The following is a 57671-nucleotide window of genomic DNA, read 5'->3' on the forward strand; positions in this document are numbered from 1 at the left end:
GCCCGCCCGCGCGTCGGCGGCCGTCTGGGCGTCGGCTGCCCAGCCGGTGGTCCAGCCCGGCGGGCTCGCGGGTTCATCGTTCCGGGCCGCGTCCAGCGCGGCAGCGGCGGCCAGTTGGAGATAATCCAGGGTCCGGGAAAGTTCCTCCACCCCGGACGCGAACGCAACAGCCTCCTGGAAACCGGTGACTCCGACGTCGTCGGCCGCTTTGTCCGCCAGCGACCTCAGCGCCGCCACGGCCCCATCCAACACGGCCTGCCGGCCGCCGCGGCCGCCCCGGCCGGGAGGATCCAGCAACGCCAGCCCGCCCGGAACCCCGGCAAGATGCGGAAGACCGGCATGACGGGACACCCCGAAAAGCCCGCGGGACGCAAGGCCCCGCCGCTTGTCGAAGTATCCGATCGCTTCCATGGAAACACTCTGCCAGGAGGCTACGACAAAGTAGGTCCGTCGCTCAGAGGGCATACACGAGCAGCCTGACCGCACTTGCGGCTGGCACGTCGTCGTGTTCGCTTAATCCGTCCCAGCTTCCGCGCTGTCGCGCAGGGGCGTCATGGCGCCAGGCGTGCTGCTCTCCCCGACAACCACCGCCAGGACCCCGAGCCCGGCGTGGGCCGCGAGAACCGCGGGCAGGGCGCTGAGCTGCGGTGGCGGGCAACCGGGGCATTTCTCTCCCAGCCGGGCCGCGAGGCGCTCTGCCTCCGTCAGGTTCCCAAAGTGATGCACGGCGAGCCGCGATTGCCCTGCAGGCCGGGCACTAACATCCGCTGCAACGATTTCTTCGAGCCGCGCGACGGCCTTCGCAGCCGAGCGCACCTTCTCGAGCGGTACGATCTTGCCGCCGTCGACCGCGAGGATCGGCTTGATGGACAGCATCGTCCCAAGCCAGGATGCGGCGGTGCCGATCCGTCCGCCGCGACGCAGCTGCTCGAGGCTCGGCACATAGAAATAGACCTTGGTGCGGGCCCATCGCTCCTCGGCGAAGTGCCGGACTTCGGCCGCCGAACGGCCGTCTGCGGCGGCAACCAGCGCGCTTTGGACGCCCATGCCTTGGGCCATTCCCACAGTGCGGGAGTCAATGACTTCGACGGGGATCGAGACACGATCAGCGGCCATCATGGCTGCATCGGCGGTGCCGGACAGCCCTGCGGAAATGTGGATGGAGACGACGGCTTCGAAACCGCGGTCCCGGGCGGCGAGATAAGCCTGTTCGAACTGGCCCGGTGAGGGCCTGGACGTCTTCACGGACGATCCCGCGGCCAGTGCAAGCGCGAGCGTCTGGGTGATGTCGTCCTCCCCCTCGCCGTAGATCTCCTCGCCCACCATGACTGGCATCGGCACGACGGCGAGGCGGCCGTCGGCAACGAACGCCTTGACCCACTCGGCAGGGAGAGCGGCAGCCGAGTCGGTAACGACGGCGGTGCGCACGACGGCGGGCGCCGGCTCAGTTCCGGCGCGGCCCGGCGTCGTGGACTGACGCAGGCGGGCCAAACGTTCCTTGAGCCACAACCATGCGGGTGGTTCGCGGTCCGTCAAGGGAGCCTCCTGGAGCTGGTGGCCGGCCGCCGGCAAGCGCCGGCGGCCGTTTTCCCGGCTAGGCCGGGACGATGTTCACCAGTTTAGGCGCGCGCACGATCACGGTACGGATGCCGCGGCCATCGAGTGCACGCTGCACGTTCTCGCTGGCCAGGGCGAGCTCGCGCAGGGCGTCCTCACTGATGTCCGGCGAAACGTCCAAGCGGTCACGGACCTTGCCCTGCACCTGCACCACGGCCGTCACAGTGTCCTGGACAAGAAGCGAGGCATCGTGGGAGGGCCAGCCGGCGTTCGCCACCGAGGCCGGGTGGCCCAACTGGTTCCACAGGTCCTCGGCCGTGTACGGCGCGAAGAGGCTCAGGATGACCGCCACGGCTTCGACGGCTTCACGAACGGCGGGGTCTGCGCCACCGGCACCGGAGTCGATGGTCTTGCGGGTCGCGTTGACCAGCTCCATCAGCTTGGCCACCACGACGTTGAACTTGTTGTTGTCCAACAGCTCGGCGGCGTCGGCGATGGTCCTGTGGGTGACGGTGCGCAGCGCGCGGTCACCAGCGGAGACATCGACGCCGGGCTCGCTCGTGACGTCCTGGCCAAGGCGCCAGGCGCGGGCAAGGAACTTTGCGGAGCCCGACGGCGAAACGTCCGCCCAGTCGACGTCGTCCTCAGGCGGGGAGGCAAAGACCATGGTCAAACGGACTGCATCGACGCCGAACTTGTCGAGTTGCTCGCCAAGATCCACACCGTTGCCCAGTGACTTGCTCATGGCCTTGCCGCCGTTGAGGACCTGCCCCTGGTTGAGCAGGGCGCTGAAGGGTTCGTCCGCGTCGAGCATGCCCATGTCGTGGATGACCTTGGTGAAGAAGCGCGCATACAGCAAGTGCAGGATGGCGTGCTCCACGCCGCCCACGTACTGGCCGACCGGCATCCAGTCGTTGATCTTGGCCGGATCGAACGGTCCCTCGGTGTAGTGCGGGGAAACGAAGCGCAGGAAGTACCAGGAGGAGTCAACGAACGTGTCCATGGTGTCCGTGTCGCGCTGGGCGGCCCGTCCGCAGTTCGGGCACTCGACGTTGACCCATTCGAGTGCCGCGGCGAGTGGAGACGTTCCGCGTGGCGAGAGTGCCTCGCCGCGCAGGTTTTCGGGCAGACGGACCGGCAGCTGATCGTCCGGCACCGGCACCTCGCCGCATTCGGCGCAGTGGATGATGGGGATCGGGGTACCCCAGAAGCGCTGGCGGCTCAGGAGCCAGTCGCGCAGGCGGAAGTTGACGAACTTCTCCCCTGTGCCCAACTTCTCCAGGATGTCGATGGCTGCGGGGATGGCTTCGGCCTTGGACAGGCCGTCCAGTTCGCCGGAGTTCATCAAGGTGCCCTCGCCGGCGGTCGCAATACCGGTCTCCGCCGGGTCTTCACCGCCGGTGTTCAGGACCGGGCGCACCGGCAGGTCAAAGGCGCGGGCGAAGTCGAGGTCGCGCTGGTCGTGCGCGGGTACGGCCATGATGGCGCCCGTGCCGTAGTCGGCGAGCACGTAGTCGGCCGCCCACACCGGCAGTCTTTCGCCATTGAGCGGGTTGATGGCGTAGCGGCCGGTGAACACACCGGTCTTCTCGCGCTCAGTCGACTGGCGCTCGATGTCCGACAGCGCCTTGACCTTCTCGCGGTAAGCCATGAGGGAGTCGTGGTGTTCGGGCGTGACCAGGTCCAGCGCCAGGTGCGCATCCGCGGCGACGACGAAGAACGTTGCACCGTACAAGGTGTCCGGGCGGGTGGTGAAGACAGTGACTTCGCGCTCGGCGCGGCCATCCGTGGCTTCGACGGTGAACCGCACGTGGGCGCCCTCGGAGCGGCCGATCCAGTTGCGCTGCATTGCCAGGACGCGCTCGGGCCAGTGCCCCTGGAGTTCGGACATGTCGTTCAGCAAGCGGTCGGCGTAGTCGGTGATCTTGAAGTACCACTGGTTCAGGGACTTCTTCGTGACAGGGGTCCCGCAGCGTTCGCACGCGCCGTTGACTACCTGCTCGTTGGCCAGGACGGTCAGGTCCTTCGGGCACCAGTTGACCGGGGAATCCTTGCGGTAGGCCAGCCCGCGCTCGTAGAAGCGCTTGAACAGCCACTGCGTCCAGCGGTAGTACTCCGGGTCGGAAGTGTGCAGCCGGCGGGACCAGTCGGCAGAGATTGCGTAACGCTTGAATGATGCAGCCTGCGTGTCGATGTTGGCGTACGTCCACTCGCTGGGGTGTGCGTTGCGCTTGATGGCGGCGTTCTCCGCGGGCAGGCCAAAGGAGTCCCAGCCGATGGGGTGCAGGACGTCGAAACCCTTCTGGCGGAGGTACCGCGCCACGACGTCGCCCATCGCGAAGGCCTCGGCGTGGCCCATGTGGAGGTCGCCCGAGGGGTAGGGAAACATGTCCAGGACGTAGCGCCGCTCGCGGGAGCCGTCGTCGACAGGAGTGAAGACTTTGAGGTCTTCCCAGACCTGCGGCCACTTGGCCTCCATCGAGGCGAAGCTGTAGACACCCTCCTCGGGCGCCTCGCCTGCCACTGTTGACTGTGCTCCGGTTTCTGTCTCCGGCTGAACGCTCACTGCTGCCCTCTTCTGTTCTTCCATGACGGTTTTGCCTCCTGCTCCGGGTCCCGGAAGGTCCCGGACACACAAAAGCCCCTCGGCAAGGAGGGGCGGCCGCTCGGTTCGCGATGGTCTAAATCGACGTATACCGGGCGGCTAGCTAAGCAGAAGGATCGCACGCATAAAGCCACCTTACCCGGTTTTTGTTGTGTGTTGTGTGCGAACACGGAACAGTCGCCGCACATCGCGCCGGTGAGCAGCGCACTAGAAAAGGGGCCGGTGACTCCCCGCCATGGTGTGGTGGGCACCGCGAAGCGGGCGGGCGGGAGTTACCGGCCCCTTTTCGGGGCGAGTAGGACTAACTCGGCGGGCGGGGCAGGGGCCGCCCCATCGAAACAGGCGAGGCGGCCCCTAGCTTACGTGAGGCGGCCTCCCTCAACCGAGGTGAGGCCTACTTAACGTCCTCGTCCACCCAATCCATGGACTTGGTCACTGCCTTCTTCCAGAGGCGCATCTGGCGGTCACGCTCGGCGCCGTCCAGCTGCGGCTCCCAGCGCTTGTCCTCGCCCCAGTTCGAGCTGAGTTCGCCGAGGTCCTTCCAGAAGCCGACGGCGAGGCCCGCTGCGTAGGCGGCACCCAGGGCCGTGGTCTCCACGACCTTCGGACGGACCACGGGCACGCCCAGGATGTCTGCCTGGAACTGCATGAGCGCCTCGTTGGCCACCATGCCGCCGTCGACCTTCAACTCGGTCAGCGGAACGCCCGAGTCCGCGTTGACGGCGTCGAGCACTTCGCGGGTCTGGAAGGCGGTGGCCTCCAGGGCCGCGCGGGCGATGTGGCCCTTGTTGGCAAAACGGGTCAGGCCAACGATGGCACCGCGGGCGTCGGCGCGCCAGTACGGGGCGAACAGGCCGGAGAACGCGGGCACGATGTACACGCCGCCGTTGTCCTCGACGCCGGCAGCCAGCGTCTCCACTTCGGGCGCGGAGCTGATCATTCCGAGGTTGTCGCGGAGCCACTGGATCAGTGAGCCCGTGACGGCGATGGAACCTTCGAGGGCGTAGTGCGGTTTGGCGTCGCCCAGCTTGTATCCGAGCGTCGTCAGCAGGCCGTTCTTCGAGTGGACGATTTCCTCGCCCGTGTTGAAGATCAGGAAGCAGCCGGTGCCGTAGGTGTTCTTGGCTTCGCCTGCCTGGAACGCCGCTTGGCCGAACGTTGCTGCCTGCTGGTCGCCCAGGATGCCCGCGACGGGCACTTCGCGCAGCAGCTGCGAGGTGTGCACCGTTCCGTAGACCTCGGAGGAGGACTTGATGGCGGGCATCATCGACGCCGGCACGCCGAACGCATCCAGGATCTCTTGGTCCCATTGCAAGGTGTCGAGGTCCATGAACATGGTGCGCGAGGCATTGGTGACGTCCGTGGCGTGCACGCCACCGTCCACGCCGCCTGTCAGGTTCCACAGGACCCAGCAGTCGGTGTTGCCGAAGATGAGGTCCCCGGCTTCAGCCTTGGCCCGCGCACCCTCGACGTTGTCCAGGATCCACTTGATCTTGGTGCCGGAGAAATAGGTAGCCAAGGGCAAGCCGACCTTTTGCTTGAACCGCTCGGGTCCGCCGTCCTGGCCCAGTTCGTCCACGATGGACTGTGTGCGGGTGTCCTGCCAGACGATCGCGTTGTAGATGGGCTCGCCCGTGTTTTTGTCCCACACGACGGCGGTTTCGCGCTGGTTGGTGATGCCGACGGCGGCGATGTCGTGCCTGGTCAGGTTGGCCTTGGACAACGCGGAACCGACGACCTCCCTGACGTTGTTCCAGATCTCCACTGGGTTGTGCTCTACCCAACCGGCCTGGGGAAAGATCTGCTCGTGCTCCATCTGGCCCGTGGAGACAATGTTGCCGGAGTGATCGAACACGATGGCACGCGAGCTGGTGGTTCCCTGGTCAATGGCGATGACGTATTGCGACATTGTGACGTCCTTGTCTGCTTGCTTTGGTGGATGCGGGATTGGTGTCTGAGCGGTGTACTACTTGGCGACTGTGGCCATGATCGGTATTGAGTGGGCGACGAGTCCGGCGATCGTTCCACCCAGGAGCGGGCCTACGATCGGAACCCAGGCGTAGGCCCAGTCGCTGGAACCCTTGCCCTTGATCGGCAGAATAGCGTGGGCGATACGCGGACCGAGGTCACGGGCGGGGTTGATTGCGTAACCCGTCGGGCCGCCGAGCGAGGCGCCGATGCCGACGACGAGCAATGCCACCGCGAGCGGCCCCAGGCCGGAGGGAGTGCCTCCGAAGGTCAGGATCACGAAGACCAGCACGAACGTGGCGATGATTTCGGTGACGAGGTTCCAGGGGTAGGAGCGGATGGCCGGTCCCGTGGAGAAGACAGCAAGCTTGCTGGCTGCCAAGGGCTCGGCGTCGAAGTGCTGCTTGTGGGCGAGCCAGGCGAAGACGGCGCCAAGGAAGGCACCGAGAAGTTCTCCACCGAAGTAGGTGAACGTGGATGCCGCACTCACGGCCACCCCCGGGGCGAACTCGGCCTTGCCGTCAACCAAGAGACCAAGCGTTACTGCCGGATTCAGGTGCGCACCGGACATGGCCGCCACGTATACACCGGCAAACACTGCAATGCCCCAGCCAAAATTCACCATCAGGAATCCGCCGTTGTTGCCCTTTGTGCCCTTGAGCGCGACGTTTGCCACAACGCCACAGCCAAGGAGGGTAAGCATGCCGGTTCCGAACACTTCGGAAAGGAAAACAATTCCGAGAGACATCTTTGACTCCTCATTTTCTTCTGTTGTCAGCCCTGCAGGTTTTGTGGGGGCCGTTGGTCCGGCGTCTGTTTCCGCCGTCCCGGTTGCGGCCCTCCCTTGCCGAGCGGAGCACCGCAACCCTTGCGTCCGGGCTTCTTGCCCCGAACAATCAAGCTGATGTGACGTACATTACGTTCATGCGACGAGGCTGTGAACAGTCACGCCATGAAAACGCAGAAGCACCTCCTGCGCGTGATGGATTTCCGCTTCGCGCTTTGCCGCATCCCAGCCGAGCCGGACTGCGAGGACCTCGGCGATTTCGTTGAGGAGCTCCCCCGTCACGAGGCCCCGGAAGGCCAGCGAAGTGCGGCGGATGAGGACATCCACGAGGTGACCGATCTGTTCCTTGGCTGCCATGAACTCGAGCTCCCGAACGCTGAGCTCGTTCGTGGACCGGAGCTTCCGGTCCTCGCCTGCCTTGAGGTAGGCAATGACGTCCTCGGCGCGGGTGCCATAACGGGTCAGCAGGCCGCTGACACGATCGGCACCGAGGCCGGGCGCCATGTGCTTCTTGACCCAGTCCTGGATTCCGTCCTCACTGTCCGGGAAACCCAAGCCGCCGCCGATGGCGAGTTTCGCCGTCGAAATCTTTCGCTCCATGCCCAGTTCCCGGAGCACATCGTTGCTCAAGTGTTCGGCAAGGGCCCGGAAAGTGGTCCACTTTCCGCCGATCAATGAAAGTACGACGGCGGCCTTGCCGCCTTGGGCAACGGCCGCGCCGGACGCTTCCCGCGTGCTTCGCTCGATGCGGTAGTCGCGGGATACGAAGCCCGGCTGGGTATCGTCGTGGCGCGGGAGCGGTCGGACGCCGGCGAAGCTGTAGACGATCTGGCTGCGCTCGACCGTGATCGACGGGAAGACATGTCCGACGAGGTCGAAGAAGTAGTCGATCTCGGCTTCCGTGCACACGGCATCCTGGGCCATGTCCGCCTCGACGTCGGTGGTGCCGACCAGGACGCGGTCACCCATTGGATAGATCAGGACGATCCGTCCGTCCGTGTGTTCGAAGAAGATCTCGCGGCCTCCGCAGGCTGCGAGCAACTCCGGGTGGTCCAGGACAATGTGGGAACCTTTGGTTCCGCCCATGAATCGGCTCGCGGCCCCCATTGCCTCGTTGGTGAGGTCCACCCAGGCGCCGGTGGTGTTGACGATCACGTCGGCCTGGAAGCTGAATTCCTCGCCCGTGAGTTCGTCGCGCAGCACCACAGCGCCGGCTGAACCAGCGGCGGTGTCCGTCGAAACGAGGGAGACGTAATTGCTGGCCCGGGCGCTGCCGCCCGGTAAGCCGCTACCGATGCCCGCCTTTTCGCCGTCCTGCAGCACATCGAGCGTCAGGCGCTCCGGGTTGTGCACTGACGCGTCAAAGTAGGTGGCTGCGTACTTGATGCCAGGGTGCAACCGCGGCAATTCGGCCAGCGCCCTCTCCCTGCCGCGGAACTGGTGGCGCGGAACGCTGCCTCCGTCGCGGGAGAAGAAGTCGTACATGCCCAGTCCGAGCTTGATGAGGAACGCGCCGCGCTCCTTCGGCTTGCCTTGCTTGTGCGTGAGGAAGCGCGTGGGGGCGGACAGTATCCCGGAGAAGGTGCTGAAGATGGGGATGGTTGTCTGCAGCGGCTTGACGTAATGCGGGGCGATCTTCAACAGCCGGTTGCGCTCGACGACCGATTCCTGGACGAGCCGGAATTCCCCGTTCTCGAGGTAGCGGATGCCGCCGTGGATCATGTGGGATGAGGCGCCGCTGGCGCCCTGGCAATAGTCACCGCGTTCCACGAGGGCGACGTCCACGCCTTGCAATGCCAGATCACGGAACGTTCCGACGCCGTTGATGCCGCCTCCGATGATCAGCACCTGGGCCTTCGGCCGCTCGCGGAGTGCCGAAACCGAGGTCCGGAGTGGTGATTCTGCTGCGGAACCGGAATTGCTGGTGTATCCCAAAACTGCTCCCTTGGGCTTTGGTGTATGCGCTGCATCACTTGACGTCGCACCTTGCACAACTATTCTTCGAAGGAATGGAAAATGAAATCAAGCTATTTGCACAAACGTGCAGAACGGAACTGAGATGCCACGATCACGACATTCAGAGGCCCTTCGGGCGGCTCAGATGTACTACCTCCAAGACCTCACGATGGACGCCATTGCCCGCGAACTCCGGACCTCCCGCTCAACCGTCTCCCGGCTGCTGTCCTCGGCCCGCGAATCGGGACTGGTCCAGATCCAGATCCGCAGTCCCCTTGATTCCGCCCCCGAACTGGAGCGCATGATCCGCAGCCACTACGGCGTCGATGTGCACGTGGTACCGGTCATGGACACCTTGAACGAGGCGGAAACCCTGGACCGGGTGGCGACTCAGGCCGCACGCACCATCGGTCCCCTCGTCGATTCCAACGCCATCATCGGAGTGGCCTGGGGTGCGACCATCAGCGCCGTCAGCAGGCACCTGACCCGCAAGATCACGCACGGCAGCACTATCGTGCAGCTCAACGGCGCCGGCAACATGCAGACCACCGGCATCACCTATGCCAGCGACATCATGCGCCGTTTCGGCATCGCCTACGGGGCGCGGGTGGAACAGTTCCCGGTGCCCGCTTTCTTCGACCACGCCTCCACGAAGACCGCCATGTGGAATGAGCGCAGCGTCCAGCGCGTGCTCGACCTCCAGGCCAGGATGAGCATCGCCATCTTCGGTGTCGGCTCGGTGCATTCGGACTACCCCAGCCACGTCTACGCAGGCGGCTACCTTGATGAAACAGACTTGAACCTGCTTGCCAGCTTGGACGTCGTGGGCGATGTTGCCACCGTCTTCTTCCGTGCCGACGGCTCCTCCGACGGCATCACCCTCAACGAGCGGTCCACCGGCCCAAGCCACGAGCAATTGCGGCAGGTCCGCCGCCGCATTTGTGTCGTCTCGGGTGCCTCCAAGATCAACGGGCTGCGCGGAGCCCTTGAAGCGGGGCTGGCAACGGATCTGATCCTGGACGAGGCCACAGCGAAGCACCTGGTCAGTTTCGGCAGCCCTTCCTGAAAAACTGAAGGACCCTGAAACATTCCCGGCATCGAGGTAGGTAGAGTCTTGGCTATGAAACCCTCGCCTCGGCTCAATCTCAACAACGGTGTCTTGATTGACCAGTTGGGGTTCGGGCTCTACAAGGTGCCCCCGACGGAAACCACGTCTTTGGTCGCCACTGCGCTAGGCGCCGGCTACAGGCATTTCGACACAGCCGCAATGTATGGGAACGAATCCGGCGTCGGCCGCGGCATCGGCAGTGCTGTGATATCCCCGCCGGGAGTGGACAGCAACACGGGAGGCTCCGGGGAAGGCACTCACGGACTCTCCCGCGAAGACGTTTTTGTCACCACCAAGCTCTGGAACGACGACCAGGGCTACGACTCCACGCTGCGCGCCTTCGATTCCTCCATGGCCAATCTGGGCCTCGACTACGTCGACCTGTACCTCATCCATTGGCCGTGCGCGGGGCGCGGCTTGTTCCAGGAGAGCTACCGTGCCATGGAAACCCTGTACCGCGAAGGCCGCGTTCGCGCGATCGGAGTCTCCAACTTCCAGCCGGCCCATCTCGAGGCACTCATGGAAAAAGCCGAAGTGGTTCCAGCCGTGAACCAGATTGAATTGCACCCATGGTTGCAGCAGACCCGGCTCCGCACGCTCCACGAGCAGCTGCGCATCCGCACCGAGGCGTGGAGCCCTCTGGGCCGGGGCCAGGTCCTCCATGATCCGGCCGTCCGTGCACTCGCGGACAAGTACGGAAAGACACCCGCGCAAATCATCATCCGCTGGCACCTCCAGCTGGGAAACATCGTCATCCCCAAAGCGAGCACGGCGGCACGCATCCAGGAGAACTTCGACGTCTTCGGCTTCGAGCTTGATGCCGACGACATGGATGGCCTGGCCGCACTCGAACGCCACCACCGCACCGGGTCACACCCGGACAACGTCAACTAGGACCTGCCGAATGGAACAAGTGGACACAAACCACTCCCCCGAACCCGTACCTGCCTCCCCACGGGAGTTCTTCAGCAAGGCCCTGGCCGCCCGGACGAGTGCCTCAGACATCGACCTCGACGGCAGCAACGTCGCCTATTGGTGCTACGAACCGGTCACGGGGACCGCGGATACCCGGACCATACTGGTCATCCACGGTTTCCGCGGGGACCACCACGGCCTCCTCCGCGTAGTAGACCACCTGCCGGAAATGCGGGTCATCATGCCCGACCTCCCCGGCTTTGGCAGCTCGGAGCCTTTCGCCGGAGACCCCCACACCGTGGAACGCTACGGGAAGTTCATCACCGGTTTCATGGCGGCCCTTGGCCTCGGACCGGACACGGTTCTCCTGGGGCATTCCTTCGGATCCATCGTTGCCAGCCACTTCGCCGCATCGAATCCGGGCGCCATCCGTCCGCTGATCCTGGTCAATCCGATCGCCGCTCCCGCGTTGGAGGGGCCCAAGGGGCTCATGACCAAGCTGGCAGTCCTGTACTACCAGGTCTCCGCCAAGCTCCCCCGCCGGCTGGGACTCGCCGTCCTGCGCAGCCGCCTGATTGTCCGTGTCATGAGCGCAGCGATGGCCAAGACCCGGGACAAGGAACTCCGGGGCTTTGTCCATGGCCAGCATGATGCGTACTTCTCGGCGTTCGCCGACCGCGCGAGCCTCCTGGAGTCCTTCCGGGCTTCGGTCTCCAGCCATGTGTCCGAGGTCGCCGGGCAGCTGGACCTCCCCGTTCTGTTGGTGGCCGGCGAAAAAGACGAGATCGCCCTGCTCCGGGACCAGCACAAGCTGCTGGACCTGTTGCCGGACGGCGCGCTGGAAGTGATTCCCGACGTCGGGCATTTGATCCACTACGAGACACCGGCGCCCGCCGCCGCCGCCATCCGCAGCTTCCTGGAGGAACACCCCGCGTGAAAATCGTCATAGATGCCCGCTTTACCCGCACGGACCATCATGACGGGATCAGCCGCTACGGATCGAGCCTCATAGCAGCGACGTCCAAGATAGCCGACGTCACGATGCTCATCAGCGACAAGCGCCAGTTGGCACTCCTCCCGGATGTCCCCTACGTTCACATCAGCAGCCCGCTCTCCCCCCGCGAACTGTTCGTGGCGCGCGAGGTCAACAAGATCGGGGCCGATGTTGTGGTTTGCCCCATGCAGACCATGGGAACCTGGGGCCGCAAGTACGGGCTCGTCCTGACCCTGCACGACCTCATCTACTATGAACACCCCGCCCCTCCCGGCTTCCTTCCGGCGCCCGTGCGTCTCCTTTGGCGGCTGTACCACAAGGCCTACTGGCCACAGCGATTGCTTCTCAACAGGGCCGACATCGTCGCGACCATCAGCCACACCACCGAGTCGCTCATGGCCAAGTTCAATTTGACCCGCCGCCCGGTCCGCATCGTGGGCAACGCACCCCAGCCGGGCCAGAAGCCGCGGGATTCCGAGGCCGGCGCCGAGAAATCCCTGCTCTACATGGGCTCGTTCATGCCCTACAAAAATGTGGAAACCATGATCCAGGGCATGGCCGGATTGCCCGGATTCACACTGCACCTTCTCAGCAGGATCACCCCCCAGCGCCGGGCCGAGCTGGAGCCCCTGGTCCCGCCGGGTGCGAAGGTCGAGTTCCACAACGGCGTGACGGACGCCGAATACGACTCCCTCCTGCTCCGGGCCACCGCGCTTGTCAGCTTGTCCAAGGCGGAAGGCTACGGGCTTCCCCTGGTCGAGGCGATGGCCCTTGGCACTCCCGTGATCGCCAGCGACACCCCCATCTTCCGGGAGGTAGGCGGGGACGCCGTGAGCTATGTGAACGCCGAATCGCCCGAGGAATTTGCCGCGGCGGTCAAGGCCCTTGAAGACGGCGAATTGTGGCAGGTGCGCTCACGCCGCTCTGTGGAACGTGCGGCTGATTTCAATTGGGACGAGTCGGCGCGCCAGCTTCTGGCCGTGGCCGAAGAGATCGTTGCGATGCGCAGCCGCAAGCGGCGCTAGAGGACATCGACGCCGTCGAGCCGCAACTGCACCGGTCCCGACGTGCGCTTGGCCGCACTGGCAGCTTTGACTGCACGCATGGAACGGGTGGCAACAGCTGCTTGGGCATAAGGGATGAAGAAGAGCGTCCGGACGTCCGGATCGCCCTCTTGTTCTGCTCCGCGCTTGGTGGACAGCGTGAGGGCGACCGGCGCGGGGCCAGCGGTGCGGAGCTTGATGGCTTCGGCAAGGCTTTCGGTGAAGTGCACGACGTCGGCCCGCTTGCCCGTCACGGACGCGATCCGCACGGAGGGCGGCAACTGGAGTTCCTGCCGCAGCGCGAGCTCACGGGAGGCATATCCGGCAGGATCCCAGCGCAACAGGGCCCCGGTCGCCGTGGCGTCGTCCGCGGTGATGACGACGAGCCCGCCCTCATGCGCGGACCGCACGAGGGCTGCCGCATTGAACCATCGCCGCACGGTGTCCTCACCGGCGCGCAGGTTCTCCCGGCGCAGGAGCGAATTGCCATCCAGGAGCAGCGCGGCCGCGTAGCCGCCGCTGGCGATCGGCTCGGCCCCCACGGTGGCCACCACCAGTGCATGGGCATCCGACACCGTGGCCTTGACCTGGTCTCCCGACGACGTCACGACGGCCTTGCCGGGAAAAGCCCTGCCCAGTTCTTCCGCGGTCCGCAGCACACCCGCGGCACCCCTGCGAAGTCGGACTCCGCCGCAATGCCGGCAGCGCCACTCCGGGGCCGGGGTGGAGCACCAGCGGCACTGCGGCAAGGCCGATTGTCCGGCTATGGCAAGGGGTCCCTGGCAGTTGTTGCACCGGGCGGACTCGCGGCAATCCTCGCACACAAGGGATGGGGCATAGCCGGCCCGGGCCACCTGCACCAGGACAGGTCCCCGTTCCAGGCCCTCCTTGGCGGCCCGCCAGGCCGCACCGGGCAAACGTGCAACCCTGGCGAGAGGGTCGCGCTCCTGCTCGAAGCTGTCAGCTGTATTGAGCACCCGGGGCGTGCTGGAGCGGACCACCGGCCGGGGAGCCTCCACCGGAACGGCCCAACCGCCCTCAACAAGCCGCTGAAGTTCGGTACTGCGGCTATGCGCGGCCATGAGGCAAGCAGCCGCTTCCTGTTCTGCACGCAAGAGCAGGACTTCCCTGGTGTGCGCGTACGGAGCGCGCTGGTCAATGTGCAGGTCGTCGCCGTCGTCCCAGCACACCACGAGTCCCAGGTCCTGCACGGGGGCGTAGGCGGCGGAGCGAGTGCCGACCGCAACCTTCGCGGCGCCGCTGAGGAGCCGAAGGTAACTACGGTACCGCGGTGTCTGGCCGTCGTCGGCAGTCAACCGCGCGACGTCGCCCGGCGGCAGGACAGCGCGCAGGGCAGCTTCCATGCGGTCGAGGTCACGGTAGTCGGGCACGACGACGACGGCGCCGCGCCCGGAGGAGCGGACGGCTGCCACCGCGGACGCCACAAGCTCAGGCCAGCCAGCTGTGCCGAAACCCTGCGTCGCAGTCAGGACCGCGCGGGGTGAGCCGCCCCCGGCGAGGTGTTGCAAGTACGGTGCTCCGTTGGCGTAGGAAGCCCAGTCGGCGTGGGCCCGCGAGGTGGAGACCTCGGCAGCCGCATTGTCTTCCTCCGGCCCATCCAGCAGGGGATCTCCGGAGAGGAACAGTTTCTCCAGCCGCGCGACGCGGGGAGGAATGGCGGTGCGGAGGACATCGCTGAGGGTCCCGGCGTAGCGGGCCGCGACGCTCGAGGCAAGCTCCAGCAACGCCGGAGTCAGCACCGGAACCGCTGAAACTACCTTGAGAAGCGGAGTCAGGGAATGTCCGGCTTCCGACGATTCCACGCGCTCCAGGACGTAGCCGTTGAGTTCCTGGCCGCTGAAGCGGACTTTGACCCGGACGCCTGCCAGGGCGGTGTCCTCCAACTCGGCCGGGACGCTGTAGTCAAAGGGCCTGTCCAGATGCGGCAAGGAGGATTCGATCAGGACCCGTGCCACCGGATTGCCCGCGGCAAGGGGTGGCCCCACGGCGTCGCTCCCGCGGGAAGGGAAGCCTTGCAACAACGACGGCTGATGGGACGGCGAAGGCAAGGAAAGGGCAAACGGAAGCAATGAACCATCGCCCATGTTGTCACCTCCTTGGAGTGCCGGATGCCTTGGTCCAATCCAAGCAGGTACCACCGACAATGTCCGGTATGGCACCCGGCTCGCGGCCGGCACCGACTGTCACGGGCAAGCCGGTTCAGGCGTTGAAGAATTCCTTCAGCTCGTCCACGCGGTCCAGGCGTTCCCACGTGAAGTCGGGCTCTTCGCGGCCGAAGTGCCCATGCGCCGCCGTCTTGGCGTAGATGGGCCGCTTGAGGTCGAGGGCGTCGATGATGGCGCGCGGACGGAGGTCGAAGATCTCGGCAATCGCTTCGCTGATCTTGGCCGGGTCCACAGTCTCAGTACCGAAGGTCTCCACGTAGGTGCCCACCGGACGCGCCTGGCCGATGGCGTAGGCGATCTGGATTTCGGCCCTCTTGGCCAAACCAGCGGCCACGACGTTCTTCGCTACCCAGCGCATCGCGTAGGCCGCCGAACGGTCCACCTTGGACGGGTCCTTGCCGGAGAAGGCGCCGCCGCCGTGGCGGGCCATGCCGCCGTAGGTGTCGACGATGATCTTGCGGCCGGTCAGCCCAGCGTCGCCGACGGGGCCGCCGATGACGAAGGCGCCGGCAGGATTCAGGATATTCGCGACGTGGGAGATGTCCAGATTGGCCGCAGCCAGGACGGGATCGATGACGTGGGAGGCAAGATCGGCGCGCAAGCGATCCAGGTGGGTCCCTTCGGCGTGCTGGCTGGAAATCACCACCGTTTCAACGGAAACCGGACGGTCGCGGTCGTAGCCGACCGTCACCTGGGTCTTGCCGTCAGGGCGCAAGTAGGCCAGCTCGCCGTTCTTGCGGACTTCGGTGAGACGCTCGGAGAGCCGGTGGGCGAGCCAAATGGGCGTCGGCATGTACGAGGGTGTCTCATCGCTCGCGTAGCCGAACATGATGCCCTGGTCACCGGCGCCCTGGAGGTCGTAGTCGTCCTCCTGGCGGCCTTCGCGGGCTTCGAGCGAATTGAAGACGCCGCCGGCGATGTCGTTGGACTGCTGTCCGATGGAGACAGACACGCCGCACCGTGCGCCGTCGAAGCCGTTGGCGGACGAGTCGTAACCGATTCCGAGGATGGTCTCGCGGACGATCTGCGGGATTTCAACATACGCGTCCGTGGTGACTTCACCGGCTACGTGCACCAAGCCGGTGGTCGCCATGGTTTCAACGGCCACGCGCGACTCGGGGTCTGCCGCCAGGAGCGCGTCGAGGATGGCGTCGCTGATCTGGTCGCAGATCTTGTCCGGGTGCCCTTCCGTGACCGACTCTGAGGTGAAGAGCCGGAGCTTGGACGGGGTGCCGTGGGATTCATGGTGCAGCGGTAAAGTCACTCGACTACCTTACTCGGTTGGGGGCGACCGGCTTCCGCCGTATGTCCCTGTGCTAAGGATGGACCAGCTGCGGAATGAGTGTCACCCGATGGCTAGGGGGCCGGGTGTACGCGGCTCAGTTCAGTGCTGATGCGGTCAATAACAGCGGCGGCGACGTCCGATTTGGAACCCGCCGCCGATTGCGGCGCCGCGCCATGGCCGGAGAGAATGATCACAGAATTCTGGTCTTGGCCAAACACGCGCCCGACGCCGACCTGGTTGACCACCAAAAGGTCGCAGCCTTTGCGTTTGAGCTTGGCAGTGGCGTGCTCCAGGACGTTCCCGTCCTCGTCGCCGGTTTCGGCCGCAAACCCGACGATCAACTGCGTGGATGCCTCGGCGTCGCGGCGCACCACCAGCTCATGCAGGATGTCCGGGTTCTGCACGAGGCGCACCACGGGGGCGTCATCGCCGTTGACCTTCTTGATTTTCGTGTCCGAAACCTCGGCCGGGCGGAAGTCTGCGACTGCTGCGGCCATGATCACGACGTCGGAGCCGGCGGCGGCTTCCAGCGCGGCGTCACGGAGCTCCAATGCGGATTCAACCTGGATCAGTTCGACCCCGGCCGGCGCCTGGACATCCATGTGGGCAGCGAGGAACCTGACATGGGCACCTGCGGCAAGGGCCGCGGCGGCCAGCGCTACACCCTGCTTGCCTGAAGACCTGTTCCCCAGGAAACGGACCGGATCAAGGGCTTCCCTGGTGCCTCCTGCAGAAATGGTGATGGTGCGCCCGGCGAGGGGTTGCGGGGCCGCCATCAGGGTTGCGGGTGCGGAGGCGTCGAGCAGAGCCACCGCGGCCGCGAAGATCGCTTCCGGTTCGGGCAGCCTGCCCGGCCCGGAGTCCACGCCCGTCAGCCGGCCCACAGCGGGTTCCAGGACAGTGATGCCCCGGCTGCGCAACGTTTCCACATTCGCCTGGGTGGCCTGGTTCTGCCACATTTCGGTGTGCATCGCGGGGGCGAAAAGTACCGGGCCATGGGCCATGAGGAGCGTGTTGGTGAGCAAGTCCCCCGCTTGGCCGGTTGCTGCCTTGGCCAGCAGGTCGGCAGTTGCCGGGGCCACCACAATGAGGTCCGCCTCATGGCCGAGACGGACGTGGTTGACCTTCTCCACGTCGTCGAAGACGCTGTTGCTCACCGGATTGCCCGAGAGCGCCTCCCAGGTGGCCACGCCGACAAAGCGGGTGGCAGCCTCTGTGGGAATGACCGTCACGTTGTGTCCGGCTTCAGTAAAAAGCCGGAGGAGCGATGCAACCTTGTAGGCTGCGATCCCTCCCCCGACTCCGAGGACTATGCGCACGTGACCTCCGTCAACAGGCAGTCTGTTTACTCTGCGGGCTCGATGGGAGTGGAAACCAGCAGGCCTTCGTTGATCTCGCGCAAGGCGATGGAAAGCGACTTTTCGTTCAGCTTCGTGTCGACCAGCGGGCCAACGTACTCGAAGAGGCCCTCGTGGAGCTGTGCGTAGTAGGCGTTGATCTGGCGCGCGCGCTTGGCGCCGAAAATCACCAGGCCGTACTTCGAATCGGCAGCAGCAAGCAGCGAATCGATCGGCGGGTTGATGATGCCTTCAAGGTTCGTGGACACGAAATCTCCAAATTCTAACGGGCTGACAAGTGCTAGCGCTTAGCGCTGGTGCGGGGTAAGCCCCATGAGTGAAACAAGCTCGTCCGCTGCCCGGCGTACGTCGTCATTGATGACGGTGTGGTCAAACTCCGGTTCAGCGGCAAGTTCCAGTTTAGCGGTTTCCAGCCGCCGCTGCTGTTCCTCCGGGGTTTCGGTGCCGCGCCCTACCAGGCGGCGCACCATTTCGTCCCAGCTGGGCGGAGCCAGGAACACGAAGTTGGCGTCCGGAACTGCCGCCTTGACCTGGCGGGCGCCCTGCAAATCGATCTCCAACAGCACGGACCTGCCTTCGGCGATGGCCGCGTCCACGGTGCTGCGCAGCGTGCCGTAACGGTTTTTACCATGGACGACCGCCCACTCAAGCAATTGCCCGGCGTCAACGAGTGCGTCGAATTCTTCGGCGGACTTGAAGTAGTAGTGGACACCATCCTGCTCCCCCGGCCGCGGCGCACGGGTGGTGGCTGAAACCGACAGCCAGACTTCGGGGTAATTGTCCCGGATATACGTGGATACTGTTCCCTTGCCAACGGCAGTGGGGCCTGCGAGGACAGTCAGTCCCGGATTCTTGCTCACATCGTCCTTCGTGGAGATTCTATATACGCCGCATTTGTTAAACGCTGTATTCGTTCAAACGCTGTATTTGTCTTCCATAAAATCTATCAGCGACCGGGACTGGTGAATTCCCAGGCCCCGGAGCCTGCGCGAAGGGGCGATGCCGATTTCCGCCATGATGGCCGCGGCCCGGACCGGACCAATGCCGGGAACAGCCTCGATGAGCTCGGAAACGCGCATGCGGGCGATTGCCTCGTCGGTTTGTGCCGACTTGATCAACCCAGCAAAGCCGAGTTCGCCGGTCCTGAGCTGTTCCTTTGCGAGAGCCCGCCGTGCCCGGGCTCTCGCAGCCTTCTCCAAGGCATCGGAACGTTCCTCTGGCGACAATGCCTTTAAGGTCACTGACACATCCCCCTTTGGCCGGCATCGAGTGCGTTGCGGATTTGGACTGATCCCGAAGCTATCGCGTGGTCGCTACGGAGCGCAATGCATTGGACCAACCAAGATCGGGCTCAGCCTTCCAGCAGTCCGTCGCGCGTGGCCTCAGTGGCGGAGCGCAGTCCGGCAATCGCAGGACCGGCGGCGAGGATTCCACGGCTCGACGTCGCCAGGACCGCCGGGTATGCCGCGCCGAAAGTGGCACGCAGATCCGCCGGAGTTGCCCCCTGCGCGCCCAGTCCGGGTGCCAGGATGGGCCCGTGGACGGCGTCGAGGTCCAGCCCGAGTTCCGTGAGGGCGCCGCCGATCGTGGCACCGACCACCAGACCGACGGACCCCATGGCACCGGAATAGCGACGGTTTTCCTCGGCCGCGGCCTCGGCGATCCGCCGCGCGACCGATTCCGAGCCGCCTACGTGCTGCACGGACTTGCCCTCGGGGTTGGACGTCAGGGCGAGCACGAAGACACCGCGGCCGGACTCGGCTGCGAGGTCGAGTGCCGGTCGCAGCGACTCGAAGCCGAGGTACGGGCTCAGCGTGACCGAGTCTGCCGCCAAGGCGGAACCATCCCGTAGCCAGGCGTCGGCGTAGGCAGCCATCGTGGAACCGATGTCTCCGCGTTTGGCGTCGGCGATGCTCAGCACTCCGGCGTCGGCTGCGACCGCAAGGGTCCGTTCCAAAACCGCCATGCCGGCGGAGCCGTGGCGCTCATAGAGCGCCACCTGCGGCTTGACCGCGGCAGCGAGCGTCGCCACGGCCTCCACGACCGTGAGCGAAAAGCGTTCCAGGCCTGCGACGTCGTCGTTCAATCCCCAGTCCGCCAAGAGCCCCGGGTGCGGGTCAATGCCGACGCACAAGGGGCCACGGGCGGCCATCGCGGCCGCCAGGCGGGAACCGAACGGCTGTGGTCCCGAGCTAAGAACAGCCTGCTGCGCGGCTGCGGCGGACTCAGGCATTGACGGCCTCGGCTGCCGCGGCCTGGGAAGCTGACAGCGCAGCGGCGTGCTCCTGCAGGCTCGTCACCGACCACTCGTAAGTGCGCAGCGCCTCGATGGCCTGCACCGCGGCGTTGAACTCCGCAACCGTGGTGATGCAGGGGATGCCGATGGACGTAGCGGCTGCACGGAGTTCGTAGCCGTCGCTGCGGGCTTCGCCCCCGGAAGGCGTGTTGAAGACCATGTCGATCTCGCCGGCGATGATGAGGTCCGCGATGGTCCCCTCGCCTTCGGCGCTGCTGCCTTCGGCGACCTTGCGGACCGGGGTGGCCTGGATGCCGTTGCGGCGCAGGACATCCGCGGTGCCGCCCGTGGAGACAATCTCGAAGCCGAGATCGGACAGGCGCTTGACGCCCATGATCACCGAACGCTTGTCGCGGTTGGCGACAGAGACAAAGATCTTTCCTTCGGTGGGCAGCGCGTTGTTGGCAGCGGCCTGGCTCTTCGCGAATGCGGTGTCGAAGTGCTTGTCGATGCCCATGACCTCACCGGTGGAACGCATTTCCGGGCCGAGCAGCGAGTCCACTACCTTGCCTTCCGGCGTGCGGAAACGGCTGAACGGCAGCACGGCTTCCTTCACCGCGACGGGAGCGTCGAGCGGCAGGGTTGAACCGTCGCCCGTTTCCGGCAGCATCTTGTAGGCGCTGCGCAGCTGGTTGATGGTGACGCCGGTGCCGATCAGGGCCGCAGCCTTGGCCATCTGCACGCCCGTTGCCTTGGAGACGAACGGAACCGTGCGGGAAGCGCGCGGGTTGGCCTCGAGCACGTAGAGCACGTCGGAGGCCAGCGCGAACTGGATGTTGATGAGCCCACGGACGCCTACGCCTTCAGCGATGGCCCTCGTGGCCGTGCGGACGCGCTCGATCACGTTGCTGCCGAGGGTGATCGGAGGCAGGACGCACGCGGAGTCACCGGAGTGGATGCCGGCTTCCTCGATGTGCTCCATGATGCCGCCGAGGTACATGTCCGTGCCGTCGAAGAGCGCGTCGACGTCGATTTCGACGGCGTCCTCGAGGAAGCGGTCGATCAGCACTGGGTGGTCCGGGGTGATTTCCGTGGCGTTGGCGATGTAGCGCGAGAGGTTGGCTTCGTCGTAGACGATCTCCATGCCGCGGCCGCCCAGCACGTAGGACGGGCGGACGAGGACCGGGTAGCCGATCTCGTCGGCGATCTTCTTGGCGTCCTCGAAGGACACGGCGGTGCCGTTCTTCGGGGCGATCAGGCCCGCCTGGTCGAGCACGCGGGAGAACATGCCGCGGTGTTCGGCGAGGTCGATCGCTTCCGGGGAGGTGCCAAGGATCGGCACGCCGGCGTCTGCCAGCTGCTGTGCGAGCTTGAGCGGGGTCTGGCCGCCGAGCTGCACGAACACGCCCATGACGCCGCCCGTGCGCTCCTCGGCCGCGATGACTTCGAGGACGTCCTCGAGAGTCAACGGTTCGAAGTACAGGCGGGTGGAGACGTCGTAGTCCGTGGAGACGGTTTCCGGGTTGCAGTTGACCATGACGGTCTCGTAGCCGGCCTTGCGCAACGCCATGGAGGCGTGGACGCACGAGTAGTCGAACTCGATGCCCTGGCCGATGCGGTTGGGGCCCGAGCCCAGGATGATGACGGACGGCTTGGAGTGCAGGCCGACCTCGTCCTCCTCGTCATACGAGGAGTAGTGGTACGGGGTGTACGCGGCGAATTCGGCGGCACAGGTGTCCACCGTCTTGTAGACCGGGCGGATGCCCAGGGCCTGCCGGACGCCGCGGACAACGGCCTCCGGGTTGTGCGTCAAGGCGCCGATCTGCTCGTCCGAGAAACCGTGGCGCTTGGCGTTGCGGAGCATGTCCTCCGTCAGGGCGCCGGCCTTGCGGATATCGTGGGACATTTCGTTGAGCAGCTGCAGCTGGTCCAGGAACCACGGATCGATCTTGGTGGCGGCGTAGAGGTCCTCGACCGAAGCACCGCCGAGCAGGGCGCGTTGGACCTGGTGGAGGCGGTCCGTCGTCGGGCGCTTGGACTTCTCGATGAGCTCCGGAACTTCCCACTCGGGCACGTGGCTGAAGTCCAGCTGCGAACCCTTCTGCTCAAGCGAGCGGAGGGCCTTCTGCAGAGCCTCGGTGAAGTTGCGGCCCATCGCCATGGCTTCGCCGACGGACTTCATGGTGGTGGTCAGCGTGTTGTCCGCGGCAGGGAACTTCTCGAACGCGAAGCGGGGAACCTTCACGACGACGTAGTCGAGCGTCGGCTCGAACGAAGCAGGGGTTTGCTGCGTGATGTCGTTGGGGATCTCGTCCAGCGTGTAGCCCAGGGAGAGCTTGGTGGCGATCTTGGCGATCGCGAAGCCGGTGGCCTTGGAGGCCAGCGCCGAGGAACGCGAAACACGCGGGTTCATTTCGATGACGACGACGCGCCCCGTGTCCGGTTCGATGGCGAACTGGATGTTGCAGCCACCGGTGTCGACGCCGACTTCGCGGATGACGGCGATGGAGATGTCGCGCAGCCGCTGGTACTCGCGGTCAGTCAGGGTCAGGGCCGGGGCAACCGTGATCGAGTCGCCGGTGTGGACACCCACCGGATCGAAGTTCTCGATGGAGCAGACAACAACGACGTTGTCGTTCTTGTCGCGCATCATTTCCAGCTCGTACTCTTTCCAGCCGAGGATGCTCTCTTCCAGCAGGACCTCGGACGTGGGGCTGTACTGCAGGCCCTGGCCCACGATGCGGCGCAGGTCGTCCTCGTTGTACGCCAGGCCCGAGCCCAGGCCGCCCATGGTGAACGACGGTCGGACAACCATCGGGTAGCCGAGGTCTTCCGCCGCAGTCAGTGCTTCGTCCATGGTGTGGATGATGTGGCTGCGGGCCGATTCGGCGCCGCAGCGTTCCACGACGCCCTTGAACTTTTCACGGTCCTCGCCGAGTTCGATCGCGGCAATGTTGGCACCGATGAGTTCGACGTTGTACTTCTCGAGCACGCCGTTCTTGTCCAGGGCGATGGCCGTGTTGAGGGCCGTCTGACCACCCAGCGTAGGCAGGACGGCGTCCGGGCGCTCCTTGGCGATGATCTTTTCGACCACCTCGGGAGTGATGGGCTCGACGTACGTGGCATCCGCGAACTCGGGGTCCGTCATGATGGTGGCCGGGTTGGAGTTCACGAGGATGACGCGCAGGCCCTCCTCTTTGAGCACCCGCAGTGCCTGGGTGCCGGAGTAGTCGAATTCGGCCGCCTGGCCGATGACGATCGGGCCGGAACCGATAACGAGGACGCTCTTGAGATCTGTACGCTTTGGCATTACTTGGTGTCCTCGTTCTTCGCGGAGTTCGATGTCTGAGTGTCGGCGGCCTGCGCGGCGGCCTGGCCGTTCTTCGTGCTCTCCATCAGATCGATGAAGCGGTCGAAGAGGTAGGCGGCGTCGTGCGGCCCGGCTGCGGCTTCGGGGTGGTATTGGACCGAGAAGGCCGGGATGTCGAGGCAGGCGAGTCCTTCGACGACGTCGTCGTTGAGGCTCACGTGGCTGACCTCGACGCGTCCGAAGCGCTCCTCGGGAGCCATGGTGGCGCCGTCCATGGGAGCGTCGACGGCGAAGCCGTGGTTCTGGGACGTGATTTCGACCTTGCCGGTGCGGCGGTCCATCACCGGCTGGTTGATCCCGCGGTGGCCGTACTTGAGCTTGTACGTGCCGAATCCAAGGGCCCGGCCCAGGATCTGGTTGCCGAAGCAGATTCCGAAGTACGGCATCTTCTCATCCAGCACGGCGCGGAGCAGCTTCACCTGGGCGTCCGCGGTGGCGGGGTCGCCGGGGCCGTTGGACATGAAGAAGCCGTCAGGGTTGACTGCCTTGACGTCTTCCAGCGTTGCGGTGGCCGGCAGGACGTGCACGCGTACGCCGCGTTCGGCGAAGCGGACCGGGGTCATCGCCTTGATGCCAAGGTCGATCGCGGCGATGCTGAACTTCGGCTCGCCGTCCCAGCCATGGTCCGCGGGCTCGACGACGTATGCCTCGTCGATGCTCACTTCTTCGGCCAGGCGGGCACCTTCCATGGGCGCGCTGGCCAGGACGGTGTCCAGGAGCTCCTTGTCGGTGGCCTTGGCCGCCTCGCCGGAGAAGATCCCGGCGCGCATGGTCTTGTGCTCGCGCAAGTGCCGGGTGATGGCGCGGGTGTCCACGGCCTGGATGCCGACAATGCCCTGTTCGACGAGTTCCGCGTCGAGGCTGCGCTCCGAACGCCAGTTCGAGGGGCGGCGCGCGGCGTCGCGGACAACGTAGCCGGCCACCCAGATGCGGCGGGACTCGGCGTCTTCCTTGTTCACGCCGGTGTTACCGATGTGCGGAGCCGTCTGGACCACGAGCTGCCGGGCGTAGGAGGGATCCGTGATGGTTTCCTGGTATCCGGTCATGCCGGTGGCGAAGACCGCCTCGCCCAGGGCCACACCGGTGGCGCCGTAGCTCCGGCCGCGGAACGTGCGGCCGTCTTCGAGGACCAGCACGGCCGCGGAGGACTCTGCTGGATTGGTATTGCCTGTCACTGCGTTGGTGTCCGTCACTTTGTTACTTTCCACTATCGGCATCTGCCTGGGGGGCTGCAGAGATCAATTCTTGAAGTGCTTCGAGGAGCGGTTGCTTGTCGGCGGCGCGCCTGGTCCTGAATCCGGTATCGAGTTCGTGTTCTCCGAGCATCCAGCTCAAGACCACGAGTCCATCCTTCTCCACGAACTTGCCGGCCATGCCGTCGGCGCTGCCGCAATCGGTCACGGCCTCCGCCGGAACGAACAATGGTGCTGTCCCCTTCCGGTCGAAGAGGACGCCTTCCGGGTGGACGCTCACTTCCGCGTTGCCGCGGAAGCCAAGTCCGTGGACGGCGACCCGGTCGAGCCAGTCTCCCGCCGTCGTCGTTGCCACATACTGGCCTTCAGCCACGATGCCGGCCGGGCTGAGCCTCTCCGGCACGTCCGGAAGCTGCCCGAGGCCGGCCTGCCGCTTGAGCCTGCCGCGCCAACCTATCGCGATGAGTCCGGCCGCAGCCGCGGCAAGAACCACGACGAGGAGCAGGGAAGCAAGTTTGTTGTCCATCAGTTGTTGCTGCCGGCGCCGGCCGGCTCCGCTGCATGGCGGTACGGCGTGTTGAGCTTGCCGTCCAGTACGGTCGGGTGGCCCTTGAAGAACGTGGCGACGACGGCGCCCGGCAGCTCCCTGCCCGCAAACGGTGAGTTCCGGCCCATGGTGGCCATCTTATGCGGATCCACTGTCCACCGGGCAGCCGGGTCCACGAGGATGACGTTCGCGGGCTCACCGGCTTCGAGCGGACGCCCCTGATCTGCCACGCGTCCGATGGCCGCGGGCACCGTGGACGTGACGCGGGCGAAGTCGGCCCAGGTCATGAGCCCGGTTTCGATCATGGTTTCCTGGACGACCGACAAGGCAGTCTCCAGTCCCGTCATGCCCATTGCCGCCTGGGCCCACTCGCACTCCTTGTGCTCGCTTGGGTGCGGGGCGTGGTCCGTGCCGACGACGTCGATGGTGCCGTCCGCGAGCCCGGCACGGAGCGCCTGGACATCCGCGTCGGTGCGCAGGGGCGGGTTGACTTTGTAGACGGGGTCGTAGCTGCGAACCAATTCGTCAGTCAGCAACAAGTGGTGGGGCGTGACCTCCGCCGTGACGTTGATCCCCCGTTCCTTGGCCCAACGGACGATCTCCACTGAGCCGGCGGTGGACACGTGGCAGACGTGGAGGCGGGAGCCCACGTGCTGGGCCAAGAGGACGTCCCGGGCGATGATGCTCTCCTCGGCGACCGCGGGCCAACCGGCCAGCCCGAGGACGGCGGAGACGGTGCCCTCGTTCATCTGGGCTCCCGCGGTGAGGCGGGGTTCCTGGGCGTGCTGGGCCACGACGCCGTCGAACGCTTTGACGTACTCCAGGGCGCGGCGCATCAGCACGGGATCGTGGACGCAAATGCCGTCGTCGGAGAAGACGCGGACCTGGGCGCGGGAGTCCGCCATGGCGCCGAGCTCGGCGAGCTGCTCACCGGCGAGCCCTACTGTGACCGCGCCGACCGGACGCACATCCACCCAACCGGAGGCGCGGCCCAGGCTGTGGACCTGCTCGACGACGCCGGCGGTGTCAGCCACCGGGTTGCTGTTGGCCATGGCGTGGACCGCGGTGTAGCCGCCAAGGGCCGCGGCGCGGGTACCTGTTTCGACGGTTTCCGCGTCTTCGCGCCCAGGCTCACGCAAGTGGGTGTGGATGTCGACCATGCCGGGAAGCGCCACGAGGCCGGCGGCATCGATCACGGTGGCTCCTTCGGCGGAAAGGCCGATGCCGCGCCCGGCGATGACGCCGTCGCGGATCAGCAGGTCCTCGGCGTCGCCACCCAGGATGGCCGCACCGCGGATCACGTAGGTCCCTGTTGCGGTTTCGGTCATCAGTTGCTCTCCTTATCGGAACGGGCGGTGCCCGGCATGGGGGCGGCTTCACGGGAATCCCCCGAGAGCAGCAGGTACAGTGCGGCCATCCGGACCGACACGCCGTTCCGGACCTGGGCAAGGACGGTGGAGCGCGGCGAATCGGCGGCGGCAGAAGAAATCTCCAGCCCCCGGTTCATGGGGCCGGGGTGCATGATGATGGTGTCCTTGAGCCCGAGATCGTCGAGGGCACGCAGGCGGGCATCGTCGAAGCCCCAGCGTCGCGAATACTCGCGGGTGGAGGGGAAGAAGGACGCGTTCATGCGCTCTCCCTGGACGCGCAGCATCATCATGGCGTCCACTCCGGCCTCGAGGGTCTCATCGAGGTTGTAACTGACCTTGCAAGGCCAGTGTTCGACGCCGATCGGCAGCAACGTGGGCGGTGCCACGAGCGTCACTTCCGCGCCGAGGGTGCGCAGGAGCCACACATTGGAGCGGGCGACGCGGGAGTGCAGGACGTCGCCCGCGATGGCGACGCGCATGCCCGTGAGGTCCGCGCCCGTGGATGACGAACTGTGCAACCTGGACCAGTGGCGGCGCATCGTGAACGCGTCCAAGAGGGCCTGCGTGGGGTGTTCGTGGGTGCCGTCGCCGGCGTTGATGACGGCTGCGTCGATCCAGTCGGTGGAAGCCAAGCGGTGCGGAGCCCCGGAAGCCCAGTGGCGGATGACCACAGCATCGGCACCCATGGCCGCGAGGGTCTGCGCGGTGTCCTTGAGGGACTCGCCTTTCGACACCGAGGAACCCTTGGCAGCGAAGTTGATGACGTCGGCGGAGAGCCGCTTGGCCGCGGCCTCGAAGGATATGCGGGTGCGGGTGGAGTCTTCGAAGAAGAGGTTGACCACGGTGCGGCCGCGCAGGGCGGGCAGTTTCTTGACTTCCCGGTCCCCTACGGCCGCCATCTCTTCGGCGGTGTCAAGGATCCGGATGGCGTCCGCAGCGCCCAGGTTCTCGGTGGAGAGCAGGTGCTTCATGCGCCTGCCTCGATCACTACTTCATTGATGGGCAGGCCGTCCACGGAATCGAATTCTTCGAGGTGGACCCGGACCTTTTCCGAGGAGGACGTCGGCAGGTTCTTGCCGACATGGTCGGCGCGGATCGGCAGTTCGCGGTGCCCGCGGTCCACGAGGACGGCCAGGCGGACGATGCGCGGCCTGCCGAGGTCGATGATCGCGTCGAGGGCTGCCCGGATGGTGCGGCCCGAGTACAGGACGTCATCGATGAGGACAACAACCTTGTTGTCGATTCCGGACAACGGCACCTTGGTGGGGTACGGGGGCCTCGCGGGCTGGTGGGATAGATCGTCACGGAACATGGTGACGTCCAGCTGACCGACAATCGCGGAAGCGTTCACGGATGGATCGGCGGCGGCGATTTTGCCAGCCAGCCTCACGGCCAACGGATAGCCGCGGCGTGGGATGCCCAAAAGAACCAGATCCTGGGAACCCTTGTTGGCTTCGAGGATCTCGTGGGCGATACGAGTGAGCGCACGGTCGATGTCCGCGTGGTTGAGAACAACCCGGGACGGCACCGGCGCAGTGACTTCAGTCATCGCTCGTCTCCCCTTTCCCCGCCTCACTGGACGGAATTAAAAAAGGAACATTTGCTCTTCAAAATTACCACAGCGGCAATACCCGGCTGCCCAGGGTCTCTTGAGTTCAGCCCAACTGACTGGCAGCAGATGTCGTTATGAAGGCTCATAACGACCTCAAGTGCCAGTCAGTTGGGCTGATCTTCCAATGCCGCCTAAGCGAGCAGTGACGGCTTCAGCGTCTGCAACCGGCCGAGGAGGCCGTTGATAAACGCAGGAGATTCGTCGGTGGACATGACCTTGGCCAAGGCAACGGCTTCGCTGACGGCCACGCCGTCCGGGACGTCGTCGTTGTAGAGGAGCTCCCACGCGCCGATCCGCAGGATGATGCGGTCGACCGCGGGCATCCGCTCCAAGGTCCAGCCCTGGGCGTAGGTCTGCAGGAACTCGTCGATGGTGGGCTGCATGGCAACCACGCCTTCCACGATGTCCATCGTGTACGGGTTGACGACGAGGTCGGTCATTTCCCGGCGGGCCTTCAAGACCTCGAAAGCGGAGGCGGAACGCTGCTCCGCCTCGAACAGTACTTCGAGGGCCCTGTTACGGGCCTTACCACGGGCGCTCACTAGTCGCTGACCCGGCCAAGGTAGCTGCCGTCGCGGGTGTCGACCTTGACCTTGGTGTTGTTCTCAACAAACAGGGGCACCTGGATCTCGTAGCCGGTCTCGAGGGTAGCCGGCTTGGTTCCAGCCGAGGAGCGGTCGCCCTGGAGGCCCGGCTCGGTGTAGGTGATCTCGAGGACGACGCTCGGGGGCAGTTCGATGTAAAGCGGAGTGCCCTCGTGGATGGCGATGTTGACCATCTGGTTTTCCAGCATGAAGTTGGTGGCGTCGCCTACCGTGGCACCGGAGACCGTGATCTGGTCGAAGTCCTGGGTGTCCATGAACACGAAGTCCGCGCCGTCCTGGTACAGGTACTGGTAGTCGCGGCGGTCGACCGTGGCGGTTTCGATCTTGAGGCCGGCGTTGAAGGTCTTGTCGACCACCTTGCCCGACATGACGTTGCGCATCTTCGTGCGCACGAACGCGCCGCCCTTGCCCGGCTTGACGTGCTGGAACTCAATGATGTTCCAGAGCTGGCCCTCGAGCTTCAGCACGGTTCCGTTCTTGATGTCATTTGTGGTTGCCACTAGTATCCTCTGGTTTCTCTCACTGGTTCTAGCTACGCCTCTGGCTTCCAGCCCGACTATGCCAAGCAGGCATGCCTTGACGGCCGCCAGCGCGTATTTATCAAAAATCCAAAGTCCATTCTACCGGCAAAATGCGTCACGCCTTCCGCGCCCTTGTCAGGAGGCGAGCTCGAGGACGTTCCGGGCGCGTTGAAGGGCCACAGCCGAGGAGTAGATCAAGGAAGCGTCAGCCGCCAGTGCGACACGCAGGTCCAGGGCCTTGGTGAACGACTCCGCCGCGGCGACGTGATTGCCGGCCACAAAATAGGCGCGCCCCAGATACTGATGGACGACCGGTTCCTCGGCGGTTCCGTGGACTTCGCCCAGTAGCCGGCGGAAGAGTTCCACGGCCCGGTCGAAGCGGTTGGTGGCGCGGTGCAGTTCGGCTTCGAAGATCCGCAACTTGAACGACTCGGGATCGCTGTAGCGCGCCTCCGCCAACAATTCGGCGGCCTCTCCCGGGTGGCCTTCGAGCATCAGTGCCATGACGCGGTCAGCGGGGTCGCTGGACTCAGCCAGTGCCGACTGCATGACTTCCTCGTTGACGATGGCCGGCAGGAGCGTGTCCGGATTGGTCCGCACTCCTGGAAATCCTCCCGTGGGCCAGTCACTGATAGTGCTGAAGGTCTCGGTGGTCATGATGCGATTTCCTGGTAGGCAGCGAAGAGCAACGAAGTGTCCGGAACGTCGAGGATTCCGGGTTTGGCCACGCCGTCGAGCACGACGAAGCGCAGGAGGTCTCCGCGGGATTTCTTGTCGCGGCGCATGCCGTCGAGCAAGCCTTGCCAGCGGTCCCGGCGGTAGGTGACCGGCAAGCCGAGTCCCTCCAGGATGGTGCGGTGCCTGTCGGCGTCGACGTCGGAAAGCCGGCCGACGCTGCGGGCGAGTTCGGCAGCGAACATCATGCCGACCGAAACCGCTGCACCGTGGCGCCATGAGTAGCGTTCCACGAGTTCGATCGCGTGGCCGAGCGTGTGCCCGTAATTGAGGATTTCACGCAGGCCGGATTCCTTGAGGTCTTCGGAAACCACGTTCGCCTTGACCGCGATGGCGCGTTCGATCAGCTCGCGGAGCACCGCCGAGCCGGGATCGGTGACTTCCTCCGGCTTGTTTTCGACCAGTTCCAGGATGGCGGGATCGGCAATGAAGCCGCACTTGATGACCTCTGCCATTCCGGAGACCAACTCGTTCCTGGGCAACGTCTGGAGCGTGTCCAGGTCCGCAAGGACAGCTGCGGGCGGATGGAAGGAACCCACCAGGTTCTTGCCTTCAGCCGTGTTGATGCCGGTCTTGCCGCCAACCGACGCGTCCACCATGCCGAGAAGGCTCGTGGGCATGTGGATGACCTTGACGCCTCGCAGCCAGGTGGCGGCGACGAATCCGGCGAGGTCGGTGACCGCGCCGCCGCCGACCGCCACGATCGCGTCGGAGCGGGTGAAGTCGTTCTGGCCCAGCACTTGCCAGCAGAACGCGGCAACCTGGATGTGCTTGCCTTCTTCGGCATCGGGGATCTCGGCGGTGAGGGCGGTGAACCCGGCAGCCTCGAGTTCGGCCCGGACCGTATCGCCCGTGAGGCGCAAGGCACGAGGGTGGATCACGAGAACCCGCCTGACGCGCTCTCCCAGCTTCGCGGGAAGGGTCTCCAAGAGGCCGCGCCCGACGACGACGTCGTAGTTCTCGTTGGCGGACTGGCCAGTGACCTTGATGACAGTTGCTTCGTTGCTCACTTTTGCACTTCCTCTTTCAAGGCCGCGTATTCACGCAGTCTTTCCTCCACGTGGAGGGCGATTTCCGCAACGGTTCCGGACCGGACGTCGACGGTGATGTCTGCAAGGCGTTCATAGACAGGACGCCGGGCGGCGAAGAGGGCATCCCATCGGGCCATGGCGTCGCCGGCCAGGAGTGGCCGGCCTGTATTGCGGGCAATGCGCTCAGCGACTGTCTCCGCGTCGCACTCAAGGTAGATCACGGTGCAGCCGCCCAGCAGTTGTTGCGTGCCGGAATCGAGCACTGCGCCTCCACCCAGCGAAACCACCGCGCCGTCGATGTTCGCAGCTTCAACGGCACGTGCCACCGTCCTGGCCTCGATTTCCCGGAAAGCATGTTCTCCACGGCCGGCGAAAATATCCGCGATCGTACCGTGGTGCTCGACGATGACGGAGTCCGTGTCAACGAAGGGCACGCCCAATTGTTGGGCGAGCTGCTGGCCGATGACCGACTTGCCGACGGCCATTGGCCCCACCAAAGCGATCGCGCGCCCGTAAGCGGCGCCCGGACTACAGCGGGCCACTAGTGGCCAACCGAGTCCAGGGTTGCCGGGATGCTGTCCAGGTAACCCCGAAGGTTCCGGGCGGTCTCGGCGACCGAATCACCGCCGAACTTCTCGGCGACGGCCTCGGCCAGCACAAGCGCGACCATGGCCTCGGCAACGACACCCGCCGCGGGAACGGCACAGACGTCGGAGCGTTGGTGGTGGGCCTTGGCGGCCTCGCCCGTGCTGACGTCGATGGTCTTCAACGCACGCGGGACGGTGGCGATGGGTTTCATGGCGGCGCGCACACGCAGGACCTCGCCGATGCTCATGCCACCCTCGATGCCACCGGCACGGTTGGTCTTGCGGACGATCCGGCCGGTCTCGTCCTTGACGATTTCATCGTGGGCCGCGGAGCCGCGGCGGGCCGCTGTCAGGAAGCCATCGCCGACTTCGACGCCCTTGATCGCCTGGATACCCATCAGGGCAGCAGCAAGGCGCGAGTCGAGGCGACGGTCCCAGTGCACGTAGCTTCCGAGCCCCGGCGGAAGCCCGTAGGCCAGGACTTCGACGACACCGCCGAGGGTCTCGCCTTCCTTGTGTGCCGCGTCAACCTCGGCCACCATCGCGTCGGAGGTCTCCCGATCGAAGCAACGCAAAGGATCGGCATCGAGGGCCAGGACGTCGGACGGCACGGGGAGCGGGCGACCCTCGGGCACGGTCACGCTCGCGATGGAAACGGTGTGGCTCACCAGCTCGATGCCAAGCTGCTTCAGGAATTGCGAGGCCACGGTACCCAGGGCAACGCGGGTGGCGGTTTCCCGGGCACTGGCGCGTTCCAGGACAGGCCGGGCCTCGGGGAATCCGTACTTCTGCATGCCCGTGAAATCCGCATGGCCGGGACGCGGCCGTGTCAACGGCGCATTGCGGGCCTGGTCCGCGAGGATCGCGGGGTCCACGGGGTCGGCAGACATGATCTGCTCCCATTTGGGCCATTCGGTGTTGCCGATCTGGATCGCGACGGGGCCCCCCTGCGTCACGCCGTGCCTGACGCCGCCAAGGATGCTCACTTCGTCCTGCTCGAACTTCATCCGGGCGCCGCGGCCATAGCCGAGCCGGCGACGCGCCAAGGCGTCGCGTATTTCCTCGCTGGTGAGTTCCACACCGGCGGGGACGCCTTCAACAATTCCGAGCAGTGCCGGGCCATGGGATTCACCGGCAGTCAACCAACGCAACATATATCCAATCCTGCCATGTAAGGCCCTTACTAGACCCGCCGGGGAAGCCCGACTGAGTCACACATCACATCTATGACATCGGCGGTGACGTCGGCTCCGGAAAACAAGCGGATTTGCTCCACGGCTTGGTACAGCAACATCTCCAGCCCCGGAACCACTACCCCACCCCGGGAATGCCACGCTTCGGCGATGCGGCTGGGCCACGGATCGTAGGCGACATCCAGAAGCACACCCCAGGCATCGCCGGGAAACTTGTCATCGCCGGGAAGCCTGCCGGCGCCGGGAAGCCTGCCGCCGCCGGGAAGCCTGCCGCCGTCGGGAAGCTGTTCGAGCTGCGTTGCGATCCCGTCTGCCGCCCGGGGCGGCAGCGTGGAGATCACCAGGTCGAGTCCGGCCATGCCTTCGGCAGCTTCAGCCAGCGGCCGGAGGTGAATGGAAAGCCCGACGGCGGCTGCCGCGGCTTTCGCCTCGGCAGCCCGTCCGGCGTCGCGCACGAAGACGTCAACGTGTTTCGAACCGAGCTCCCGGAGTGCCGCAATGGCCGCCGCGGATGTCCCGCCTCCGCCAAGGATCGCGGAATCCGGCTGCTCTGTGACTCCTGCGTTCCTGACGGCGTCTACGATGCCGGCCACATCCGTGTTGTGACCGATCCGCCGCACGCCCTGGCCGGTGGCTTCAAACGCGACCGTGTTGATGACGCCCAATTGCGCCCCCGCCCCCCGGACCTCGTCGACTTCGTCCACCATGGCGGTCTTGAGGGGCATCGTGACCGACAAACCGCACCAGTCGTCCCCTGCCTGGAGGCCCGCCATGAAGGCCGGGAGCCGCTCAACGGTGACGTCGATCGCCGAGTATTCGATGTCGAGCCCAAGCTTCGCGTAGGCCGCGCGGTGGAGCGCCGGTGACTTCGAGTGACCGATAGGGTGCCCCAGGACGGCGGCACGTCTACTCACACGCACCGTCCCGCGTTGGCTGCACACCACGCGTTGTATTGGTCAACGTACTTGAGGTGTTCCGCCAAAGTGCTGGAGAACTTGGTTTCCTTGGTGTCCAGGTTGATGGTCACCCAGTAAAGGTAGTTGTTGGCTGTCGGCTTGGCGGCGGCATCGATCGCCGTCTTGCCGGGTGAACCAATGGGACCCACCGGAAGGCCTACGTTGGCGTAGGTGTTGTACGGGTTGCTCTTGTCGGCCTTCTGGGCATCGGTCAGGTGGAAGGTCTTGGTACCCAGGCCATAGGTAACCGTGGCGTCCGACTGGATGAGGCCGTTCGTCTCGGTGTTGCCCGGTTTGAGCCTGTTGTAGATGGCGCCTGCCACGTTGCCATAATCGGCTTGGCCGCCTTCAGCCTGCACGATGCTGGCCACTGTGATGGTCTGGTACTGCTTGACCGGATCCGTGACACCCTGGGCCTTGAGCTCATCGGTTGTCGACGTGACGAGCTTCTGCAGGATGTCCTTGGCAGAGGTTCCAAGGGGGAAGCGGTACTCCCCCGGTGCCAGGAAGCCCTCCAGGTTCTTCGCCTGGGCGGGGAGGCCAAACTGGCCCGGCGAGTCGCTGAGCGCCTTCAGGTCGGACAACGGGATGCCCGAGCCCTTGGAGATCGCGTCAAGTGATTCACCGATCCGCAATCCCGCACTAAGCGCGAAATACATGACCTTGGAAGTGTCCTTGCCGATGAGCACGTTCACCGCATCGGAGTTCTTCATTTCCGTCCGGAAGGTGAAATCACCGGGTGAGAGTTCACCCCCGGCAGCAGTGAAGGCCGCCACGAACGTATCGGCGTCGGCAATGACGTGCTGGCTCTGAAGGTTTGTGGCGACCAGTTTGGGGCCGGAACCCGGCGCTACAGTGATGGTCACCGAGCCGGTACCCGGGCCGGGGTAGTCGCTGACCTTGTCCATCCCGAGCAATGGCTTCAGGAACTGCGCCCCAACGGCGACCGCCGTGACGAAGACCGTGAGCGTGAGCAGGAGAGCAACAAGGCGGCGGCGCCTGCGGACCTTCTTCGAGCGGGCCTTCGGCACAGGAGTCGCAGCCGCCATGAGGTCATGGGCAGGGTACGCATCGTGGACCTCGTAAGCCAACTCGGGATCGTGGTGCTCAAGACCCTCTTCATGGGCAGGCAGCTCGTGGAACTCGTCAGCGTGCGCGACATCGTAGCCGGCAGCGTCGTCGTGCTCCATGGCGTCAGGGTGCACCATGTCGTAGTGGGCAGCGTCGAACGGCTGCGCTGGGTCTTCGTGCTGCGCTGGGTCTTCGTGCTGCGCAGGGTCTTCGTGCTGCGCAGGGTCTTCGTGCTGCAGGAAGCCTGCATCCGAAGCATCGTGCTGCTGAACGTCCTCGTCCGCTTGAACCGGTTCGCCGTGCGCAGCCGCGCTTTCGGAAGCAGCGCCTTGGTTGGGAACACCGTGGTCGTGGAGGCCAGCGGCATGGGTGGTCGCTTCAGGGGCCGCCGGCCCGTAGTCCGGGACATATGCAGGCTGCGGCTTCGGAACCTCGGCAGGCTCAAAGTGGACAGGCACTGGTGGTGGCAGAACCTCCTGGTTCTGCGTCTCCAGGAAGCGTTCCCTGGCACGGATTTCACGACGAGTCAGAGGCCGGGTACGGTCTTCTGCTGCGTCGTTGGAGGGGTCGTTGTTGACCGGGCTCACAGTTGTCTTCCCCTCGTTGGAGAGTGTGGATCAATGCCGGAGGCCGGAAGCGGCGCACTGGCACCGTCAATGTGTTGGGGTGGCATCGGCGCCTGCACGCGCCTGCCCACATCCGCACCTCTGGCTTTTTGCATGTCGATCGCGTGCTGCAGAATTCCGGCAGCGGCAACCTGATCCACCACTTTACGATGATCTTTGCTGCTCATGCCAGCTTCATGGAGATTGCGGTGGGCCGTCACGGTGCTGAGCCGCTCGTCCACCATGTTGACCGGGACGTCGAGCCCACGGCGCTGCAAGTGGGCTGCGAGCAACTCCGCGTAGTCGCTCGCCATGACGGCGGACGCGTGTTCCTCGCCCTTCATGGTGCGCGGCAACCCGACGAAGACCTGGACGACGCCGAGCTCCGCTACCTGCCGGACAATGACCCCGATGTCGGAATTCTTCTTGGCGTCCCGGCTCACCGTCTTGAACGGCGTCGCCAGGATTCCGTCCGGGTCGCAGATGGCGACTCCCACACGGACGGTGCCGACGTCCACCCCCAGTTTGATGCCCCGGGGGTAGTCGTCGTTGCGCGCAATGGCCTCCAAGATCAGCGCTTGGTTATCGCGTCCACAACGGCCGCAAGGGCCGGTGCGATCTTAGCGGCGTCGGTTCCGCCGCCTTGGGCGACATCGTCCTTGCCACCGCCGCCCCCGCCGAGGATTCCCGCGGCCACGCGGACCAGGGCACCTGCCTTGACGCCGGCTTCGCGCGCAGCCTCGTTGGTGGCCACGATAATGACGGGACGGTCGTTGCTGACACCGGCCACGGCAACCGTGGAGGCGTCGGAGCCGAGCCGGTTGCGCAGGTCCATGGCGAGGCTGCGAAGGTCGTCCGCTCCCCCGACCTGGCCGGCGTCGTGTGCCACTACCCTGACGCCTGCGGCATCCCGGGCCGTGGCGACGAGGTTCCCGGCGGCTGCAGTCAGCTGCTCTTTGCGGAGGCGGTCGAGTTCTTTCTCGGTTGCCTTGAGCTTGGCCAAGGTGCTGGAGATGCGGTCGGCCAACTGGCCCGATGGGACCTTGAGCATCTCCGTGAGCTCAGTGACGAGCGCGCGCTCGGCTGCGAGGTGCCGGAAGGCGTCCAGGCCAACGAAGGCTTCCACGCGGCGGTTTCCCGAACCGACGGACTGTTCGCCGAGCAGCGACAGGCTGCCGATGAGGGAGGTGTTGGCCACGTGGGTGCCACCGCAGAGTTCACGGGACCACGCGCCGTCGATCTCCACAACACGGACTTCGCTGCCGTAGTTCTCGCCGAAGAGGGCCATGGCGCCGAGGGCCTTCGCTTCAGCGAGGCCCATGATCTTGGTGTCCACCCGGAAGTTGTTGCGGATCGCGATGTTCGAGACCTCTTCGATCTCGGACCGCGTGGCGGCGCTCAGCCCCTCGCCCCAGGCGAAGTCGAAGCGCAGGTAACCGGCCTTGTTGAAGGAGCCGCGCTGGGTGGCCTCCGGGCCGAGGATCTGGTGCAAGGCGGCGTGCACGATGTGCGTACCCGTGTGTGCCTGCTCTGCGGCGTGGCGGCGTTCGCGGTCGACGGCGGCGCGCACCAAGGCGTCCGAGGCGATCTCGCCTTCGCGGACGATCGCCTTGTGGACGCTCAGGCCCTTCACGGGGCGCTGGACGTCGAGGACCTCGACGACGAAACCGTCACCGGTGATGAGGCCCTTGTCGGCCGACTGGCCGCCGGCCTCCGCGTAAAACGGCGTCTCGTTCAGCACGAGCTCGATTTCGTCGCCCGTCGAAGCGTGGGCAACACGCCGGCCGGAGCTGACGATCCCGCGGACGCGGGCCTCGCCTTCCAGCTCGGTGTAACCGGTGAAGACGGTCTCGCCTTCGGCCAGGAGCTCCTGGAAGGCTGAGACATCGGCGTGTCCGCCCTTCTTGGACTTTGCATCTGCCTGCGCACGCTGGCGCTGTTCGAGCATGAGGCTGCGGAATTCGGCTTCGTCAACCTTCAAGCCGGCTTCCTCGGCCATTTCGAGGGTGAGATCGATCGGGAACCCGTAGGTGTCGTGCAGCGCGAAGGCATCCTCGCCGGACAAGGGCTTTCCGGCAGCCTTGGAGAGCACCACGGCTTCCTCGAGGCGGGCAGTGCCGGAGGCGATGGTGCGCAGGAAGGCCTTTTCTTCGGCATAGGCAATGCGGCTGATGCGATCGAAGTCGGTCTCCACCACGGGGTAGACGCCCTTCATGGCGTCGCGGGAAGCCGGCAGCAACTGCGGGAGGCAAGCCTCTTCGACGCCGAGGAGGCGCATGGCACGGACGGCACGGCGGATCAGCCGGCGCAGGACGTAGCCGCGGCCCTCGTTGGACGGGGACACGCCGTCGGAGATCAACATGAGCGCCGAACGGATGTGATCGCCAACAACGCGCATTCGCACGTCGTCCGTGTGATGAGGGTCGTCGGGAGACTCGGCGGAGGTGTACTCCTTGCCGGACAGGGCCGCGGCCCTGTCGATGACGGGACGGACCTGGTCCGTTTCGTACATGTTTTCAACACCCTGCAGGATCATCGCGAGGCGCTCCATGCCGAGGCCGGTGTCAATGTTCTTCTTGGGCAGCTCGCCAACGATGTCGAAGTCCACCTTCGAGCGGACGTTTTCGATCTGGTACTGCATGAACACGAGGTTCCAGATTTCGACATAGCGGTTTTCGTCCGCGATGGGACCGCCTTCGGCGCCATAGGCCGGGCCGCGGTCGTAGTAGATTTCCGAGCACGGACCGGCAGGACCAGGCTGCCCGGTGGACCAGTAGTTGTCCGCCTTTCCCATCCGCTGGATGCGCGAGGCGGGGATTCCCGTGTTCTTGAGCCACAAATCCTGGGCTTCGTCGTCTTCCTCGTAGACCGTCACCCACAGGCGCTCAACATCGAGACCATAGCCGCCGTCGTCGACGCTCTTCGTGAGCAGTTCGAAGGCAAACTTGATGGCGTCTTCCTTGAAGTAGTCCCCGAAGGAGAAGTTTCCGCACATCTGGAAGAACGTCCCGTGGCGTGCGGTCTTGCCGACTTCCTCGATGTCGCCGGTGCGGATGCACTTCTGCACGCTCGTGGCGCGGTTGAAGGGCGGTTCCTCGCGGGCGGTCAGGTAAGGAATGAACGGAACCATGCCGGCCACAGTGAAGAGAAGGGAAGGGTCGCTGGATACGAGCGACGCTGAGGGAACGGCGGTATGGCCCTTGCTGACAAAAAAGTCCACCCAGCGTTTGGTGATCTCCTGCGACTTCATTAGCTGATTACTTACCCTTCTCAATTCACTGCACATGAGTTTGTGCGCGGTTTTGGCATGTGCCATCGCCGCAGCTTCTAATTCTGCCCTGTTGACGGCCGCTTGGGCGAACCGCGGTGCCTGGCGGCTGCTTAACGGCTCCCTGCGTCGGACTCCGCGATGCCGAGCGCGGCACGGAGGTCGACTTCGCGTTCATTCATTCCGGCGCGCACGGCATCGGCGAAGTCGTAGACGCCGTCAGCCAGTCGCGCTACCGCGCGGTTCAGGCCGTCGGGACCAATACTGGCCTGTGCTTGGGTGATCTTGCGGAAGGCGATGACCCCGATTGCCACGCCGATCCCCATCCAGACAATTCTTTTCACAGTGTTCCTGACTTACGAACGGATTCAGCGGCTGCGGCGGCCACTGCTCGGCTTGCGGCGGGCGGCAAAAGCCGAGCGCACTCCATAGCTGAAAGCTGCCACCTTGATGAGCGGCGAACCGACTGTTGCGGCCACCAGCGAGGACAAAGCAGAGATGTTGGCGGAGGCATCGGAAACGTTTGAAGTGATCCCGTCCACCCTCTTCAGCTGCTGGTTGGTGGTGGACACCGTTGCCGTGACTTCGTCCATCAAGGGCGTTGCTCCGTCGCTCAAGGAGCGGATGGAGGTGCGGACTTCATCGAAGACGCGCCCGAGTTTGAGGATCGGCACGGCCAACAGCACCACAAGGAGCGCGAAAACTCCGGCCGCGATCAGGCCTGCAATATCGCCACCAGTCATGGACACTCATCTCCTAGCATTTGTTGCGTTGCCGTTGGTGCTCGATCTCGATCGACACGGGTACCCCCGGCGTGGCTTCCCCAAGTACCTTACATACAAAAAAGCCCGCGGCGCGTGCCACGGGCTTCTTTGTAGGTGCTTGCTGGAAATCAGCGAGCGTAGAATTCGACCACGAGCTGCTCTTCGCAGGTCACGGGGACCTCAGAGCGCTTCGGGCGACGAACCAGGCGTGCCTGCAGGGCGTCGATCTTGACGTCCAGGTAAGCCGGAACGGAGTTCAGCACGTGTGCACCGGCAGCTGCAACCTGGAACGGAGCCATGACTTCGCTGCGGCTGTGAACGTGGATGAGCTGGCCTTCAGCAACGCGGAACGACGGGCGGTCCACGCGGATGCCGTCAACGAGGATGTGGCGGTGCACAACCAGCTGGCGGGCCTGGGCGATGGTGCGGGCAAAGCCGGCACGCAGCACGAGGGCGTCGAGACGCATTTCGAGCAGTTCGATCAGGTTTTCACCGGTCAGGCCCTTGGTGCGACGTGCTTCTTCGAAGGCACGGGTCATCTGGGCTTCGCGGATGCCGTACTGGGCGCGCAGACGCTGCTTTTCGCGCAGACGTACGGCGTAGTCGGAGTCCTGCTTCTTGCGGGCACGGCCATGCTCACCGGGGCCGTACGGACGGCGCTCCATGTACTTGGCGGCCTTGGGAGTCAGAGCGATGCCGAGTGCACGCGAAAGGCGTGCGGTACGGCGAGCACGAGTGTTGTTAGCCACTTGTGTCCTTCCAATATCTGCGGTGTGTCAGTGTTACTGGCCTCCATGAGGGAGAGCATCGGCCAACCGCTGCCTTTTGCTACGGGGCGCAGGGCACAACACCAAAACCTTGGTTTTGATGGATTGTGCGCCCGAGCCTTGCCAGACAAGCATCTAGCCTACCATGACGCCTACTTACCGCGGATGATCCGGCGCAGCCGCTCGAGCCTGGGAGCAATATCCCGTTCCGCACCGTTTGCCGTGGGTTCGTAATAGTCCTTGCCGACCAGGTCATCCGGCGCGTACTGCTGGGTGGCTACGCCGTGCGGGGCATCGTGGGCGTACTTGTAGCCCTGGCCGTGGCCCAGGCCCTTCGCCCCTTGGTAATGCGCATCCCGCAAGTGCGCCGGGATCCCGTTCCCCATCCCCGCACGCACATCGGCGATGGCCTTGTTGATGCCCATATACGCGGCATTCGACTTGGGCGCCGTCGCCAGGTGCACCACGGCTTCGGCAAGGATGATCCGCCCCTCGGGCATGCCGATCAACTGCACTGCCTGGGCTGCCGCGACTGCGGTCTGCAGCGCCGTGGGATCTGCCATGCCGATATCCTCGGCAGCCGAAATGACGATCCGGCGGGCCACGAAGCGCGGATCCTCGCCGGCTTCGAGCATGCGGGCCAGGTAGTGGAGGGCCGCGTCGACGTCTGAACCGCGGATCGACTTGATGAACGCGCTGGCGACGTCGTAGTGCTGGTCGCCGGCGCGGTCATACCGGACCGCGGCCACGTCCAGTGCCCGCTCCGTGTGGCGGAGTTCGACGACGACCGGAGCCTCCGGGGCGCCGTCGCCGGCCAGCCCGGGCTCTTCGGAAGCGTCGCCGCCGTCGGGGGTGTTCCGGTCTCCGTAGGCGACGCCGGCAGCGGCCTCAAGGGCGGTGAGCGCGCGGCGGGCATCTCCCCCGGACAAGCGGACCAGATGCTCAAGGGCTTCCGGAGTGAGCTCCACTCCGCCGGCCAAGCCGCGTGCATCAGCGACGGCCCGTTGCAGGAGCGCCTCGATGTCGCTGTCAGTGAGCGGTTTGAGGGTGAGCAGGAGTGATCGCGAGAGCAGCGGGGAGACTACCGAGAACGAAGGGTTTTCGGTAGTGGCGGCGACCAGGACCACCCACCGGTTCTCGACGCCCGGAAGCAGTGCGTCCTGCTGGGCTTTGTTGAAGCGGTGGATCTCGTCCAGGAAGAGCACGGTGGTGGTCCGGTAGAGATCCCGGGCAGTCAAAGCGTTTTCCATGACCAGCCGGACATCTTTGACGCCCGCGGTAATGGCGGACAATTCGACGAACTTCCGGCCCGGTCCGCGGGCGATGACGTGTGCCAGAGTTGTCTTCCCCGTGCCCGGGGGTCCCCACAAAATGACCGAGCTCGGACCGGCAGGACCGGCTGCGTCGGCCCCCGCGGCAAGCTGACGCAAGGGGGAACCTTTGCCCAGCAAGTGCTGCTGGCCCACAACGTCGTCAAGCGTCCGGGGCCTCATACGGACAGCCAAAGGGCTCCGCGGCGACGATGGACGTCCTGTTCTGGAACTGTCCGGATCCGCCGCCTGGCTGCCGGGGTCGTCGTCGTTGTCCGCGCCGGCACCAAAGAGATCTTCCACATGGATAGGCTACTCATGATTCCAGCTAAGGAGACATCGACGTGGAGACCCGGCCATCCGGCCCCAACGAAAAGCAGCAGCCAGGGGCGGGACGCACCGCTTTCATCCCCGGTCCGCGCGTGACCGGCTGGGTGGAGCGCTTCGCCGCGAGCCATGGCGCCGTTGCGGAAGAACCCGACGACGGCGGTACCCTTCTGCGGGCGGCTGACGGCGCCACCGCGCTATTGAAGGCTCCCTGGCCTGTCGATGGCAGGCCCGGCAAGGGAACCACCACGGTTGAGCGCCTGGCGTCGCTTGCTTCACAGGAACGGCGGCTCGGTATCGTCCTGGTGCGCCGCGGCGGCTACGCGGTGGGCGTCGTGAGCGGCGGCACAGTGTCTGCGTCCAAGTCGGGGTCCCGTTACGTGCAGTCACGCTCCGCGGCAGGCGGATCCTCACAGCAACGCTTTGCCCGGCGGCGCGAGAACCAAGCCAACGCGCTCACGGAGGCCGTGGCCGGATATGCCGCCGGCGTGTTCGCCGGACACAGTATCGAATACCTGGTCCTGGGCGGAGACGCCGCGCTGTCCGCGGCAGTCCTGGCGGAAGCGGCGTTGAAAGAATACGCATCGCGGACAAGGCTCGCGTTCCTGGCGGTCGCCGATCCCAATGCGACAGTGCTGCGCCGTGCCGCGGCGGATGCGTGCGCGGTGCGGATACAGGTCACTGATCCGCCGTAGCGGACCGCAGCGCCACTAGCAGCCCGACAACGCCCGTTGCGGGCGCGCCTGCCGGTAGAGATACCTGCCGCGCTCCGTGAATCCGGCGCCCTCGTACAGAGCCTGGGCAGCGGTATTCGGGGCCATCGCGAGCAGCCAGAACCCTGACACGCCTCGGTGACCGCCAGCCGTCAGAAGGGCGTCAAGCACTTGGCGCCCGAAGCCCCGCCGACGGTGTCCGGCCGCGGTTGCCATGCAGTAGATGCCTCCCCTGCCGTCCACCAAGGCAAGGCGTCCGACGGCGGCCGGGACGCCGTCGTCGTCCGTCACGAGGGCGTAGACCGAGGGGCAAGACACGAGGATCTTCCGGGCGATCTCCAGCTCGGCGTCGCCGCCGCGCCCGTCGACGGACCACCACAGCCGCAGCCACTCTTCGGACGGCTCCTCGGAGATCTCGACGTCGTTCGGCAGGTCACCGCGGGGAGCGCCGGGAGGTGTGTCAGCCGCGCGGACCAGGATGAGGGTCTCGGATTGCCGGGTGAATCGCTGCGCATCGAGCACAGCGTTGAGGCCCGCGCTCCGCTCGTCGTCGAAGACCTGGAAGATCAGCGGCAGGCGCCGGGAGCGATACCACTGCGAGGCGGCCCGTACTGCAGACTCGTGGTCATCGGCCTCTTCCCTCGGCCAGACCGAGTTGGCCCGCTGGGTGACGCCACCGGCCGCACGCATGACCCATCCCCCGGTGTCCTCACGATCCAGGGCCGGCCAAGCCTGGTCCATCAGCGCTTCGACCAATACCAGGCTCATATCCTGCGCCACGCGTCCTCCTCGAAATCAATCGCCGTCATGGTACGCCGGAGGCCCCCGCGATATGCGGGGGCCTCCGGGCTACTTCTGCGGTGTCCTGCTACTCCGGCTTGGCTGCCGGCGCTGCCTGGGCCTTGGCTTCAGGCTTGAAGTCAACTCCGGCTTCCTTGCGCTGCTGCGCCGTGATGGGCGCGGGAGCAGCGGTCAGGGGGTCGTAGCCACCGCCGGACTTCGGGAACGCGATGACGTCGCGGATCGAGTCGACGCCGGCCAGCAGGGCCACCACGCGGTCCCAGCCGAAGGCCATGCCGCCGTGCGGAGGTGCGCCGTACTTGAAGCCCTCCAGCAGGAAGCCGAACTTGGTCTGCGCGTCTTCCTTGTCCAGGCCCATGAGCTCGAAAACGCGCTCCTGCACGTCGCTCTCGTGGATACGGATGGACCCGCCGCCGATTTCATTGCCGTTGCACACGATGTCGTAGGCGTAGGACAGGGCCGCTTCCGGGTCCTTGTCGAAGGAGTCCAGGAACTCGGGCTTCGGGGAGGTGAAGGCGTGATGCAGGGCCGTCCACTGTCCGCCACCCACCGCGACGTCACCCGAGGCGACTGCTGCGGCTGCAGGTTCGAACATCGGCGCGTCGACGATCCAGACGAAGGCCCAGTCCTTGGGATCGATCAGGCCGGTGCGGTGGCCGATCTCCACGCGGGCAGCTCCCAGCAGAGCGCGGGACGGGGACTTCTCGCCAGCGGCGAAGAAGATGCAGTCGCCGGGCTTGGCACCCACAGCGTCAGCCAGGCCGGCCCGCTCGGTGTCCGTGAGGTTCTTGGCAACGGGACCCGTGAGTTCGCCATCTTCCTTGAACAGCACGTACGCGAGGCCCTTGGCCCCGCGCTGCTTGGCCCATTCCTGCCAGGCGTCCAGCGCGCGGCGGGCCTGCGAGGCTCCGCCGGGCATGACGACGGCGCCGACGTACGGTGCCTTGAAGACACCGAAATTCGTGTCCTTGAAGAACTCCGTCAACTCGGTGAGTTCCAGGCCGAAGCGCAGGTCCGGCTTGTCGGAGCCGTACTTGGCCATGGCCTCGTGGTAGGTCATGCGGCGGATCGGCGTCGGGATTTCGACGTCGATCAGCTGCCACAGTGCCTTGACGATTCGTTCGCCAAGCTCGATGATGTCGTCCTGGTCAACGAAGCTGGCCTCGATGTCGAGCTGCGTGAATTCCGGCTGGCGGTCCGCACGGAAGTCCTCGTCGCGGTAGCAACGGGCGATCTGGTAGTACTTTTCGAAACCACCAACCTGGAGCAGCTGCTTGAAAAGCTGCGGCGACTGCGGAAGCGCGTACCAGGAACCCGGTGCCAGACGCGCCGGAACAACGAAGTCGCGGGCGCCTTCCGGCGTCGAACGCGTCAACGTGGGAGTTTCGATCTCCACGTAACCCTGCTGGTGAAGGAGTTCGCGGGCCACGCGGTTCGCTTCGGAGCGCAGCCGCAGGTTGTGAGCGGGGCCGGGGCGGCGCAGGTCGAGGTAGCGGTGCTTGAGCCGTGCTTCCTCGCCGACCTCAACGTGCTCGTCAATCTGGAACGGAAGGGGATCCGAAGTGTTGAGAATCACGACCTTCTCGGCGATGACCTCGATCTCACCCGTGGCGAGGGCCGGGTTCTCGTTGCCCTCGGGACGCTTGCTCACGGTGCCCACGATCTGCAGCACGTATTCATTGCGCAGGCCGTGGAAGACCTCTTCCTCGCGGACAACCACCTGGGCGACACCGGACGCATCACGCAGATCGACGAAGGCCACGCCACCGTGATCTCGGCGGCGGCCTACCCAGCCTGCCAGGGTGACGGTCTGTCCAATGTGCTCGGAACGCAAGGATCCGAGGTCATGTGTGCGCAGCACAGCATTCCTTTCAACATGATTTACAGGATCATGACAAAACGATCCCGTTCGAGTTTACCCGTACGGATGATGCACGGCCCCACCAGGCCAGGCCGGTTCCCGGCGACGTTGGCCGGGTTGACGCCCTTGGGGCGCCGGTGCGTGCCTAGCGCGTGGTGATGCGGACGTGGAGATCCTCGGGCGACGGCTCCCAGCTGGCCGGATCCGCGTCGACCTGCTCACCGCTGCGGATGTCCTTCACTTGGTGCTTGCCGTCGTCGTCGGTGAACCAGACGAAGGGAATGCCGCGTCGATCGGCGAATTTGATCTGCTTGCCGAACTTCTCTGCCTTCGCCGCAACTTCGGTTGCGATCCCCCGTCCGCGCAGCTGCGCCGCGACGTCCTGGGCGGCAGACCAGCTGTCGTCGTTGTTCAAGGCCACGAGCACGGCCGTGGGCACCGAGCGCGACGCCGTCGCGAAGTCCTGGCTGAGGATGCGGGAGACGAGGCGGGTCACCCCGATCGAGAGGCCGACGCCGGGAAACTTGCGGTTGCCCTTGCTGGCAAGGGCGTCGTAGCGGCCTCCGGAGCAAATGGAACCGAGCTGCTCGTGACCCACCAGGACGGTCTCGACGACGGTGCCGGTGTAGTAGTCGAGGCCCCGGGCGATGCTGAGGTCGGCAACAACCTTCCCGGGGGCACGCTGCACGGCGGCCTCGATGACTTGTTCCAGCTCACTGAGGCCCTCTTCAAGGAGCTCGTCCGAGACGCCAAGCGCCCGGACCTGGCCCACGAAGGACGTGTCCTCGGTGCGGATGCCTGCAAGCTTCAGCGCGAGTGCCGCCTGCTCATCCGTGGCGCCAAGCTCATCCCTGAGCAATTCGGCAACTTTCGCTTCGCCGATCTTCTCAAGCTTGTCGATGCTGCGAAGGACGCCGGCAGTGTCCATGAGGCCGATGCCGCGGTAGAAGCCCTCCGCCAGCTTGCGGTTGTTGATGCGCAAACGGAAGTCCGGGATGGGGAGGGCGCTCAGCGCTTCCGCAATCACGAGGGCAATCTCGACGTCGTAGCGGAACGGCAACTCGCCGTCGCCCACCACGTCGATGTCCGCCTGCGTGAACTCGCGGGCGCGGCCTTCCTGGGGACGTTCTCCCCGCCATACCTTCTGGATCTGGTAGCGGCGGAACGGGAAGGCAAGGTAGCCGGCGTTCTCGACGACGTAGCGGGCAAACGGCACCGTGAGGTCGAAGTGGAGGGCCAGGGCATGGGGATCTGCCTTGTCGGACTTTCCGCCCTCGCCGGCGGCGTCTTCGTCTTCCTGCAGGCGACTGAGGCCGTACACCTCTTTGTCGATCTCGCCCTTGCGGAGGAGCTGTCCCACCGTTTCCACAGCGCGGGTCTCGATGGAAGAGAAGCCATGGAGTTCGAACGTCTTGCGCAACGTGTCCAGCACATGCAGTTCCACCAACCGCTCCTGGGGAAGCCACTCGGGGAATCCGGACAGGGAGGCGGTACGAGCCATGGTGGAATTTTCTCCTCAACGATTGCGCGGGCCGGACCGCCGCCACGAACCACGGCCGATTCGGCTTAGCTTGGGCGGGCGTCCAGCCAGTCATGCATAAACTATGTGCGGCAGCCAGTTTATGCTTTCGGCGCCTGCACATCTAATGCGGGCACCACGGTCTGGCTTGCTTGCGATGGAAGCTTGTCCAGACAACCAGGAGGACCTTTGTCTACAAGGCCGCGGGACAACCGTGAAGCCAAACGGCGCATCAGGCAGATGGAAGCCAAGCGCGAGCTTCGGCGTGCACAGGGCAAGCGCCGCCGCAGGGACAACGTGATCGCCGTCGGCGTGGGTGCCGCCGCCTTGATTGCCGCCGTCGTGCTCCAACTCACGGTGTTCAACTCGAACCCGAGCGAGTCGGAGTTCGCCGCGGCGCAGGCCGGACTCAGTTCGCCGTCGGCCCCAGCCTCTGCGAGCCCATCCGCTTCCGCCGCCGCGACAGGCTCGAATAGTGCCGGCATTCCCAAACCGGACACCGCTGCAGGGAAGACTTTCGTCGGCCAGCTCAGCCTCAACGGAGGCGCCGTCGGCGTCGAACTGGATGGTACGACGGCTCCCCAGGCCGCGGCCGTGTTCAAATCGCTGACTGATGCGAGCTACTACAGCGGGCTCAAGTGCCCTCGACTGACCACCGCTGACAACTTCGCGGTGCTGCAGTGCGGAGCCAAGGGCGCGGACACCACCGATGACCCCAACTTCCACTGGGGACCGCTGGAGAACACCCCCGCCAACAACACCTACCCGGCGGGAACCATCGCCGTCGCCAGGACGGGCGATAACGCCTACGGCAACGGGCACCAGTTCTTCATCGTGTACAAGGACACGGTCATTCCCCCGGATTCTGCCGGCGGGTACACGGTGGTGGGCAAGGTGACGAGCGGCATGGATGTCGTGACGAAGATTGCCCAGGCAGGTATTAATCCGGGCAGCAGCGCCACCGACGGCGCCCCTGTGGCACCTGTCACGATAGACTCGTTTTCTCTGAAGTAACCAGCCCGGGCCACGGTCCACGGCGCATTACCTTAGTAATCCCTCCAAGCGAAAGACTTTTAGCGGTGACAGACAGTCAGAAATCCGACGAAACTGCAGTAGTGGCCAACGAAGAAGAGACTCAGGCGCCGGCGGCCGGGCAAACCGGCGTCGAATCAGCTGCCCCGGCAGACGACGCGGCCGAGTCCGCGCCGAAGCCTGCTTCTCCGGCACCGCGTCCTGCCCCCTCGCATGCGCCTTCTCCGGCGGCATTTGCTGCCCGCCCGAAAGCCTCGCCCAGCGTGATTCCGGCCGCGCCGGCGGCCCAGCCTACGGCTGTGTCCCTCGCGGAAGCCGCAAAGTGGGGGCGAGCCGAGGGTGATGGCCACGTCTTCCTGACCATCGACGGCGAAGAGCAGCCGGTGGGACAGTACCCGGGAGTGAGCACCGACGAGGCGCTGGGATACTTCGCCCGGAAGTACGACGACGTCGTGGCGCAGATCGTTTTGATGGAACACCGCGTGGAGTCCAAGGCCCCCGCAACCGACATGCAGAAGACGGTCGAGCACCTGCGCGAGCAGCTTGCCGAGCGGAACATGGTGGGCGACATTCGCACTGCGGAAGCCCGTCTCGATGCCCTGGCCGGACAGATTTCCGAGTTGGAGAAGTCAGAGAAGGCCGCGCACGACGCCGCCCGCTCCGCGGAACTCGCGGCACGCGAGGCGATCGTTGCCGAGGCCGAATCCATCGCGTCCCAGGATCCGTCCCAGGTGCAGTGGAAGACGTCGAGCGCCCGCATGAACGAACTCTTCGAGAGCTGGAAGACGGCCCAGAAGAACGGCATCCGGCTTGGCCGAAGCAACGAGGACGCCCTGTGGAAGCGGTTCCGCTCGGCGCGTACCGTCTTCGACCGCCACCGCCGCGCCTACTTCTCCCAGTTGGACAGCACCAACTCGGCCGCGAAGGTCGCCAAGGAACAGCTGATCGTCGAGGCAGAAGCACTCTCCAGCTCCACGGACTGGGGTTTCGCGGCCGGCGAATACCGCCGCCTCATGGATCAGTGGAAGGCAACTCCCCGTGCAAGCCGCAAAGACGATGACGCCCTCTGGCTCCGTTTCCGCGCAGCCCAGGACGTCTTCTTCAGCAACCGCCAGGCGGCCAACGACGAGATCGACCAGCAATACACTGCCAACCTTTCCGTCAAGGAAGAGCTCATCGTCGAGGCCCAGGCCCTGCTGCCGATCACGGACCTCAACGCTGCCAAGAAGGCCTTGCAGTCCATCCGTGACCGCTGGGAAGAAGCCGGAAAGGTCCCCCGCGCCGACATGGGCAGGATCGAAGCCGGCCTGCGCAAGGTCGAGGACGCCGTCCGCGACGCCGAAGAGGACAAGTGGCGCCGGAGCAATCCGGAGACAAAAGCCCGCACCAACAGCGCCCTGTCACAACTCGAGGCAGCCATCGCCGGCCTCAAGGAAGACCTGGAAAAGGCTGAAAAGGCCGGAGACCAGCGCCGCATCAAGAACGCCCGTGAGGCCCTTGAGGCCCGCGAGGCTTGGCTGGACCAGATCCAGCGTTCAGCGAGCGACCTCGCCTAGTAGTACAGCTTGATCGAACAGGCTCCGTCCCGGTTATCCACATAGCCGGGACGGGGCCTGTTCCCGTTGCGGCGGCCACGCAATGATTGCTGGATGGCCCCGAGAATACCGCCCTCGCAGCACCAGGTCGTCCCTGCCCAGGAACTGTACGCCCCTAGCCCCCTGTTCACGTGGGCCGAGCTGCAATCGATGGCCGCGGACGGTGTGCTGACCCCGCTCTACGAGAAGAGCTTCACGCCTCCCGGCCTGGTCGTCACGCCGAGGCTTCGCGCCCGCGCGGCCGCCCTGGTGGTTCCGGACCGTATTCGCAGGAAGGTCATTGCAGGCCGCATGACGGCAGCCTGGATCTACGGTTGCGCGGATGCTCCCGAAAAACTTTCGCTCCTGGTGGATGCCAAACACCGTATATCGAGCGTGCGTTCGGCCCGTGGCTGCATCCTGCATGAAGTCCGCTTGGGCCAACTGGACGTGGTCAGCATCGGCGGCCTGCTCGTGACCAGTCCGCTCCGGACGGCCGTCGATGTGGCGCTTCACGTCGAAGCGGACCGGGCCCTGCCCGCACTGAGAATGCTGCTGTCCCAAGAGGAACTGGGCGTCCGGCTGCGCCTCGTCACCCTCGCGGTGGAGGCGTCCGCGAGGGTGCCTCACAAAAAGGCTGCCTTGCGCAAGCTCGCCGCGCTGGCTCTGAGCGCTGACCCGCCGCCGGCCGGAGCATTCCAACCCAAGGAGGCCGCGTGAGATGCTTCGATTCAGCTTCTCCTGCGGTTCCCCGTGGTCCTGTAGACGTCGAAGACGCCGTCGATCCGGCGCACAGCGCTGAGTACATGGTGCAGGTACTTCGGGTCGCCCATTTCGAAAGCGAAGCGGGAGATGGCAACCCGGTCGCTGGACGTGTGCACCGAGGCTGCGAGGATGTTGACGTGGTTTTCGGACAGCACGCGGGTGACGTCCGAGAGCAACGACTTCCGGTCCAGTGCTTCCACCTGGATCTCAACGAGGAAGACGCTGGATTGGGTCGGTGCCCACTCGACCTCGACGATGCGATCGGGCTGGTCACGGAGATCCGAGACATTCGTGCAGTCCGTGCGGTGTACCGACACTCCCGAGCCCCGGGTCACGAACCCGAGGATCGGATCGGGCGGTACGGGCGTGCAGCAGCGGGCCAGCTTCACCCAGACATCCCCGACGCCCCTGACTATGACGCCGGAGTCCGAGTACCGGGTCTTCTGGAGTTGCGAGGGAATACTGACTTCGTCGAGGTCCTCATCGGGCGTCTCATGGCCTCCGAGGTGCTCCATGAGCTTTTCCATGACGGACTGCGCCGAAGTATGGCCGTCGCCCACACCGGCGTACAGGCCGGAAATGTCGACGTAGTGGAACTCCTCTGCCACCGTGGACAGGGCGTCATGCGTCATGAGTCGCTGCAAGGGCAGGTTCTGTTTGCGCATCGCCCGGGTCAGCTGGTCCTTGCCGCGCTCGATGGCCTCTTCGCGGCGTTCCTTGCTGAACCACTGGCGGATCTTGTTGCGGGCCCGGGCGCTCTTGACGAAATGCTGCCAGTCCTGGCTCGGTCCTGCGCCTTCGGCCTTCGAGGTGAAGATCTCCACCCAGTCGCCATGATTGAGTTCGCTGTTGAGCGGTACCAGCTTGCCGTTGACGCGCGCACCTATGGTCCGGTGCCCCACCTCGGTGTGGACCGCATAAGCGAAGTCCACAGGCGTCGATCCAGCCGGCAACGCCATGACTTCGCCCTTCGGGGTGAAGACGAACACCTCGCGGGCGTTGATCTCGAAACGGAGCGAATCCAGGAACTCGCCCGGATCCGACGTTTCCTGCTGCCAGTCGACCAAGGAACGCAACCAGCCCATGTCGCCGTCCTTCGGGCTCCCCGGGCCGACGGCGGTCCGGTTGGGTTGGTCCTTGTACTTCCAGTGCGCTGCGACGCCGTACTCCGCGCGGCGGTGCATTTCGTGCGTGCGGATCTGGATCTCGACGGGCTTGCCACCAGGGCCGATGACCGTGGTGTGCAGGGACTGGTACATGTTGAACTTCGGCATGGCGATGTAATCCTTGAACCGCCCCGGCAGGGGGTTCCACCGCGAATGCAAGGTGCCAAGAGCCGCATAACAGTCACGGACGGAATCCACCAGGACGCGCACGCCCATGAGGTCGTTGATGTCGTCGAAGTCCTTGTCCCGGACGATCATCTTTTGGTAGATCGAGTAGTAATGCTTGGGGCGGCCCGTGATCGTGGCCTTGATGCGTGCGACCCGCAGGTCTTCGGCAATCTGGTTGCGGATGACGCTCAGGCTCTTCTCGCGTTCCGGAGTACGGTCCCCCACCATCCGGACGATCTCCTCGTACACCTTCGGGTACAAGGCGGCGAAAGACAGATCCTCAAGTTCCCATTTGATGGTGTTCATGCCGAGGCGGTGGGCCAGCGGCGCAAAGATCTCCAGGGTTTCGCGTGCTTTGCGTGCGGACGACTCTGCGGAAACAAAACGCCAAGTGCGGGCATTGTGCAGACGGTCCGCAAGCTTGATCATGAGCACGCGGATGTCCTTGGCCATGGCCACAACCATCTTGCGGACAGTCTCGGACTGCGCGGCCTCACCGAACTGGACCTTGTCGAGCTTGGTGACACCGTCCACGAGCATCGCGACTTCCGGGCCGAAATCACGGGTCAGGTCAGCGAGGGTGTAGGGAGTGTCCTCCACAGTGTCGTGCAAAAGCGCGGCGGCCAGGGTTGTTCCGGTGAGCCCCAGTTCCGCGAGGATCGTGGCCACCGCCACGGGGTGCGTGATGTACGGATCGCCGCTCTTCCGTTTCTGCCCCTGGTGGCTGCGTTCGGCCACCGTGAAGGCACGTTGGATCAGATCGAGGTCTTCCTTGGGGTTGTTGGCCCTGACCGTCCGCAGCAGCGGTTCGAGGATGGGCGAATAGGTGCTCGCGCCCCGTCCGGTCAATTTCGCCAGCCTGGAACGCGTCCGCTCGCGCCGTCCGGGGAACGTCGGGCGCACGCCCGGGCTGTCCACGGGCACACCATCCACCGTGCTGCCCGTAGCTGCAGTTGCGGTGCCGGGCACGCGGCTCAGGCCGTCCTCTCCGCCCGCCGGCGGCGCCGACGTCGTACGTTCCTCCACAAAAGCACCTCTCACGACTGACTTAATTCTCCCAGTCTATTCCCGCGGTAGACCTCTCCAAGAACCGGTACCCAGATGACGGAACCGGGAACGAAAAAGGCCGGTCACCGCTTTTCAGCGGTGACCGGCGCTTCGAGGGGAAAACGAGGCTAAACGGCCGCGGCTTCCGGGTTCGAGCTGGCGGCTGCCGCTCGTCGGGTAGCGACCTTCTTGGCCTGCTTCTGCAGCTCGGGTTCGCTCTGGCGCAGCCAGGCGTAGAGCGGAGCCGCGATGAAGATCGTCGCCGCGGTACCGATCAGGATGCCGACGAACAACGCGAGGGACAGGTCGCGGAGCGTGCCGGCGCCGAGCAGCCCGGCACCGATGAAGAGAATCGCGGCGACCGGCAATACTGCCACCATCATGGTGTTGATGGAGCGCACCAACGTCTGGTTGACGGCGAGGTTGACCTCTTCGGCAAAAGTGCGACGGCTGGAGGTGGTGATGTCCGAGGTGTTTTCACGGATCTTGTCGAAAACAACCACGGTGTCATACAAGGAGTAACTGAGCACCGTGAGGAAGCCGATGATGGCTGACGGGGTCACTTCGAAATCGCTCAAGGAGTAGACACCGGCCGTGGTGAACATCGTCACCAGCATGCCGGCGAGGGCAGAGACAGACATCTTCCAGGTGCGGAAGTACAAAGCCATCAAGAGAGCGGCCAGGCCTACGAACACCGCGAGGCCAATGAGGGCCTGCTTGGTGACGTCCTGCCCCCAGGTCGGGCCGATGAACGTCGAGGTCACTTGGCTTTCGGTGACGCCGTAGACCTTTGCGAGGTCCGTTTTGAGCTTGACGGTCTGGTCATCGCTGAGTTTGTCCGTCTGGATACGCATGGTGTTGCCTGCGACGTTGGCGACGCGCGGAACCGCACCGGGAACGACGTCGTGGACGGCCTTCTCACCCGGGGCTGAATCCGTGGTCTTCACGTTGGATACCGTGAACTCGGAACCGCCCCGGAAGTCGATTCCGAGGTTGTAGCCGCCCTTGACCACCGGCAGGAGGATGGAGATCGCCACTGCCACTGCGGCGATGATGAACCAGATCTTCTTGCTGGAGACGAAGTTGTAAGAGCGCTTGCCCGTGTAGAGCTCGTTGCCGAACTTTGCGAAGCTCGTGGTCATTACTTCTCCTCCTTGGTGCCGTTGGAAGAACCAGCCAGCTGGGCTTGCTTTTCGGCAAGCCGACGTTCGGCAATAGTCATGCGGCGCTCGGCTTCAGCGGCAGCACCGGTGTTGCGGGCGCGGACGACGGCGGGCTTCTCGGTCGGCGTGCGGAGCCTGCCGGCACCGAGGTAGAGCGGCACGGCGCCCAGTCGCTCGGGGTCGAGGCCTGAGAAGCGGTGTCCTTCGCCGAAGAACTTCGTCTTGGCCAGCACCTGGAGCGTCGGGTGCGTGAACATGAACACGACCAGGAGGTCCGCCAACGCGGTGAGGCCAAGGGTGAAGGCGAAGCCGCGGACGTTTCCAACAGCGACGAAATACAACACCAAGGCAGCGAGCAGGTTGACGGCCTTGGAGGCAAGGACCGTCCTCTTGGCGCGCCTCCAACCGTTCGCGACGGCGGACACGAGGCCCTTGCCCTCACGAAGTTCGTCACGGATGCGTTCGAAGTACACGATGAAGGAGTCCGCTGTTTGACCGATGGCCACGATGAGACCTGCCACACCGGCCAAGGACAGCCGGTAGTTCTCAGTCCACCCAAGGATCGCGATCGCGAGGTAGGTGAGTCCACCGGCCACCACGAGGGAGAGGATCGTGACGAAGCCCAGGGCCCGGTACTGGAACAGCGAATAGACCACCACAAGCAGGAGCCCGATCACACCGGCCAACAGGCCAAGGCGCAACTGCTCGCCACCGAGGGTTGCGGAAATCTGCTCTTCGGACTGGATATCGAAGCTGATGGGCAACGCGCCGTAGCGAAGCTGGTCCGACAATGCCTGCGCGGACGCCTGCGTGAAGTTGCCGGTGATCTGCGGCTTGCCGTCGGTGATCACGGCGAGGGCACGCGGTGCGGAAATGACCTGGTCATCCAGGACGATGGCGAACTGGGCCTTGGGGTCGTTGCCGCCCTGGGCCTGCGATGCCACGTAGAACTGGTTGAGCCGCTGCGTCACGTCCTTGAAGGTCTTGGTGGCGTTGGCGTCGAACGTGATCGTCACGCCCCATGCATTGGTCACCGAGCCCTGTGCGCCCTGGACGGGGTCGAAGGAGGACGACACGATGTCCTGGCCCTTCACTTCAACCGGGCCAAGGATGTACTTGACGGCGGGAGTCGTGGCCGTTGCCGGCTCGCAGGTCACCAGAGGCTTGGCCGGATCCGACCGCGGCTGCTTGTCCTGCGCAGGATTGGCGCAGTCCAAGGCTTCGAAGGCTTTGTAGACGTCCGCCGTGACCCAGTTGCTGTCGCTGGCGTTGGTTGGCGCAGCCGTTGGCTTGGGCAGGCTGGCATCAGGCGTCCGCGATGCCACCGGAACGGGAGCAGGATCGCCGGTGGTGATCACCGGTCGGAAGTTCATGTCGGCAGATGCCTGGATCAAGGCACGGGTTTCCGAACTTGGCGTCCCGGGAAGGCTCACCACGACGTTACGGCCGGACTGCGTGGTGATTTCCGCTTCGGCAACGCCGGAGCTGTCAACGCGCTGTCGGATAATCGCAACGGCTTGGTTCAACTGTTCTTCGTTGATGCCGGTGGATCCTTCGACCTTGGGCGCGAGGATCATTTGCGTGCCGCCCTCGAGGTCAAGCGCAAGCTTGGGAGCCCAGCTTGCGTGACCGGTGATGACGCCGCCCCCGAGGACTGCTGTCAGTACAGCGAATATTGCGACAAGCCAGATCAGCACCCTGCGGGCTGCATTTTTGTGGCCGGTTCGTGCCATGTTCGATCTTCCTGTTGATGACGGAACAGCCGCCGACGTGCACTTGTGAGCGCAGGCCGGCGGCGATTCATTGCCGTAGAGCTATTCCCGCTTGTAGAGCGGGTACGGGCTAGCTGTCCTTCTTGCCCTCGTCGTTGAGGCGCCTGAGGGTTTCCTCCGGGGTTTCCGAGGATGCCGACGCCTCGGCATCAGCGGCCGTCAGCGACGACGCGTCGTCCGGGACGTCAACCGGGGTTTCCTCGACAGGCTCAACGATCTTGGTAACGGCCTGGCGGTGCACCGTGGCGAGGTTGCCCGGTGACAGCTCAAGGACAACCTTGTTCTCAGCGTCGTCCATCGCGACAATTCGGCCGAACAGGCCGAAACTGGTCATGACCTCAACGCCGGGGGCGAACTGGGATTGCAGCTTGGCCTGCTGTTGCTGCGTCTTCTTGTTGCGGCGGAACATCATGAAGATGAAGACGCCGAGCATGGCAAACAGCAGGATTGTCATTGGATCCACAGGGAAGTTCCGTTCTTTACTTACGTTTTTGGTTTCACGGCCATGTCTGCCCGGTGGATCCGGCGGCCGTGGAGCTTTCGCCCGCGTGGCCGCACAATGCTCCGACGGGCGGGCACAGAACCAAGGACTCGAACGTGCCGAGTGTCATACCAGTCTAGAGGGTTAAGCTGAATGGATCGTGCTATCGGCCGGTGTCGATGCTTTCAGCGCCGTTTTCGCTGTCCTCGAACAGGGCGAGGGGATCCTGCCGGAACACTCCTGCCGGCACCGCATATCCAAGGTGCGTCCATGCTGACGCCATGGCGATCCGGCCGCGCGGCGTCCGGCCCAATAGGCCTTCGCGCACCAGGTACGGCTCAGCGACCGTTTCCACAGTCTCCGGCTCTTCCCCGACGGCGATTGCAAGGGTGGAGAGCCCCACGGGGCCACCGTTGAACTTGAGGATCAGCGCTTCCAGCACGGCACGGTCCAAGCGGTCCAATCCACGCTGGTCCACCTCGTACATGTCCAACGCCGCGGAGGCTGCACGCGCATCGATCTGTTCGATGCCGTGAACCAAAGCCCAGTCCCGGACGCGGCGCAGCAGCCGGTTGGCGATGCGCGGAGTTCCGCGGGAACGGCCCGCGATCTCGCTGAAGCCGGCGGAATTGACCTTGAGATCTAGCAGTCCGGCCGAGCGGCGCAGCACCAGTTCGAGCTCCGCAACGGAATAGAACTCCAGATGCCCTGTGAAACCAAAGCGGTCACGCAGCGGTCCAGGCAGCAATCCGGCCCTCGTGGTGGCCCCGACGAGGGTGAAGGGCGGCAACTCAAGCGGGATGGCAGTGGCGCCGGCGCCCTTGCCCACCACGATGTCCACACGGAAGTCCTCCATGGCCATGTAGAGCATTTCCTCTGCGGGCCGGGACATCCGGTGGATTTCATCGAGGAAGAGGACTTCACCCTCCGAAAGCGAAGAGAGGATGGCCGCGAGGTCTCCGGCATGCTGGATGGCCGGCCCGCTGCTGATACGCAAGGGAGCGTTCATCTCGGCGGCGATAATCATGGAGAGCGTGGTCTTCCCGAGCCCCGGAGGGCCCGACAGCAGGACGTGGTCCGCGCTGCGGCCGCGCATCCTCGAGGCTTCCAGGACGAGCGAGAGTTGCTTGCGGACGCGGTGCTGGCCCACGAAGTCGTGGAGGTTCTTCGGGCGCAGTGCTGCCTCGATGATGCGCTCTTCGGGTTCCTCTCCCCCGGTAACGAGGGATTGCTCAGCCACGGCTGCCTACCCGGTTTCCGGCTCGGGCGCCGTCCTGCCCAAGCCAGCGAAGGGTTGCTCGCAGGATCTGCGCGACGTTGCCGGCGTCGGCGAGTTCCGGGGAATCGGCCATAGCCTTGTCGATGCTCCCGGCGGCGTCCTTTTCCGACCAGCCGAGGCTCGTCATGGCAGCTACCACCTGCGGCTTCCACGCGGACTCGGCGGCGACGGCGGGGGCAGCCCCCGGAGCGGTGCCGTGGGGTACGAGCTTGCCCGCAAGCTCGAGGACGATCCGGCCGGCCACCTTCGGGCCGATGCCCGGCACCTTGGTGAATGACTTGGCGTCACCGGAATGGGCGGCGACGCGGATCGCCTCGGGCTCATGGACGGCGAGGACTGCGAGGGCCAGCCGCGGTCCCACACCGCTCACACTGAGCAGGACATCGAAAACTTCCCGTTCGTCGTCGTTCGAGAAACCAAAGAGCGTCAGGGAGTCCTCCCGGACGATCAACGAAGTGAACAGCTTCGCTTCCTCGCCGACATGCAGGTGGCTGAGGGTT

General features: G+C 65.1%; 49 protein-coding genes and 1 pseudogene (1 of these 50 running past the window's edge). 8 read left to right on the forward strand and 42 right to left on the reverse strand.

The window, feature by feature from the left end:
• From KNN17_RS15880 to KNN17_RS15905, 6 genes and pseudogenes are all read right to left on the reverse strand, one after another.
• A pseudogene (locus KNN17_RS15880) lies at positions 1-411 on the reverse strand (hypothetical protein); the annotation flags it as partial.
• Positions 412-513: 102 nt separating this feature from the next.
• Positions 514-1536, reverse strand: coding sequence for a DegV family protein (locus KNN17_RS15885; RefSeq protein WP_241709953.1), 1023 nt, complete (start codon positions 1534-1536; stop codon positions 514-516).
• Between the two features lie 58 nt (positions 1537-1594).
• Positions 1595-4123, reverse strand: coding sequence for a leucine--tRNA ligase (gene leuS / locus KNN17_RS15890; RefSeq protein ID WP_241709989.1), 2529 nt, complete (start codon positions 4121-4123; stop codon positions 1595-1597).
• A 433-nt stretch (positions 4124-4556) separates the two neighbouring features.
• On the reverse strand, positions 4557-6071 hold the full coding sequence (gene glpK, locus KNN17_RS15895) for a glycerol kinase GlpK (RefSeq protein WP_241709954.1): 1515 nt from the start codon (positions 6069-6071) through the stop codon (positions 4557-4559).
• Between the two features lie 57 nt (positions 6072-6128).
• Complete coding sequence (locus KNN17_RS15900) at positions 6129-6878, reverse strand: MIP/aquaporin family protein (RefSeq protein WP_241709955.1); 750 nt, start codon at positions 6876-6878, stop codon at positions 6129-6131.
• Positions 6879-7052: 174 nt separating this feature from the next.
• The gene (locus KNN17_RS15905) at positions 7053-8852 is read right to left on the reverse strand and encodes a glycerol-3-phosphate dehydrogenase/oxidase (protein WP_241709956.1); all 1800 of its coding nucleotides are present in this window, start codon (positions 8850-8852) and stop codon (positions 7053-7055) included.
• Between the two features lie 124 nt (positions 8853-8976).
• Between KNN17_RS15905 and KNN17_RS15910 the strand changes: the two genes are divergently transcribed.
• The 4 genes from KNN17_RS15910 to KNN17_RS15925 are packed head-to-tail and all read left to right on the forward strand — an operon-like array spanning position 8977 to position 12915.
• Positions 8977-9939, forward strand: a complete 963-nt coding sequence (locus tag KNN17_RS15910; RefSeq protein ID WP_241709957.1) for a sugar-binding transcriptional regulator — start codon at positions 8977-8979, stop codon at positions 9937-9939.
• 54 nt (positions 9940-9993) lie between these two features.
• On the forward strand, positions 9994-10875 hold the full coding sequence (locus KNN17_RS15915) for an aldo/keto reductase (protein ID WP_241709958.1): 882 nt from the start codon (positions 9994-9996) through the stop codon (positions 10873-10875).
• A 10-nt stretch (positions 10876-10885) separates the two neighbouring features.
• The gene (locus KNN17_RS15920) at positions 10886-11833 is read left to right on the forward strand and encodes an alpha/beta fold hydrolase (protein WP_241709959.1); all 948 of its coding nucleotides are present in this window, start codon (positions 10886-10888) and stop codon (positions 11831-11833) included.
• A complete protein-coding gene (locus KNN17_RS15925) occupies positions 11830-12915 on the forward strand; it encodes a glycosyltransferase family 4 protein (protein WP_241709960.1) in 1086 nt (361 codons plus the stop codon). The genes KNN17_RS15920 and KNN17_RS15925 overlap by 4 nt, the downstream gene beginning before the upstream one ends.
• On the opposite strand, the gene KNN17_RS15930 is transcribed toward KNN17_RS15925, so the two are convergent.
• The 27 genes from KNN17_RS15930 to KNN17_RS16060 all read right to left on the reverse strand — a co-directional run bounded on the left by KNN17_RS15930 (position 12912) and on the right by KNN17_RS16060 (position 41806).
• The gene (locus tag KNN17_RS15930; RefSeq protein ID WP_241709961.1) at positions 12912-15038 is read right to left on the reverse strand and encodes a primosomal protein N'; all 2127 of its coding nucleotides are present in this window, start codon (positions 15036-15038) and stop codon (positions 12912-12914) included. The two genes, KNN17_RS15925 and KNN17_RS15930, sit on opposite strands and share 4 nt — an antisense overlap.
• Positions 15039-15153: 115 nt before the next feature.
• A complete protein-coding gene (gene metK, locus KNN17_RS15935) occupies positions 15154-16383 on the reverse strand; it encodes a methionine adenosyltransferase (protein ID WP_241709962.1) in 1230 nt (409 codons plus the stop codon).
• A 92-nt stretch (positions 16384-16475) separates the two neighbouring features.
• The gene (gene coaBC, locus KNN17_RS15940) at positions 16476-17723 is read right to left on the reverse strand and encodes a bifunctional phosphopantothenoylcysteine decarboxylase/phosphopantothenate--cysteine ligase CoaBC (RefSeq protein WP_241709963.1); all 1248 of its coding nucleotides are present in this window, start codon (positions 17721-17723) and stop codon (positions 16476-16478) included.
• Between the two features lie 26 nt (positions 17724-17749).
• A complete protein-coding gene (gene rpoZ / locus KNN17_RS15945; RefSeq protein ID WP_078109003.1) occupies positions 17750-18010 on the reverse strand; it encodes a DNA-directed RNA polymerase subunit omega in 261 nt (86 codons plus the stop codon).
• 39 nt (positions 18011-18049) lie between these two features.
• Positions 18050-18622 (reverse strand): guanylate kinase, encoded by a 573-nt coding sequence (gene gmk / locus KNN17_RS15950; protein ID WP_078109002.1) that lies wholly within the window; start codon positions 18620-18622, stop codon positions 18050-18052.
• 54 nt (positions 18623-18676) lie between these two features.
• On the reverse strand, positions 18677-19003 hold the full coding sequence (gene mihF, locus KNN17_RS15955) for an integration host factor, actinobacterial type (RefSeq protein WP_241709964.1): 327 nt from the start codon (positions 19001-19003) through the stop codon (positions 18677-18679).
• Positions 19004-19113: 110 nt separating this feature from the next.
• Positions 19114-19995, reverse strand: a complete 882-nt coding sequence (pyrF, locus tag KNN17_RS15960; RefSeq protein WP_078109001.1) for an orotidine-5'-phosphate decarboxylase — start codon at positions 19993-19995, stop codon at positions 19114-19116.
• Positions 19988-23308 (reverse strand): carbamoyl-phosphate synthase large subunit, encoded by a 3321-nt coding sequence (gene carB / locus KNN17_RS15965; RefSeq protein WP_241709965.1) that lies wholly within the window; start codon positions 23306-23308, stop codon positions 19988-19990. The genes pyrF and carB overlap by 8 nt, the downstream gene beginning before the upstream one ends.
• Entirely contained in the window at positions 23308-24585 is a 1278-nt protein-coding gene (gene carA, locus KNN17_RS15970) for a glutamine-hydrolyzing carbamoyl-phosphate synthase small subunit (protein WP_241709966.1), read from the reverse strand. Before carA ends, carB begins: the two co-directional genes overlap by 1 nt.
• A complete protein-coding gene (locus KNN17_RS15975) occupies positions 24566-25087 on the reverse strand; it encodes a PH-like domain-containing protein (protein WP_241709967.1) in 522 nt (173 codons plus the stop codon). The genes carA and KNN17_RS15975 overlap by 20 nt, the downstream gene beginning before the upstream one ends.
• Positions 25087-26436, reverse strand: coding sequence for a dihydroorotase (locus KNN17_RS15980; protein WP_241709968.1), 1350 nt, complete (start codon positions 26434-26436; stop codon positions 25087-25089). The genes KNN17_RS15975 and KNN17_RS15980 overlap by 1 nt, the downstream gene beginning before the upstream one ends.
• Positions 26436-27449, reverse strand: a complete 1014-nt coding sequence (locus KNN17_RS15985) for an aspartate carbamoyltransferase catalytic subunit (RefSeq protein ID WP_241709969.1) — start codon at positions 27447-27449, stop codon at positions 26436-26438. The genes KNN17_RS15980 and KNN17_RS15985 overlap by 1 nt, the downstream gene beginning before the upstream one ends.
• The gene (pyrR, locus tag KNN17_RS15990; protein ID WP_241709970.1) at positions 27446-28027 is read right to left on the reverse strand and encodes a bifunctional pyr operon transcriptional regulator/uracil phosphoribosyltransferase PyrR; all 582 of its coding nucleotides are present in this window, start codon (positions 28025-28027) and stop codon (positions 27446-27448) included. Before pyrR ends, KNN17_RS15985 begins: the two co-directional genes overlap by 4 nt.
• A 194-nt stretch (positions 28028-28221) precedes the next feature.
• Complete coding sequence (gene nusB / locus KNN17_RS15995; RefSeq protein ID WP_078108995.1) at positions 28222-28632, reverse strand: transcription antitermination factor NusB; 411 nt, start codon at positions 28630-28632, stop codon at positions 28222-28224.
• Complete coding sequence (gene efp, locus KNN17_RS16000; protein WP_078108994.1) at positions 28632-29195, reverse strand: elongation factor P; 564 nt, start codon at positions 29193-29195, stop codon at positions 28632-28634. The genes nusB and efp overlap by 1 nt, the downstream gene beginning before the upstream one ends.
• A gap of 156 nt (positions 29196-29351) precedes the next feature.
• The gene (locus KNN17_RS16005) at positions 29352-29873 is read right to left on the reverse strand and encodes a tetratricopeptide repeat protein (RefSeq protein ID WP_078108993.1); all 522 of its coding nucleotides are present in this window, start codon (positions 29871-29873) and stop codon (positions 29352-29354) included.
• Positions 29870-30961 carry a 3-dehydroquinate synthase gene (aroB, locus tag KNN17_RS16010; protein ID WP_241709971.1) on the reverse strand — a complete coding sequence of 364 codons (1092 nt, stop codon included), beginning with the start codon at positions 30959-30961 and terminating at the stop codon, positions 29870-29872. The genes KNN17_RS16005 and aroB overlap by 4 nt, the downstream gene beginning before the upstream one ends.
• A complete protein-coding gene (locus tag KNN17_RS16015) occupies positions 30958-31524 on the reverse strand; it encodes a shikimate kinase (protein WP_290439685.1) in 567 nt (188 codons plus the stop codon). Before KNN17_RS16015 ends, aroB begins: the two co-directional genes overlap by 4 nt.
• The gene (gene aroC / locus KNN17_RS16020; RefSeq protein WP_241709972.1) at positions 31524-32723 is read right to left on the reverse strand and encodes a chorismate synthase; all 1200 of its coding nucleotides are present in this window, start codon (positions 32721-32723) and stop codon (positions 31524-31526) included. Before aroC ends, KNN17_RS16015 begins: the two co-directional genes overlap by 1 nt.
• A gap of 29 nt (positions 32724-32752) precedes the next feature.
• Positions 32753-33676, reverse strand: coding sequence for a shikimate dehydrogenase (locus KNN17_RS16025; RefSeq protein ID WP_241709973.1), 924 nt, complete (start codon positions 33674-33676; stop codon positions 32753-32755).
• A complete protein-coding gene (gene mltG, locus KNN17_RS16030; RefSeq protein WP_241709974.1) occupies positions 33673-35376 on the reverse strand; it encodes an endolytic transglycosylase MltG in 1704 nt (567 codons plus the stop codon). The genes KNN17_RS16025 and mltG overlap by 4 nt, the downstream gene beginning before the upstream one ends.
• The gene (ruvX, locus tag KNN17_RS16035) at positions 35373-35963 is read right to left on the reverse strand and encodes a Holliday junction resolvase RuvX (protein ID WP_139359771.1); all 591 of its coding nucleotides are present in this window, start codon (positions 35961-35963) and stop codon (positions 35373-35375) included. The genes mltG and ruvX overlap by 4 nt, the downstream gene beginning before the upstream one ends.
• A 2-nt stretch (positions 35964-35965) precedes the next feature.
• A complete protein-coding gene (alaS, locus tag KNN17_RS16040) occupies positions 35966-38644 on the reverse strand; it encodes an alanine--tRNA ligase (RefSeq protein ID WP_078108986.1) in 2679 nt (892 codons plus the stop codon).
• Between the two features lie 131 nt (positions 38645-38775).
• A complete protein-coding gene (locus KNN17_RS16045) occupies positions 38776-38988 on the reverse strand; it encodes a hypothetical protein (RefSeq protein WP_241709990.1) in 213 nt (70 codons plus the stop codon).
• Positions 38989-39030: 42 nt separating this feature from the next.
• Positions 39031-39405, reverse strand: a complete 375-nt coding sequence (locus KNN17_RS16050; protein ID WP_078108984.1) for a DUF948 domain-containing protein — start codon at positions 39403-39405, stop codon at positions 39031-39033.
• Between the two features lie 149 nt (positions 39406-39554).
• Positions 39555-40175, reverse strand: a complete 621-nt coding sequence (gene rpsD / locus KNN17_RS16055; protein WP_078108983.1) for a 30S ribosomal protein S4 — start codon at positions 40173-40175, stop codon at positions 39555-39557.
• A 170-nt stretch (positions 40176-40345) separates the two neighbouring features.
• On the reverse strand, positions 40346-41806 hold the full coding sequence (locus KNN17_RS16060) for a replication-associated recombination protein A (RefSeq protein ID WP_241709975.1): 1461 nt from the start codon (positions 41804-41806) through the stop codon (positions 40346-40348).
• 41 nt (positions 41807-41847) lie between these two features.
• Here KNN17_RS16060 and KNN17_RS16065 point away from each other — a divergent pair, with 41 nt between their 5' ends.
• Positions 41848-42525: an acVLRF1 family peptidyl-tRNA hydrolase gene (locus tag KNN17_RS16065; RefSeq protein ID WP_241709976.1), complete on the forward strand. Its 678-nt coding sequence runs from the start codon at positions 41848-41850 to the stop codon at positions 42523-42525.
• A gap of 15 nt (positions 42526-42540) precedes the next feature.
• Here the strand turns inward: KNN17_RS16065 and KNN17_RS16070 are convergent, their stop codons facing one another.
• From KNN17_RS16070 to hisS, 3 genes are all read right to left on the reverse strand, one after another.
• Positions 42541-43311: a GNAT family N-acetyltransferase gene (locus KNN17_RS16070; protein WP_241709991.1), complete on the reverse strand. Its 771-nt coding sequence runs from the start codon at positions 43309-43311 to the stop codon at positions 42541-42543.
• 100 nt (positions 43312-43411) lie between these two features.
• Positions 43412-45205, reverse strand: coding sequence for an aspartate--tRNA ligase (gene aspS / locus KNN17_RS16075; RefSeq protein WP_078108980.1), 1794 nt, complete (start codon positions 45203-45205; stop codon positions 43412-43414).
• Between the two features lie 145 nt (positions 45206-45350).
• Positions 45351-46706 (reverse strand): histidine--tRNA ligase, encoded by a 1356-nt coding sequence (hisS, locus tag KNN17_RS16080; protein ID WP_241709977.1) that lies wholly within the window; start codon positions 46704-46706, stop codon positions 45351-45353.
• Positions 46707-46964: 258 nt separating this feature from the next.
• Between hisS and KNN17_RS16085 the strand changes: the two genes are divergently transcribed.
• The 3 genes from KNN17_RS16085 to KNN17_RS16095 all read left to right on the forward strand — a co-directional run bounded on the left by KNN17_RS16085 (position 46965) and on the right by KNN17_RS16095 (position 50050).
• Positions 46965-47738, forward strand: coding sequence for a peptidylprolyl isomerase (locus KNN17_RS16085; RefSeq protein ID WP_372489691.1), 774 nt, complete (start codon positions 46965-46967; stop codon positions 47736-47738).
• 65 nt (positions 47739-47803) lie between these two features.
• Positions 47804-49312 (forward strand): DUF349 domain-containing protein, encoded by a 1509-nt coding sequence (locus tag KNN17_RS16090; protein WP_241709979.1) that lies wholly within the window; start codon positions 47804-47806, stop codon positions 49310-49312.
• 93 nt (positions 49313-49405) lie between these two features.
• Positions 49406-50050, forward strand: a complete 645-nt coding sequence (locus tag KNN17_RS16095) for a type IV toxin-antitoxin system AbiEi family antitoxin (RefSeq protein WP_241709980.1) — start codon at positions 49406-49408, stop codon at positions 50048-50050.
• Positions 50051-50061: 11 nt separating this feature from the next.
• On the opposite strand, the gene KNN17_RS16100 is transcribed toward KNN17_RS16095, so the two are convergent.
• The 6 genes from KNN17_RS16100 to ruvA all read right to left on the reverse strand — a co-directional run.
• Positions 50062-52455, reverse strand: a complete 2394-nt coding sequence (locus KNN17_RS16100; RefSeq protein ID WP_078108975.1) for a RelA/SpoT family protein — start codon at positions 52453-52455, stop codon at positions 50062-50064.
• A 149-nt stretch (positions 52456-52604) separates the two neighbouring features.
• Entirely contained in the window at positions 52605-53618 is a 1014-nt protein-coding gene (gene secF / locus KNN17_RS16105) for a protein translocase subunit SecF (protein ID WP_241709981.1), read from the reverse strand.
• Positions 53618-55372 carry a protein translocase subunit SecD gene (secD, locus tag KNN17_RS16110; RefSeq protein WP_241709982.1) on the reverse strand — a complete coding sequence of 585 codons (1755 nt, stop codon included), beginning with the start codon at positions 55370-55372 and terminating at the stop codon, positions 53618-53620. Before secD ends, secF begins: the two co-directional genes overlap by 1 nt.
• A gap of 109 nt (positions 55373-55481) precedes the next feature.
• A complete protein-coding gene (gene yajC / locus KNN17_RS16115; protein ID WP_241709993.1) occupies positions 55482-55865 on the reverse strand; it encodes a preprotein translocase subunit YajC in 384 nt (127 codons plus the stop codon).
• Positions 55866-56055: 190 nt separating this feature from the next.
• Positions 56056-57132, reverse strand: coding sequence for a Holliday junction branch migration DNA helicase RuvB (gene ruvB / locus KNN17_RS16120; protein WP_241709983.1), 1077 nt, complete (start codon positions 57130-57132; stop codon positions 56056-56058).
• Positions 57125-57671 carry the 3' portion of a Holliday junction branch migration protein RuvA gene (gene ruvA, locus KNN17_RS16125; protein WP_241709984.1) on the reverse strand. The gene runs 98 nt beyond the window's last position, so only the last 547 of its 645 coding nucleotides appear in the window; its start codon lies off the right edge, out of view; its stop codon occupies positions 57125-57127. Before ruvA ends, ruvB begins: the two co-directional genes overlap by 8 nt.

The sequence above is a fragment of the Arthrobacter bambusae genome (assembly GCF_022606295.1).
In the GTDB taxonomy this organism is placed as follows: Bacteria; Actinomycetota; Actinomycetes; order Actinomycetales; family Micrococcaceae; genus Arthrobacter; species Arthrobacter bambusae_A.

Coding starts and splice junctions, on each gene's coding strand:
- glpK (WP_241709954.1), bottom strand. CDS start 6,071: ATGTCGCAATACGTCATCGCCATTGACCAGGGAACCACCAGCTCGCGT.
- KNN17_RS15900 (WP_241709955.1), bottom strand. CDS start 6,878: ATGTCTCTCGGAATTGTTTTCCTTTCCGAAGTGTTCGGAACCGGCATG.
- KNN17_RS15910 (WP_241709957.1), top strand. CDS start 8,977: ATGCCACGATCACGACATTCAGAGGCCCTTCGGGCGGCTCAGATGTAC.
- KNN17_RS15915 (WP_241709958.1), top strand. CDS start 9,994: ATGAAACCCTCGCCTCGGCTCAATCTCAACAACGGTGTCTTGATTGAC.
- KNN17_RS15920 (WP_241709959.1), top strand. CDS start 10,886: ATGGAACAAGTGGACACAAACCACTCCCCCGAACCCGTACCTGCCTCC.
- KNN17_RS15930 (WP_241709961.1), bottom strand. CDS start 15,038: ATGGGCGATGGTTCATTGCTTCCGTTTGCCCTTTCCTTGCCTTCGCCG.
- pyrF (WP_078109001.1), bottom strand. CDS start 19,995: ATGCCTGAGTCCGCCGCAGCCGCGCAGCAGGCTGTTCTTAGCTCGGGA.
- carB (WP_241709965.1), bottom strand. CDS start 23,308: ATGCCAAAGCGTACAGATCTCAAGAGCGTCCTCGTTATCGGTTCCGGC.
- carA (WP_241709966.1), bottom strand. CDS start 24,585: ATGCCGATAGTGGAAAGTAACAAAGTGACGGACACCAACGCAGTGACA.
- KNN17_RS15975 (WP_241709967.1), bottom strand. CDS start 25,087: ATGGACAACAAACTTGCTTCCCTGCTCCTCGTCGTGGTTCTTGCCGCG.
- KNN17_RS15980 (WP_241709968.1), bottom strand. CDS start 26,436: ATGACCGAAACCGCAACAGGGACCTACGTGATCCGCGGTGCGGCCATC.
- KNN17_RS15985 (WP_241709969.1), bottom strand. CDS start 27,449: ATGAAGCACCTGCTCTCCACCGAGAACCTGGGCGCTGCGGACGCCATC.
- pyrR (WP_241709970.1), bottom strand. CDS start 28,027: ATGACTGAAGTCACTGCGCCGGTGCCGTCCCGGGTTGTTCTCAACCAC.
- KNN17_RS16005 (WP_078108993.1), bottom strand. CDS start 29,873: ATGACCACCGAGACCTTCAGCACTATCAGTGACTGGCCCACGGGAGGA.
- aroC (WP_241709972.1), bottom strand. CDS start 32,723: ATGTTGCGTTGGTTGACTGCCGGTGAATCCCATGGCCCGGCACTGCTC.
- alaS (WP_078108986.1), bottom strand. CDS start 38,644: ATGAAGTCGCAGGAGATCACCAAACGCTGGGTGGACTTTTTTGTCAGC.
- KNN17_RS16045 (WP_241709990.1), bottom strand. CDS start 38,988: ATGGGGATCGGCGTGGCAATCGGGGTCATCGCCTTCCGCAAGATCACC.
- KNN17_RS16050 (WP_078108984.1), bottom strand. CDS start 39,405: ATGACTGGTGGCGATATTGCAGGCCTGATCGCGGCCGGAGTTTTCGCG.
- KNN17_RS16070 (WP_241709991.1), bottom strand. CDS start 43,311: ATGAGCCTGGTATTGGTCGAAGCGCTGATGGACCAGGCTTGGCCGGCC.
- hisS (WP_241709977.1), bottom strand. CDS start 46,706: ATGGCTCGTACCGCCTCCCTGTCCGGATTCCCCGAGTGGCTTCCCCAG.
- KNN17_RS16085 (WP_372489691.1), top strand. CDS start 46,965: ATGGAAGCCAAGCGCGAGCTTCGGCGTGCACAGGGCAAGCGCCGCCGC.
- KNN17_RS16095 (WP_241709980.1), top strand. CDS start 49,406: ATGGCCCCGAGAATACCGCCCTCGCAGCACCAGGTCGTCCCTGCCCAG.
- secF (WP_241709981.1), bottom strand. CDS start 53,618: ATGACCACGAGCTTCGCAAAGTTCGGCAACGAGCTCTACACGGGCAAG.
- secD (WP_241709982.1), bottom strand. CDS start 55,372: ATGGCACGAACCGGCCACAAAAATGCAGCCCGCAGGGTGCTGATCTGG.
- yajC (WP_241709993.1), bottom strand. CDS start 55,865: ATGACAATCCTGCTGTTTGCCATGCTCGGCGTCTTCATCTTCATGATG.